The organism is uncultured Sphingomonas sp., from assembly GCF_964237335.1.
GTDB lineage: Bacteria > Pseudomonadota > Alphaproteobacteria > Sphingomonadales > Sphingomonadaceae > Sphingomonas.
In genome coordinates this window covers 1-57,671 of the sequence record NZ_CAXSHM010000008.1, presented here as the reverse complement: position 1 = coordinate 57,671, position 57,671 = coordinate 1, and the positions used below count along the sequence as shown (strand labels likewise).

Sequence of the window (57,671 nt, the reverse complement as noted above, 5' to 3'; positions counted from 1 at the left end):
TATGACCCTCGCGCCGCATCACCTCGACCATCGATAGCGCGGTCAGCGGATTGACATAGGCCGACGCGCCCTCCCGCGCGGTGGTGCCGTCAGGCAGGACCAGGCAAGCGCCGGCCCGGATGACGCAATACTGCGCGTACATCGCACCGCCCAGCACGGCGACGGTCCGGCCGATCAGGTGGCGCGCGTTCTCGCCCGCATCGATCACCGTGCCGGCGCCCTCGTTGCCGACCGGCATCGACTCGTCCAGCCGCGCGGCGATGGCGATCAGGCGCTTGGACGGGACGTCGGCGACTATCTTTGGCCGCCCGGCGCCACCCTCCGCGCGGATCGTCGCGACGTCAGCCGGCCCAAGCAGCAGGCCCAGGTCGGACGGATTGATCGGTGCCGCCTCGATCCGCACCAGCACCTCGTCGGAGCCAAGCGTGGGAACAGGCACATCGACCAGCGACACTTCCAGTCTGCCGGCGGCTGTGACGAGCGAGCGAAGCTCGAGCCCGGAGGTGATCGTCGTGCCAGTCATGCTGCTCTCCCGTGCCGATCCTTGTCGGTCGGTCGCTTCCTATACCCCCTCCGCCTCCGCGCCAGCCCCGATCGTCGAGCGACCGCGCAACGGGGTGCCCGGCGCGGGCAAGAAGCTGCGCGCCAGCACCTCGAAGCGGCGATCGGTTCCGACCCGTATCTCGTTGAACGCCGGCGGCGCGCCGCGAAGTCTGCGGGACAAGGTGCCGGCGCCGACCAGCCGTACCGTCCGGTCGCCCCGCTCATACGCCACGTCAAATGGGAAATGCACATGGCCGGACAGCACCATGTCCGCACCGGCGTCGGCCAGCGCCGCCAGCGCCGTTATGCCGCCATGAGTCTCCCCCTCCTCCGTCCGGCCTGCCGCTAGCAGCGGATGGTGCGCGGCGACGAGGATCAGGTCGCCCGCCGGCGCCGTCCGGATCGTGGCGAGCGCCTCGGCGAGCGATCGGCGGCTTACCTGTCCGCGCGACTGGTCGATCCGCCACTGCAACCGCGCGACCGTCCGCAGCGGGACCACCGTCACACCAGGCAGCGCCAGCGGCCGCTCGATCATCCGCTCCAGCGCCAGATAACGGCGGTAGGGGCGGACAAGCCGCCCGATCGGGTCCGAGTAATAGGGTATGTCGTGGTTGCCGATCTCGACCGTCGTCGGCACGCCTAGCGCGGCAAGCCATTCGCCGCCGCGCGCGAACTCGTCGGCGCGGGCGCGCATCGTCAGATCGCCGGTCATGATGACGGCATCCGGCCGCTCGTCGGCGACGCAGGCGGCGAACCAGTCGATCGCGGCGCCGTCCTCCGCGCCGAAATGCACGTCGCTGACGTGGAACAGCTTCATGCGCGCGACAACGCGGTCTCGTCGGAAAAGAGCCGGCCGCACACGCTGCGGCCGGCCTGATCGGTCACGCGAAGAGCTTCGCCGCGGTCTTCGCCACCTTCTCGCCTAGATAGCGCGCGGCCGCGAGCTCCTCGGCATGTGGCTGCCGACTGCCGTCACCTGCAATCGTGCTCGCACCATAAGGCGATCCGCCGACCACCTCCTCGACCCCCATCTGGCCCTTGAAGCCATAATCCAGGCCGACGATCGTCAGGCCCTGATGCAGCAGGTTGGTGAGGATCGAGAACAGTGTCGTCTCCTGCCCGCCGTGCTGGCTGCCGGTGGACGTGAACGCCGCGCCCACCTTGCCGACCAGCGCGCCGCTGAACCACAGGCCGCCGGTCGTGTCCCAGAACTGCGCCATCTGCGCGGGCATGCGGCCGAAACGGGTGGGCGCGCCGACAATGATGGCGTCGTAGGCGACCAGCGCGTCGGGGCCCTCGATCACGGCGTGGGCGGTGTCGGTCTTGAAGTGCGCGGCAGCGACGACGGCGTCGGGGGCCGTTTCGGCGACACGGCGGATGTCTACCTCGGCGCCACCGGCGCGAGCGCCCTCGGCGACCGCGTCAGCCATCTGCTCGAGATGGCCATAGGAAGAATAATAAAGGACGAGGACCTTGGTCATGATGGCTCCTTCCAGAGAGTAGATGAGGGATCAGTCGGCGTCGACGAGGACGATCTCGCTGTCCTCGGTCGCGGTGATGGTCACGGTGCCGGCGGTGAGCCCGACGCCATCCCGGGCGGCGATCGGCATGCCATCCACCTCGATCGCGCCGATCGCGGGCACCAGATAGGCGTGACGCCCCTCGCCGACGCTGTGGGTCACGCTCTCGCCCGCCTTCAGCGTCGCACCGAGAACGCGCGCATCGGCACGGATCGGCAGTGCGTCGTCATCGCCGGCAAAGCCGCTTGCGAGCGTGACGAAGCGACCAGCACGATCACCCTTGGGGAACGGACGGGCGCCCCAGTGCGGCTCGCCGCCGCGGACTCGGGGTTCGATCCAGATCTGGAACAGCGTCGTCGGCTCGTCCTCGACGTTGAACTCGGCATGGCGGACGCCGTCGCCCGCGCTCATCACCTGGACGTCGCCGGCGCCCGTACGGCCCTGGTTCCCCATCGAGTCCTGATGCGTGATCGCGCCGGAGCGGACGTAAGTGATGATCTCCATGTCGCGATGCGGATGCGCGGGGAAGCCCGTCTCGGGCGCGATCCTGTCGTCGTTCCACACGCGGATGCTGCCCCAGCCCATCCGGGCGGGATCATGGTACGCTGAGAACGAGAAATGATGCCGCGCATCGAGCCAGCCGTGATCGGCATGGCCGAGCGTTTCGAAAGGACGTTTGTCAATCATCGCGTCAACTCCTGTGTGTCAGGGATATGGTCGGCAGCGTACCAAGCGTAAATGGAAACGGTGGAAACCGATCGTTTCAGCCGCTACCGTCCTGGCAGGGGTGGTCGGGGAGTGTGGGGCATGCGGTTACCCGATCTGGAGGCATGGGCGATCTTCGCCTCGGTCGTGGAGCATCGCTCGTTCTCGGCCGCGGCGACCGCGATCGGCCTGTCGAAGGCGACCGTGTCCAAGGCGGTATCGCGGCTGGAGACGCAGCTCGGCCAGTCGCTGTTCCACCGCACGTCGCGCCGGCTCGCGCTGACGGAGGCGGGCAAGCCGCTCGCCGAGCACGCCCGTCGCCTGCTGGCCGAGGCACATGCGGCGGAGGAGGCGGCGCGTGCCGGCGCCAGTTCGCCTGCGGGGCGGATCAGGCTGGCCGCGCCGATGAGCTTCGGCGTGACGCATCTCGCGCCGTTGCTGGCGGAGTTCCTGGCGGCGCATCCCAAGGTGCAAATCGAGCTGCACTTGTCCGACGCCTATGTCGACATCGTCGCGGAGGGGATCGACGTCGCGCTGCGCATCGGCGTGCTGGCCGACAGCAGCCTGCGCACGCGCCGCCTGCGCGACGTGACGATCCACGTCGTCGCGGCGTCGGCCTATCTGGCGGTTCACGGCATGCCCGCGCATCCGGCGGACCTCGCCGGCCATGTGCTGCTCGGCTATTCCTATTCCAACGGACCGTGGCGGTTCACCCAGCCGCGCGAGGACGGAACCAACGAGGAGGTGTCGGTGCGCACTGACGGGCCGCTGTCCGCCAACAGCGGCGACGCCCTGGTGCCCGCGTTGATCGCCGGCCTGGGCATCGCGATCCTGCCCGACTTCATCGTCGATGCCGCGATCCGGGCGGGAACGCTGGTGCCGATCCTGACAGACTGGACGACGATCCGGCCGGCGCTCCACCTGCTGACCCCGCCAAGCCCGCTTCGGCCCGCGCGAGTCGAGGCGCTGATCACGTTCCTGGCCGAGCGGCTGCGCTAGCCGTGTCGCCCGTGTCGTCACCGGGCTGGGCTTGGCCCGCGCGATCTGCCACGACCTGTCCGTGATCGACCCAGCACCTTCCGCCATATCGCTCGCGTCCGCCGGTCGCCTGCGCCGCGCACGCCTGGCACCGGACGACGCCGACTCGCGCTTCGTGCGCCGGGTGATCATCGTGATCGTGGTCATCGCGCTGTCGGCGGCGCTGTACCGGATGGGCGACCTGCTGATCCTGGCGTTCGGCGCGATCCTGGGGGCGATTGCGATCCACGCCATCGCCGACCTTTATCGCGGCCGGCTTGGCCTGAACCCGCGGCTGGCGCTCGGCGCGGGGATCACCACGGTGCTCGCGCTGCTCGGCTTCCTGTTCTGGCTGTTCGGCATCCAGTTCGGGCAACAGATCAACACGCTGGTGGCCCAGTTTCCGTCGCTGCTCGGCCAATTGTCGCGCTGGCTCTCGCAATCGCCGATGGGCGCGAAGCTCGTGAGCGCGGTGAACTCCGCCTATGCCGGCTCCAAGGTCGCGCGGGACCTGTCGGGCCTGGTGCTGGGCGGCGGCGAACTGGTGCTCAACTTCCTGCTGCTGCTGGTCGGCGCGCTGTTCTTCGCTGCCGATCCGGGCGTGTACGAGCGCGGTTTCGTGCTGCTGATCCCGCCGTCGAAGCGGGACGCGATCGAGGACGCGCTGTTCGATGCCGCGGCGACGCTGAAGCTGTGGCTGCGCGCGCAGCTGATCCAGATGACGACGATGGGCGTCCTGATCGGGCTGGGCCTGTGGTTCACGGGCGTGCCGTCCGCCGCTGCGCTGGGCCTGCTGGCGGGCCTGTCCGAGTTCATCCCTTATGTCGGCCCCACCGCGGCGATGCTGCCGGCACTGGGCCTCGCCGCGACCGCCGGGACCGGGCCGATCCTGGGAACGCTCGCCACCTATGCGCTGGTTCGCGTCGTCCAGTCGAACTTCATCACCCCTTTCGTCACCAACCGGGTGATCTCGATCCCACCTGCCGTCACCTTGTTCGCGATCCTGGGCATCGGCGCGGTTTTCGGCGTGTTCGGCCTGTTCTTCTCCGCCGCGCTGCTAGTGGTGATCTTCACGTTGGTGCGCAGTCTTTACCTTCGCGAAGTGCTGGGCGAGGCGATCCCCCATGCCGATCGCGCCACCGCCGCCGTGTCGATCCCACCAGCCGATTAGGGCGAAATTAACCTTTCCCGTTCAGAAGTCGTGTGGTTAATTGATCTTGCTGGGCACGCGACGGAACGACCGGGCGGCCGCGAACGGGGGAACTGCCATGCGCGTGCTGCTGATCGAGGACGAGCCCACCACCGCCAAGGCGATCGAGCTGATGCTCACGACCGAGGGCTTCAACGTCTACACGACCGACCTCGGCGAAGAGGGTTTGGATCTCGGCAAGCTGTACGACTACGACATCATCCTGCTCGACCTCAACCTGCCGGACATGCACGGGTACGACGTGCTGAAGAAACTGCGCGTCGCGCGGGTGTCGACTCCGGTCCTGATCCTGTCGGGCGTCAACGAGATGGACAGCAAGGTCCGCTCGTTCGGCTTCGGCGCAGACGATTATGTCACCAAGCCGTTCCATCGCGAGGAGCTGGTCGCGCGCATCCAGGCGGTCGTCCGCCGCTCGAAAGGCCATTCGCAATCGGTGATCCGCACGGGCAAGCTGGCGGTCAACCTCGACGCCAAGACGGTGGAGGTCGACGGCAGCCGCGTGCATCTGACGGGCAAGGAATATGCGATGCTGGAGCTGCTCTCGCTCCGCAAGGGCACGACGCTGACCAAGGAGATGTTCCTCAATCATCTCTATGGCGGGATGGACGAGCCCGAGCTCAAGATCATCGACGTCTTCATTTGCAAGCTCCGCAAGAAGCTGAGCCTCGCCTGCGACGGTGAGAACTATATCGAAACGGTCTGGGGCCGCGGCTATGTGCTCCGCGAGCCGGACGAGGTGGTGGTGAGCGCAACGCAAGTGGCGTGATATTACGCAGGTCCTAATCGGCTTTATGGATGCTTGTTTTCGGAGGGCGGATTGCAAGAGATGAAAGCGTACCGCTTACGTTGACTACTCGGGCATTCAGCACCGTATTCTTCTACGATTTCTACGATGGCAGCCTGCCAACGAGTCGTGCAAGCTTGCCTTGGGAGTTCACGTCGGTCTTGGCATAGATGTGCTTCGCCTGACTGCGAACGGTTTCGGAGGTGACGCCCCGGCGCTCGGCGATGGTGGCGATCTTCTCTCCCTGCGCCAGTGCGAGCGCGACCGATACTTCCGCCACGGAGAGGCCGTACAGCTCGGTTAAAGCGCGTCGGGCGGCGTCTCCGGGAAGACGTGTGAGGTCGTCCAGGTGGATCAGGGCGCCGCTTGCTGTTTCGGGGCCCGCCGGAAGGATGAACAACAGCAGCGGTCGCGCCGGTTCCTTCCGGGGTATGTGGAAGGACGTGGGTCGGGGCGCTCCGCGATCGATCAGCGACCGTACGGATGCGCGTACTCCGGCATCGAGGCCATGACCCACGAAGCTTAGACGTCCCTCGTGCAAGCACAATCCGTCGCGCCGATCCAGATATGGACGGGCAGTCTCGGAACATGCCGCCACGCGCAGGTTCCTGTCCACCAGCAGCACCGCCTTGCCCATCGCGTCGAGCAGGGCCAACTCGCCTCGATCCCGCTCTCCGATAGAACCGAGGCGGGACCGCAACGTGAGGACACGTTCCACATGGGGGCGGATGACACTCAGCCGTTCCATGTCGGCGGAGTCGAACGCACGGTCGCCGCCAGCCCGATGCACCGCGATGATCAATCGCGGATCGCGCTTCGACGATACGTAAGCGAGCAAGCGGGACGTGTCGTCGCCGATCGGACGGAACAGCTGCTGGTACATGAGCGACCGCTCGACCTCGCTCGGGGGTATCAGGGCATCGCCCCGGATCACGCCGGGCCCGGCCATGTCGATGATCGGCAGCCATGGATCCGCCCCTACGAACTCGGCGAAATAATTGTGGACCTCCTTTGCCGGCCAGTAATTCATCAGGTCAAGCGACACGTCGGTCACAGGATCACGCCACCGAAGCTGCGCCGAGCGGGTACCGCACAGGCCGGAGATAATATCGGCTAAGTCATACAACGACTTATCACAATCTATCGCCGAATAAAGACGGTCAAGTTCCACCACTCTGCTGCCCCCATGATCGTAGACGCATCAAGCGACTGGAAGTCGCTTTACTCACATATCCTCAACTCGTCGCTCGCTTGTTGACATAAGGCATCACCCTTCGGGGTGATGCCTTATGCTCGGCTTGTGAACTACGAGGCTCTCCGATCGGAAGCCTCCACTCGTCGCGATGTGGACGGGCCAAGACGTTAGAGCGGATCAGTCGGCGCCCGCGGCGCTTGACCGAGAACGGGGAGAGTCATGAGAGCATTGGGTTACGTTCTGCTCACCCCTCGGGAAACCGAAGTGGTACGGTTGGTAGGCACTGGCCAGTCTTCCAAGCAGATCGCGCTTGTTCTGGGGATTACGCCCAAGACCGTGGAGTCCTACGTCGAGCATGCCCGGCTGAAGCTCAATGCAGGCAACCGCTCGCAGTTGATGGTTCGTGCCGCCCTGCTCGGTCTCTGGGATACTTCGAAGGGCGACACGTCGGAGTGATCAACCGGCCGTACTGGACGGCGTGTCGAGAAGCGCGACCCCTGCCTGCCCCTTGAACCATGCATTGCTCTTCAACTGCTCCGCCCGGAGCTTCGCGATGCCCTCCTCGTAATCCTCGTAACTGGTCGCGAAGAGCAGCGTGGCGACATACCGCTGCTGGTGGCTCATCCCGTCGGGCAGGGGATGAAGCGTCGCGACATGCCTCACAGCGTCGAGGGCAGCGCGGTCCAACCATGGATTTCCGGAGCTCTTATATACCGCCACCCCGCCCGGCTTGCCCGACTCGCTGCAGTTGAACTTGATCCTGACGACACCGCTGGGACGCTCTCTGCCCGCCATGTCAAAGGGATCGTGCATGTGGGCGTTCAACTCGTGTCCAACGCGCTGAGCCCAAGACACGAGTGTGACGGGTGAGCCCGGGGCCGCTTCCGTTGTGCGGGCGACGATGGGTACGGCAAGCAGAGCCGCGGCGAGTGCCGCGGTGACAGTGAAGCGTGACATGGCAGGTCTCCGGACTAACGGGATGATGACCGTCGGCAGTTTCCGCCCGGTCACGTCGTGGTTAGGCACCGGCTCGCGTCCCAGATAGTCGGCCGAATCCCCTGGTAGAAACCCGGTAGGAAGTCTCACGCGCTTCAGTCGCGCGCCCACACCTTCCTGCCACCCACCCACGTCTCCTCCACCTTCGTCGCGCGCAGCTCGGTCGGGCTTGCGAGCAGCGGGTCGTGGTCGACGATGATGAAGTCCGCCATCTGCCCCGGCGTCAGGCTCCCGAACTCCTTTTCCGCGAAGCCCGCATAGGCGCCCGCGCCCGTGAACGCCCACCAGGCCTGCTCGCGCGTCACCCGCTCCTGCGGTTGCCAGCCGCCGAACGGTTCGCCGTCCGCGCCCTGGCGCGTGAACGCCGCCGCCCAGCCGGCGAAGCAATCGGGCTTCTCGACCGGATAATCGGACCCGAACGCCAGCGGCACACCCTCGCGCAGCATCGTCGCCCAGGCATAGGCGCCCGCGAGCCGAGCCGGCCCCAGCCGCGCCTCCGCCATCTGACGGTCGCTCGTCTCGTGCGTGGGCTGCATCGATGCGACGATGCCATGCTCGGCGAACCTGGGAAGGTCGGCGGGATCGACGATCTGCGCATGCTCGACCCGCCAGCGTCGGTCGCCCTTGTACGTCTGCGCCATCTCGTCGATCGCGCCGAGCACCTGCGCGTTGGCGCGGTCCCCGATCGCGTGGACCGCGACCTGATAGCCGTCCATCGCCGCACGGCTCATCCGGTTGCGGATCGCGTCGTCGGTCATGAAGCCTGCGCCCGACTGGCCGGGCGCGTCCGAATAGGGCGCCTTGAGCCACGCGCCACGCGAGCCGAGCGCGCCGTCCGCGAACAGCTTCACCCCACCCATCCGCAGGTGATCGTCGTACAGCCATGGCGTCGGCCCGGTGCCGCCGATCTGCACCGCCGTCTCGACACCCAGGCCATAGGTCATCAGCCGCACGCGCAGCGCGCCCGCATCGCCCATCCGGCGGTACGACAGCCAGTCGTCGATCGACATCGCCATGTCGGCCGTCCCGGTGACGCCATAGCCAAGCAGGATCGATTGCGCCTTGATGAAGGCCGCATCGCGATCCTTGGGCTGCGGCTGCGGCACGACCTTCTGCACCAGGTCGCTCGCGGCATCGACGAAGACGCCCGCCGGCTCCCCGCCGATCTTCTCGATCCGGCCGCCCGCCGGCGTCGGCGTCCGCGCGGTGACGCCGGCAGCCTTGATGGCGGCGGTGTTGGCCCAGCCGGCATGCTCGTCCGCCCGCTTTAGCCAGACCGGCCGGTCACCGACCGCCTTGTCGAGGTCGGCCGCGCTCGGGAAGCGGCCCAGGCCCCATTTCTCCTGGTTCCAGCCGCCGCCGACGATCCATTTGCGATCGGGGTTGGCCGCGGCATAGGCCGCGATCTTCGCCTGCGCCTCGGCGAGCGAGCTCGTATCCGACAGGTCCAGCTCCAAGGCCCTGAACCCCATCTCCATCACATGGCCGTGCGCGTCGATGAAGCCGGGCAGCAGCACCCGCCCGTGCATGTCCGCGCGCCAGTCGAGGCGGTCGGGGCGCTTGTCGTTCGCCGTCAGCAGCCGGATGACCCGCCCGGTGGGCGTCAGCAGCAGGCCGGTGAAGCGCGTGACGTGCCCGCCGCGATCGACCGTCATCCCGTTGATGTTGTCGACCAACGCTCCGGCCGACACGGGCAGCGGAGCCGGCGGCGGAGCAGGCGCCCGCTTCGCCTGTAGGGGAGCGACGGTTATTACGAGGGAGACGACGAGCAGAGCGGGCTTGAGCATAGGCCGCGCATAAGGCGTGTTCTCGCGACCGACCAGATGCTCTAGGGCGCGTCATGCCCCGTTCGGGCTGAGCCCGTCGAAGCCTTGTCCTTCTTGGACGCGCGCAAGAAGGGCAGCCCTTCGACAAGCTCAGGGTGAACGGAGATTGTTGTGGCGACTCAAGCCCGCGAACACGAAACTCAACCCGTCACGATCAACGACGTCCGCGCGGCGCATGGCCGCATCCGCGAGTCGATCGTCCGCACGCCGACGCTCGTCAGCCGAACGCTCAGCCAGATGACGGGCGCCGAAGTGTATCTGAAGTTCGAGAACCTCCAGTTCACCGCCGCCTACAAGGAGCGCGGGGCGCTCAACACGCTGCTCCAGCTCTCACCCGAACAGCGCGCGCAGGGCGTGATCGCTGCGTCTGCCGGCAACCATGCGCAGGGCCTGGCCTATCACGCACACCGCCTGGGCGTGCCGGCGACGATCATCATGCCCACCAACACGCCGATCGTGAAGGTGACCCAGACCGAGGGCCATGGCGCGACGGTCGTGCTGGAAGGCGACACGTTTGACGCCGCCTACACCCACGCCCGCATCCTGGAGGCAGAGCGCGGCTACACGTTCATCCACCCGTTCGACGACGTGCGCGTGATCGCGGGGCAAGGCACGGTCGCGATCGAGATGCTGGAGGACGTGCCCGCGATCGACACGTTCGTGACGCCGATAGGCGGCGGCGGCCTCATCAGCGGCATGGCGGTGGTCGCGCGCGCGGCGGCAATGAAACGAGGGGGCCACGCCATCGAGGTGATCGGCGTCGAGGCGGAGCTGTTCCCGTCGATGTACAACCGGCTTAACGGCACCTCCATGCCGTGCGCCGGCGATACGCTGGCCGAGGGTATCGCGGTGAAGGAGCCCGGCGCGATCACGTCCGCGATGGTCGCCGATCTGGTCGACGATATCCTGCTGGTCTCCGAACGCAGCCTGGAAGAGTCGGTCAGCCTGCTGCTCCAGATCGAGAAGACGGTGGTCGAGGGCGCGGGCGCCGCCGGCCTCGCCGCGCTGATCTCCCAGCCGGAGCGGTTCGCCGGCAAGACCGTCGGCGTCGTGCTGTGCGGCGGCAACATCGACACGCGGCTGCTCGCCAACGTGCTGCTCCGCGACCTGGCGCGGTCGGGCCGGCTCGCGCGGTTGCGGATCAAGCTGCAGGACCAGCCCGGCGCGCTGTTCAACGTCGCGCGCATCTTCGATCAGCAGCGGATCAACATCATTGAGGTCTATCACCAGCGCGTCTTCACGACGCTGCCCGCCAAGGGCCTCATCACCGACATCGAGTGCGAGGCGCGGGACCGGGCGGCGCTCGACCGGCTGATCGCGGCGCTGCGGGACGCGGGCTATTCCGTCAGCCAGGTGGAGCTTGGATAACCAGCGCCGTCTTTACCCTCTTTCGTGGTAAAGGCGCTTTTCAGGATGCGCTGCGCTTCGCATAAGCGAAACGAAGGGCATTGGCGCCCGCACGTTAGGACCCGACCGCGGTGACCGCGCCTTTCCGCTTCCCGCGCTTCTTCGTCACCAGCCCGGCGCCCTGCCCGTATCTGCCGGGGCGGCAGGAGCGGAAGGTGTTCACCGAGTTGAACGGGCCGCATGCCGCCGAGCTCAACGACGCGCTCGGCCGGATCGGCTTCCGCCGCTCGCAGGGCGTGGCCTATCGGCCGAGCTGCGCCGGCTGCTCCGCCTGCGTGTCGGTCCGCGTCGTCGCCGGCCAGTTCCGCCCCAACGCTAGCCAGCGCAAGCTGCTGCGCCGCCACGAGGATCTGGAGGTCACCGCCTGCCGCCCATGGGCGACGGAGGAGCAGTTCCGGCTGCTGCGCCGCTACCTCGGCGCGCGCCATCCGGGCGGCGGCATGGCCGGAATGGACGAGGAGGATTACGCAGACATGGTCGAGCAGTCCCCAGTCGACTCGGTCGTGATCGAATATCGCGAGCGGCCGGTGGAAGGCGCCGGCAAAGGAGCGCGCGGCCGACTGGTCGGGGCTTGCCTGACGGACCGGCAGGCTGACGGGCTGTCGATGATCTACAGCTTCTTCGACGCGGGCGACGAGATACGCCCGGGTCTGGGTAACCTCATCATCATGGACCACATCCTGCGCGCGCATGCCGCGGGACTGTCGTACGTCTATCTCGGCTATTGGGTGAAGGGCTCGGCCCGGATGGCGTACAAGACGCGCTTCCGCCCGATCGAGGTGCTGGGCCCGGCGGGCTGGTCGAGGCTGGCGGAACCCGTTGCCGACCCCGGCTGACGCGGATCGGGCCGGCGCCACGGTCCGGCAAAAGTCTCAAAGGTCACACCCTCTTCGCGCCTGCGCGCGCGCCCGGATGTGGAGTCTAGCGGTGGAAGAACGACCGGCAGTTCTCACCGACAATCCAACATTGCAACGCTTGTTTGTGGTGCCCGCCGCCTCACTCGTCGAGGTGCACGCTCACATCAACGTCCAGCACTTCGCGCCCCTCGCCCATCCGCGATCCGGCGACGGGTGCGGCGCCGGCCGCATCCAGCGCCGCGGCGACGCGGACGTGGCGTTCCTCCGGGCTGAGGCCCAGGCAAGGGTCGAAGCCGATCCAGCCGATCCCCTCGACATGCGCTTCTGCCCAACCGTGCGGCGCCGGGCGGTGGTCCTCCGCGTCGAGCGAGTAACCCGAGACGTAGCGCGCGGGGCTGCCGAGCGCGCGGGCGGCGGCGACGAACATCTGCGCAACATCGCGCGGGGTCGCCTGCGGGCGGGCGAAGGCATCGGCGGCGGTCAACCCCGGCTCGGGCCGATCGCGGGCGACCTCGAACCGGGCATGGAGGCCGACGTTGAGGCGATGCAACCGCTCGATCGCCCTGCCGGCGCCGGCCACCGTGTCGTGCGCGAACGCCGTCAGCGCCTCGTCCGCCGTGGTCGCTGGCGTCGTGCGCAGGAACAGCGCGGGCGGCAGCGGCTCGTGGACGCCGTGCAGCACGCCGTCCGAATGGCTGGTCACCACCGCGCCTGCGACCGCGATCTCGATCCCGTCCAGCGGCCCTTCGGCATAGAGCATCGTCGTCGCGTTGCCGAACCCGTCGCGACCCGACCGGAGCCGCGCGTTGCAGTCGACGTCGATCCGCCACGACGCCACCGTCTGGTCGTGGCTGTCCGACGGCGTCAGCCGCAGCATCTGTACCACTCGTCCCTGCGGCGCTGTGAAACGGTAGCGAGTGGTGTGGTCGACGCTCAGGCGCATCAGGCGAACCGGAATTGACGGCCGATCGCCGCGTGCAATTCGTCGTTCTCGCGCAGGAAGCGCTTGAGATACTGATGCAGGCCGCTGGCGATCACCTCGCCCGACCGGGTCCGCGCCATACGCCCCGCTCGGGCCCGCGCCATCCGGTCCGCCTCGCCGTGCTGCCCCTCGCGCTTGGCGAGCAAGTTGAGGATCTCGACCGTCTCCTCCACCGACGCCGCCATGCTGCGCGGCAGTTCGAGACGCGCGAGCAGCAAGTCGATGACGTCGACCGGACGCAGCCCTTCCGAATACAGCCAGCGATAGGCGTTCACCGCCGACACCGTCTGCAACAGCGTCGTCCATTGGTCGCGATCGACCAGCCCGCCGACGCGTTCTCCCTCGGGCAGCAGGATGTGGTATTTGACGTCGAGCAGTCGCGCGGTGTTGTCGGCGCGCTCCACCGCCTGGCCCAGCCGGATGAACCACGTCGTCTGGTTACGCAGCATCCGGTGGACCGCGCCCTCGAACCCGCGCGTCTCCGCCTTCACCGCCTCCATCAGGTTGAGCGTCGCCATGTCGCCGGCGGGATGCTCGCGGTTCTCGAAGATCAGCCAGCCGCGGTTGATCGCGGTCCAGGCCTCGCGGCTGAGCGCGGTGCGCACCGCCTTTGCGTTGCGCCGCGCCGCATCGAGGCAGCGGATGATCGAATAGGGGTGGCTCGCGTCGACGGTGAGGAAACAGGAGACCGCGCCGGGCGTGAGATCCGCGCCGCTTTCCTCGAACGCCGCGTCGGCGCTTGATACGGCGAGCGCGGACGACCAGGCGGCCTCCCCCGCCGGTCGCGACGACAGCGCGTCGAGCCGCACCGTCGCTTCCACCAGCCGCGCAATGAAATCCGCCCGCTCGACGTAGCGGCCGAGCCAATAGAGCGACGAGGCGGTGCGCGACAGCATCAGGCCCGTCCCTCTGCCCGCCTACCCTGAGCTTGTCGAAGGGCTGTCCTTGCTTCGGCGAAGAAGGGCAGTGCTTCGACAGGCTCAGCATAAGCGGGGTTTGGAATGACGGGCGCGGTCATAAGCTGCGGGTTCCGAACGATTGGCTCATGCCGCCCATCGTCTGGCTCATGCCGCCGCCGCCGCCCATTGTCTGGTTCATGTCGCCCATGTTCTGCCGCATCGCGTCCATCAGCACGAAACTGTCCTTAGTACCGCCGCCCTGGCTGGAGTTGACGACCAGCGATCCCTCTTTCAGCGCCACGCGGGTCAGGCCGCCGGGCACCACCTCGACCCCCCGCGACCCCGTGAGCACGAACGGGCGGAAGTCGACGTGGCGCGGCGCGAGGCCGGCGTCGGCGAGCGTCGGCACCGTCGACAGCGCGAGCGTCGGCTGCGCGATGTAGCGATGCGGCTCGGCGGTCAGCGCGGCGCGGAAGGCCTCAATCTCCGCGCTGCTCGCGGTCGGGCCGACGAGCATTCCATAGCCGCCCGACCCGTCGACCAGCTTGACCACCAGCTGCTCAAGATTGTCGAGCACGTAGCGCAGCGCCTGCGGCTCGCGGCAGCGCCAGGTCTCGACGTTGGGCAGCTTGGGCTCGCCGCCTGAATAGAAGCGCACGATCTCGGGCATGTAACTGTAGATCGCCTTGTCATCGGCGATGCCGTTGCCCGGCGCGTTGATGATAGCGACGTTGCCCGCGGCATAGGCGGCGATCAGGCCGGGGACGCCTAGTGCCGAATCGGGCAGGAAGACGAGCGGGTCGAGGTAATCGTCGTCGATCCGACGATAGATCACATCGACGCGCACCCGGCCGGCGATCGTGCGCATCCAGACGATGTCGTCGTCCACCACCAGGTCCGCGCCCTCGACCAGCTCGACGCCCATCGAGTCGGCGAGGAAGCTGTGCTCGTAGTAAGCGGAGTTGTAGTGGCCGGGGGTCAGCACGACGCAGGTGGGCGAGGCTCCGGCGCCATAGGGCGCGACCGACTTCATCGTGGCGAGCAGCCGGTCGGGGTAGCTGTCCACCGCCGCCACGCGGAACTCGCGGAACAGCTCCGGGCACAGCCGGATCATCGCCTCCCGGTTCTCCAGCATGTAGCTGACGCCCGACGGCGTGCGCGCATTGTCCTCCAGCACGAAGAACGCGTCGGGCCCGGTGCGGACGAGGTCGATGCCGCAGATGTGCGCCCACACGTCGTGCGGCGGGCGCATGCCGGCGATCTCCGGCCGGAACTGCGGGTTGCCGAGCACCAGGTCGGCGGGCAGCACGCCGTCGGCCAGGATGCGCCGCTCGCCGTAGATGTCGTTGAGGAAGGCGTTGATCGCCTCCACCCGCTGAACCAGCCCCTCGGACAGTCGCGCCCACTCGTCGGCCATGAACACGCGCGGCACGATGTCGAACGGGATGATCCGCTCGCCGGCGTCGGTGTCACCATAGACAGCGAAGGTGATCCCGAGCTGACGGAAGGTCGCCTCCGCCGCCTGTTGCCTACGGCCGAGCTCGGCGGCGGGTGTGTCCTCCAACCAGCGGTGCAGCGCGGCGAGTTCGGGGCGGCCATCGTCGGCGCTCCCCATGATCTCGTCGAACGCCGGTCGTTGCCCCATCGAAATGTATACGTCCTCCAAACCGGCTCGGTTCCATGCTGGCGCGCTTCGCCGCGGCGCACAAGAGGGCTTGGCTCAGGCGGCGATCGCCTCCAGCGTGCCGGGGGTCAGCACCTGCGGCAGCACCTGCGGCTCCGCGGCGCCGGGCGCATAATAGAGGTAGAGCGGCACGCCCGCGCGGTTGTGCGCCTGGATGAAGCGGCCGAGCGCGGCGTCGCCGTTCGTCCAGTCGCCCACCAGCGTGACGACGCCATGGCTGTCGAACGCGCGGCGGACGCCCGCGTCGGCGATTGCGCCGCGCTCGTTGACCTTGCACGTCAGGCACCAGTCGGCGGTGAAATAGGCGAACACGGGCTTCTTCGCGGCGCGCAGCTCCGCGAGCTTCGCCTCGCTGAAAGGCTGCTCCGTCGCGCTCGCCACCGTCGCGGCGTGGGTGGTCGAGCGCGGCAGCGCGAACACCGCCAGCGCGACGACGACCGCGCTGCCCAGCGCCAGCGGCATGCCGATCGCATACCCTTTGCGCTGCCGTCCGCCGACGCTCCACAGGACGAGCGCGAGCAGTAGCGCCAGCACCAGCGCGAAAGCGAAGGCGTCCACCCCCGCCTCCTGCCCCAGCACCCAGCCGAGCGCGATGGCGGTCAGGAACATCGGCACCGACAGGATGTGCCGCGCCGTCTCCATCCAGGCGCCGGGCTTGGGCAGGCGGCTGCGCAGCGCGGGCACGAAGCCGATCGCGATGAACGGCAGCGCAAGGCCGAGGCCCAGCCCCGCGAACACCGCCAGCGCGGCGAACCACGGCAGCACCAGCGCCGCGCCCAAGGCCGCGCCCATGAATGGGCCCGTGCAGGGCGTCGCGATGATCGCCGCCAGCGCGCCGGTCGCGAACGCGCCGCCCCATTTGCTGTCTGGCCCGGCCATGTTGCCGACCGCCGGGGTCGGCAGCTCGAACAGCCCCGCCAGGTTGAACGCGATCCCCGCCGACAGCAGCGCGAGCACCGCGACGGTGCGCGGGTCCTGCAACTGGAACGCCCAGCCCGCCGTCGCGCCGCCCGCCCGCAAGGCCAGGATGATCGCGCCCAGCCCCAAGCACACCAGCACGACCCCGGCGGTATAAGCGAGCGCTTCCTGCCGGGCATGGCTGGCGCTCGTGCCCGAGCGCGCGAGGCTGAGCGCCTTCAGGCTCAGGATCGGGAAGACGCAGGGCATGACGTTGAGGATCAGCCCGCCCAGCACCGCCAGGGCGAACGCCGTCAGCGCGGCGGCCCAGCCGTGTGCGGCGCCGGCGGTGGCATCGGATACCGCGATGGCGCCGGGAACGGCGTGGACCGCGAGCCCGCGCCCGTCCGCGATCCGCAGCACGCCGTCGATCGCGGCCCCTGTTAGCTCTCGGGCCTTCGCGCCCGGCTTGACGGCGATCACCAGCCGGTCGCCATCGCGCGTGACGCTCTGCGGCGCGGCATAGTCGATCGCAGCGGGCGTGACCGGGAAGAAATACGCGTCCGCCAGCGGTGCCGCGGCCGGATAGGGGATCGCGAGCCGAGCGCCGTCCTTCCCAACCTGCCACGTCGCCGTGCCGCCCAGCGGCTTGGGGATCGCCTGGCGCCAGCCGTCGAACTCGGCGCGATGATCGAGCGACCCGTCCCCCACGGTCAGGTCGAGCGACAGGTCCGCCACCTCCGGCACGCACAGCGACGTGGTGCAGACGAGGTAGCTCGCGTGCAGCCGGATCGGCAGCGGCGATCCATCCGCGAGCCCCGCCGGCACCGTCAGCTCCACCAGCGGCGCGTACGGCCGTTCGTAGACGTAGTTCATCAGCCCGGCAACCAGCAGCGTGACAGGCACCGGATAGACCGGCTGGCCTGCGCTCTCCCGCTTGGGCAGCGTCCACGTCAGCGTCGCCGGGAAGCCCGCGTCGCCCGGGTTTTGCCAATAGCCGTGCCAGCCCGGCTGCGGCCGTGTGTCGAGCGCCAGCGTCACCGCGCCGCCGGCGCGCGGGTGGCTGCTCTCCGCCACCAGCCGCATCGAAAGATGCTGGACGCCCGGCGGCGGCAGTGCGTCAGCGCCGGCGCGGCCGGCGCCGCCCCCCGCCCCGACCCCGACCAGCGTCATCGTCGCGCAACATAGCAGCAGCAGGAGGCGGAGGATCGTTCTCATCTCCCTTGCATAGACGCCGCTCGCGCGCTTTGCACGGGCAGCCCGCCCAGCCCGCACCGACCCCGAAGGAAGCCATGCTCCGCACCCGACTCGCTCCGCTCCTGGCCACCGCCTTCCTCGCTGCTCCCGCCATCGCGCAGACGGTCGCCTCGCCAGCCGTGACGCCCGAGATGCGCGCGGTCGAGCCGCCCGCGACGTCCGCTGCGCCGGTTCCCGGCCCGCTGTATCCGCCGACGCCGCCCAGATTGACGGTGGTGATCTCGGTCGACCAATTCTCCGCCGACCTCTTCGCCGAGCACCGAGGCCATTATACCGGTGGCCTCGCGCGGCTGCTGACCGGGGCGGTGTTCCCGTCGGGATACCAGTCGCACGCGGCGACCGAGACGTGCCCCGGCCACTCGACCATCCTGACGGGCATGCGGCCCGAGCATACCGGCATCGTCGCCAACACCTGGGTCGACCAGTCCGCCGCCCGGGCCGACAAGCTCGTCTATTGCGCCGAGGACGAGACCGCGCCCGGCAGCGATCACGAGCATTACACCGTCTCCGACAAGCATCTCCGCGTGCCGACGCTGGGCGAGATGATGAAGGCGGCGAATCCCGCCAGTCGCGTCGTCTCCGTCGCGGGCAAGGATCGCGCGGCGGTGATGATGGGCGGCCACAAGGTGGACGAGCTGTGGTGGTGGGACGGCCATGCCTTCGTCACCTATGCCGGCCGCGCGACGCCCGCCGTGGTGACGCGTGCCAACGCCGCGACGGCCGCGCTCCTCGCCGCCCCGCAGGCGCCGTTGCCGTTGCCCGGCTTCTGCCGCACGTCGGACCTCGACACGCCGGTCGCCGGCCACGACTATGGCCAGGGGCGGTTCGCGCGGGTGGCCGGCGACGTCAAGGCGTTCCGCGCATCCCCCGCCGCCGACGCGTCCGTGCTCGCGCTCGCGGCCGGGCTGATCCAGGCGCAGGGGCTGGGCCGCGGCGCCGCACCCGACCTGATCGCGATCGGCGCGTCGGCGACCGATTACATCGGCCACACCTATGGCAACCAGGGCACCGAGATGTGCATCCAGGTGGCGCAGCTAGACCAGGCGATCGGCGCGTTCATGGACGAGCTCGACAGCGAGGGGCTGGATTATCAGGTCGTGCTGACCGCCGATCACGGTGCGCATGATTTCACCGAACGGCAGGTCGAGCGCGCGATGCCGACGGAGACGCGATTGTCGGCAAGCCTGAAGGCCAAGGCGATCGGTCGCGCCATCGCGGCGGACCTGCATCTGACAGGGCCCGTGCTGCTGTCGGCAGAGCAGGACATGTTCATCGACCAGTCCCTGCCCGCGGCCACCCGTGCGCGCGTGCTGGTCGAGGCCAGGCGCCGTTACCTCGCATCACCGCAAATCGCCGCCGCCTTCACCCGCGCGGAGGTCGCCGCGACGCCCACGCCGTCGGGCCCGCTCGAGACGTGGACGCTGATCCAGCGCGCCCGCGCCTCGTTCGACCCGCTGCGCTCGGGCGACCTCGTCGTGCTGACCGCGCCCCGCGTCAATCCGATCAGCGATCCCGACGGCGGTTTCATCGAGACGCACGGCAGCCCGTGGGATTACGACCGCCGGGTGCCGATCCTGTTCTGGCGCCGGGGGATGACCGGCTTCGAACAGCCGCTGTCGGTGGAGACGGTCGACATCATGCCGACGCTGGCGGCGCTGCTGCGGCTGCCGGTACATGGGCTCGACGGGCGGTGCCTGGACCTCGATCCGGGGCCGGCGAGCACGTGTCCCTGATTACGATCCGTCACCCCGGCCCTGTGCCGGGGTCCAGCGTCGTGCGAGTCCAAACGGCGTTGAGCGCATACACACCTGGACCCCGGAACAAGTCCGGGGTGACGACGCGGGGGGTCTAACCTCGTTCACCGCTCCTCGTACGCCCGTACGCCCGCCCCCAGCCGGTTCGCACCCACCGCCAGCCGGTCCCGGCTGGCATTCGCCACGAACGCGGGGCTTCGCGTCTCGCCCGGTGCCAGGCTCGCGATATTGTCCTCAACCCGCAGGCCGGTCGCGGGATAGGTCTTCGCCTCGGCGCTCACGACGACAAAGCCGGTCCAATTCTCCTTGTCGCGGCCCTGGACGAAGGTGTTGCGTGCGATCAGGCCGGTGCCGCCTTCCGACAGGTCGATCATGTAGTTGGTCTTGTGCCCGCGCGTGTCGTCGAAGCTGTTGTCGGTGATCGAGACGTTGGGCACGCGCAGCTTGACGTAATGGCCGCCCCGCCCGCGCTCGAACCGGGACCGGGTGACGGTCACCTGGCCCTGATTGGCGAGGTAGATCGAATGGGCGCAGCTCGGGCTCTTGTCGCACTGGCCGAGCCCGGCGAAGGTCGACCGGTCGATCGTGATCCGCTGGTTGGTGGGCTGGCCGCCCAAGATGCCCTCCTGGCTGTCGAGGAACATTGCGTTCACAACGTGCAGGTCGCCCATCTCGGTGCGGATGCCGGCGCCGTTGCCGTCGCTTACGCGGATACCGCGGAAGACGATGCCGTCGACCGTCGACTCCGCGCCGCGCAGGACCAGCACCGCCTTGCCCTCGCACGCCGTGCCCTCGAACACGACGCTGCCGGGCCGCGCCGCGCGGAAGGTGATCCGCCCGCCACTCTGCACCGCGCATTGATGGTAGGTGCCGGGCGCGATCAGGATCGTGCCCGTGCCGAGCCGGATCGAGCTCACCGCGTCCTGCAGCGTGCCGAACCCCTGCCCCGTTTCCGCGACGGTGAACGGAGCGCCGGCGGATTGTGCGGCCACCGGGCCGGCGAGCGCCAGGAGGGACGGGGCGAGCAGACGGAGCGGGTAGCGCATGGTGGCGATCCTTTCGCCCCACCCCTGCGGACTGGATCGGGCCACGCCTAGATCGAAAGGCGGTTAACGCTGGCTCGACGGGTGTCGGATGGTTGCCGCGCGCCTCGTCTGTGCCACCGCGGTACGATCGGCGACGCACGAAGGCCGCCGATCGTCCGGTCAGTAGGTCTTCTGGTACTTCACCGCCGCGTTGGAGCCACCCTGAGAGCCCGCCGCCGACAGCAGGCTCAGCGCCTTGGTCAGCGCGATCGTCAGCTGCGTCGCGGTATAGCCACGCGCGTCGGTGACGATCTCCACATAGATGTTGCGCGTGATGTACTTGCCCGCCGCGAGCCCCTGCTTCTGACCGGTCGTCGCATCCGCGCTCACCAGCGTGAGCTTGTCCAGCCCGGTCGCCGAGCGCAGCTTGCCCAGCGGGTTCAACCCGCCACCGCTCGATCCGCGCAGGCCGTTCAGCGCGGACGCCAGCTCGATGGCCTGGATCGCCGACAGGTTCCCCGGAGACGTGCCGAACAGCAGCCGGCTCAGCACCTCGTCCTGCGGCAGCGTGGGCGTCGAGGTGAAGGCGATCTGCGGATGCAGGCCCGTGCCCGTGATGTTCAGGATCACGGTGATGTCGGTGGTCGCGACGGTTGCCTGGATGTCGATATCCGGATCGGCCAGCGCGCCGCCGTGGAAGGTGACGATGCCGCGGTTCAGCTCGAACTTCTTGCCGTTGAAGCTGTACGTGCCCCGCACGACCTCCAGCCGGCCGGTGACCTGCGGGTCGGACGACATGCCGCCGACGTGCATGTCGAGCTTCCACTCCGAGTCGAGCCCCATGCCCGACACGAACACCTGGCTCGGCGCCACGAGGTGGAGGTCGAGCTTGAACACGCCCGCGGGCGCCGGAGCGGGGCCGGTCGCGGCGGTCTTGCCGATGTCGCTCTTGCGATGGACGCCGGTCAGCTCGGGTACCTCGGCGGTGCCCTGGCGGATGATGGCGTAGCGGGCGTTCTCGACGTTGATCGTCCCCTGGATCAGGCCGCCGGACAGGTTCTTGGTGACGTGGATCTGCCCGGACGCGGTCGCGCCAAGCGAGTCGCTCTTGGCGAGCTGCGCCTTGCTGAGCGTCGCCGTCAGGTCGATCGGGAAGCCCTGCGCCGCCGCCAGCCCGACGGTGCCCTGCGCCTGGATCGTGCCGTCACCCGCCTTCGCCGTCAGCGTGTCGAGCGTCAGCCGATCGTTGTTGAAGCGCGCGCCGATGCGCAGGGCGGACAGGCGCGTGCCATAGGTCTCGTTGTCGTATGTCAGGTTGTCGGCGCGGATCAGGCCGTTGAGCTGCGGCGCCAGGACGCGGCCGCCGAAGTCCGCGGCGATCGCGATTGCGCCGGCGAGCTGCTGCTGCGGCAGGGCGGCGAGGCTGAACAGCACCCCCGCCGGCCCGTTGTAGCGGATGCCACCCGACAGCGGCGCGGCGAGCAGCCGCGACGACCAGGAGCCGCCGCCCGGGATCGGCTGGAGGTTGGCGACCAGCCGCCCGACCGGCGTGCCGTTGCGCTTCACGAGCGCGCGGGCCTGCGCACCCGCCTGGCTGAGATCGCCCGCGAAGACGATGTCGACGGGCTCGGACGTGGCGGCGAGGCCGGTGCGGGTGAAGTTTGTCACCGTCACCCGCGCGTTTCCGGTCGGGAAGGCGGTCGGCGTCGCCTGGGTGAAGTCGAGGCTGCCGGTCGCGGTGCCGCCGACGCCCAGGTTGGGGATCAGCGCGTTGGCGGCCGCGAGGTCGAGCGTGTCGAGCCGCAGTTGCGCCGTCAGGCCGTGGCCATAGCTGCCCGCCACCCGCGCCGCGCCGTGATCGAACACGATCTGCGTCGGCAGCAGGCGGTATTGTCCACCCGCGACATGGATGCGAGCGGGATTGCCGGTGCGGAAGTTGATGTTGTTCGCCAGGCCCTGCAGCGCGACGAGGTAATCGGTCGGCGACAGCTGCGCGTTGGCGGCCAGCCGGAATGCCGCACCGCTGTTCGCGCCGTTCAGCAGCGCCTGCGCGGTGCCATGGCCGCCGACGTGGTTCACCTTGATGCGGCCGGTCTGCACCACCGTGGGGCCGTAATGCAGATCGGCGACCTGCGCGTCGGCGACGATCTGCGGCGCCTTGGGATAGTTGACGAAGCTCGCGTTCACGATCGCGCGGCCGAGCGTGAAGCCGGTCGGGCCCGGGACATGCGCCTGATACGCCCGCGCGGCGACGTCGGCGCGCTGGTACTTGCCCTGCGCCCCCATCAGCACGTTGCCCGTCAGGCCTGAGCCGACGAACGCCAGCCGCCCGGCGAACGGCCCGGCGTTCGTCGCCGCGACATGGCCGTTGGCGGTGATGCCTGCGAACACGATCCGGTGGATGTCGGCGCTGAGCGTCGGGCTTGGGCGCACCAGCACGTCGGCGGTGAACGGGCCGTAGGTGGTGCCGCCGGTCGCATTGACCTGATACGCCCCGCCCCGCCCGACGACCCGCGCGTCGAGGTTGACGAGCCCGACGCCGACGCCCGGCCGCGCGGCGTGGAGCACCACGACCGGGTCGGTCGCCGTCCCCGTCACCCGCGCGGTCAGCGGGCCATATTGCGTCGAGTAAGCGTCGGCGGAGACGAGGATGCCGCCCTTGGTATCATATTGCCCCTGACCTTGCGTCACGCGGAACTGCGGCGCGGACAGGTGCAGGTTGCGGAAGGTAATGACGCCCGACGGCAGATAGCCGATGTCCGTGCTCACCACCGCATTGCCGCCAAGGAAGGTCTTGGCGCCGGTGTTGGTGATCTTCACCGTCTGTGCCGCGACCCGGCCGGTGATGCCGAAGCCGCCGGCGGGCGCGGTCACCAGATGGGCGTCGGTCTGAAGGTTGATGACGCCGAAGCCGTTGACGAGATAATCGTTGATCCGGCCCTTCAGCGCGCCCGTGTAGCGGCCGGTCTTCATGTCGGCGGCGATGATCGCGGTCGCGTCGATCTTGTCGGAGCGGAGGTGCAGATTGTCCGACAGGATCGTTGCGCCGTTGATCGCGACGTCGCCCTGGATCGCGACGTTGGTGACGAGGCCTCCGGCGGCGGCGTTCAGCCCGGTGATCCGCCTCGCCCGCGCGTTGACCGGCAGCAGGATGCGGTTCGAGTCGACCGTCGCGCGGCCCTCGGCATAGACGCCATCGACGCCCATCGTGCCAAACAGCAACTGGTCCGCCAATATCTTGTAGTCGACGGTCGGCGTACGGAACGCGCCGTTCAGCGCCAGCTCCGCGTGCAGGTTGCGGCCCTTGAGGTTGGACGCCACCGCGCCCGGCGTCAGCAGGTCCGCACCGACCTTGAAGTTCGAGAAACGCGAGGTAGCGAGGTCGATCAGGCCGTTGCCCGCCACCGCCAGCGCGTCCGACTTGAACGAGAAGCGGCTGTCTGCCTTGCGGTCCTGGAGCGCGGTGTGGATGTTCACGGACAGGCCGGGCGCGGTCAGCCGCTCGACCGGGCCGGCGAGGTACAGGCCGGGATGCGTCAGGCCGGTGACGTCGAACGTCCCGTTGCGTGCCTGAAGCGTCAGGTCGGCGAGGCTGCCGCCGCCCAGCGTGGACATGAGCTTGCCGTTCCACGCCTTCCACGATCCGCTTCCGTCGACCGACAGGGAGAGCGGCTTGGTGAGCGAGGCGAGGCCCGTGACGACGCCGCCGGCCGGTGCGTTCAGCTTGACGTTGATGTTGAGCTTGTCGTCGTCCGGCACCGCGTCGAGCACGAGGTGCAGCGTGTCGCCGCCCGCCACGCCCGGCGCAATCAGGGCGCGGCCGTCGACCAGCAGTTGCGCGCGCCGGTCGGCGATGTGGGCGCTGCCCTCGATCCGGGCGATGTGGCGCGCGCCGGCGACCGGCGCCTCCAGCACCAGCCGGTCGACACGCAGGTGGTTCACGTCGATGTCGAGGTTGGGCAGCGTCGGCGTGCCCGGCGGGCTCGGCGGCGTCGGCTTCAGTTGCGGGTTGCGCTGGAGCGTCACGAGGCCGGCGGTCAGGTCGCGCACGTCGACGTGGTTGCGGATGAAGCCGAACGGGCGCCAGTCGACATCAAGCTCCGGGCTGGTCGCGAACACGCCCTTGGGATCGCTGACGCGCAGGTCGCGCAGCGACATGCGGCCGTAGATCGACCCATCGATCCGGCCAACCTTGATGTTGAGGCCGCTGGCGGTGTTGTAGTTGCCGATCTGGTCGGCGAGCAGCCGGTGCCCCGGCCCGGTATCGATCCCGAACACAACGACCAGCAGCAGCACGACGATCGCGAGCAGCGCGATGCCGATCCATCTCAGAATACGCTGCCACAACGGGCGCTGCGCCGGTGCCGCGGCCGGATAGTCGGGAGCGTCGCTCGCCATCAGAACGCCTGCCCGATCGAGATGTAGAGCGCGATCTTGCCGTCCCCCGGACGCGGGTTGAGCGGCGTCGCGACGTCGATCCGCAGCGGCCCGAAGTTGGTGTACAGCCGCCCGCCGATGCCCACGCCATAGCGATAGCCGCCGAACTGCGGCGTGCTCTGTTCATAGGCGTTGCCGCCGTCGAAGAACGGCACAATCCCGTAATTGCCGAACCGGTACCGTGCCTCGATCGAGAACTCTTCCAGGCTGCGCCCGCCGACCGGATTGCCCTGCGGATCGAACGGCCCGAGCCGCTGATAGCCATAGCCGCGCACCGATCCGCCACCGCCGCCATAGTAGCGCCGCGACGGCGCGAGGTCGTCGCGCGAGATGCCGAGGATCGAGGCGACCCGCACCCGGCCCGCCAGCACGAGGCTGGACGATAGCGGCTGGTAATAGCTGCCGTCGAGCTGGAGCCGCGCATAGGGGCTGACCGCGCCCTGCACGCTCGTCTCCGGGCTGGCGGTCAGCGCCAGGCGATAGCCGCGGGTCGGGTTGAGCAGGCTGTCCGACGTATCGAACTGCACCTGCACCGGCAACGCCGCGATCAGGTAGTTGCGCCGCGTCCGATCGCCGAGGGCATAGTCATAGACGCTCTCGTTGGTGCCGACGATCTCGCCGCCGTAATAATAGGTGAACTTCTTCTGCCAGATCGGCGTCGACACATAGCTCCAGCGCGCCGAGATGGTGGCGGTGAACGCGTTGAAGGCGTTGTAGTTGGTGTGATCCACCGACAGGATCGCCGAGAACGTCTTGTCGCGTTGACCCGCGTCGGAGCGGCGGAACGTCGCCGACGCGCCCTGCTCCTGCGACCCGCCGATGCCGGTCAGGATCAGCGCGCCTTCCTCCGGGAAGCGGTTACGGTCGGTATAGCTTCCCGTCAGGCTGTAGCCTTGCCCGGTCGCATAGCCTGCCTGCGCCGCCAGCGAATGCTCGGGCCCGCGCACCTGACGTACCAGCAGGTCCACCGCTTGCGTGCCGTCGGGATTGGTGCGCCCGGTCTGCTGCGGCTCAACCGAGATCGACGAGAACAGCCCGGTCGCGACCAGCGCGTCGTGCAGGTCGTCACGCTTGCGGCTGTCGTACAGGTCGCCCTGCTTGAAGCGCGGGAAGACATTGAGGTGCGGCAGCCCGAACACGTCGTCGCCGGTCGTGGTCAGCTGCCCAAACGACGAGCGGGGTCCGGTGTCGACGGGCAGCGTGTAGTCGCCGCGGAACGTCTGCTCGTCGAGCAGGATGTCGCGATCACCGACCTTGACGAACGGATATCCCTGTTGCGGCAGGACCAGCGCGACGTTCGCCTCCGCACCCTCGATGCGGTCGGCCTGGATCGGGTCGCCGGTGTGGATCGGCAGATTATGCTCGACGAGGTCCGCCGGCGTCGTCGCGGCATGGGTCACCGTGACCGTGCCGAGCTTGTAGAGCGTGCCGGGAACGGCGGTGACGGTGGCGGTCAGCGTCGCCTTCTGGTCCTTGGGCGTCTGCTCGATCACCGACGTCGCCGTGCCGTCGTAATAGCCGAGCGACTTCATCAGCCGGACGGCGAGCGCCTCGTCCTCCTTGGCGCGCGCCGAGACCTGAGTCGCATTGTCCGCCTTGCCGTGCCCGTTCCGCAGCGCGGACAGCGCCTGCCACCGGCTCTTGAGATTGACCGCGTCCAGCCCGAGGATCTGCGTGTCGTAGCGGATCTTGGGCGCGTCCTTGTCGCGGACGTCGGCGGCGGTCTCTAGCGGGACGGTGCTGTAGCTGGCGAGCGGCGTCAGCGGCTGGTTGAGTTGAGGATCGCCCGTCCCGGTCGGCGGCAGGGTGGCGGACGCGGCGGTCGCCGCACCGGTCGGCGCGGCGGGCGTCGTGCTCGCCGGAGCGCTCGAAGTCGGCGACGCTGCGGGCGTGGCCGGCGCCGTGGGCAATTTCATCGGCTCGAGCGGAGCGTTGAGGTTCCCGCTCAGCGGCGGCAGCGCGGCGTTGAACTCGGCATCCGGCACGATCGGCGCGCCTGCCTGCACCGCACCGGTCGCCGCAGTGGCCGTCGGGGTCGGCGTGGGGGACGGGGCATCGGGACCTTTGGCGGGGCCGGTGCCGGGCCGCTCAAGCTGGGCATGGGTCGCTGCCGCTCCGGCGGATGCCAGCGCGATCGCGAGCCAGTAATGCCGCCGGTGGGAACCTGTCACTCTAAACCCCTTGTCGCGGTCCCCGTCTTCGGATCACCACGCGCCTGGCGCAATCTCCGGTCGCCGATGGCCTCGACGCCCGCACACCGACACGCTGTTATCCGACTTCGAGCATGGTCCGCAAGCAAGCCAGGTTAGTGGCCGATCTAAGACGATCAGCCTTAATTTGGCGTTACCGCGCGATGCAGCGCGAGCATCCGCTCGGCCTCCAGCAGATGAAGCCGCTCCACCATCCGGCCATCGATCTTGATCGCGCCCCGTCCCGCCGCGGCCGGATCGGCGAACGCGGCGACGATGCGCGCGGCGGTCGCGACCTCCTCGGCATCCGGAGCGAACGCGACGTTCGCGGCGTCGATCTGCGCGGGATGGATCAACGTCTTGCCGTCGAAGCCGAGACGGCGGCCTTGCGAACATTCGGCAGCAACCCGGTCCAGGTCGTTGAAGTCGTTGCAGACGGCGTCGAGAACCGTCAGCCCGCGAGACCGGCCGGCGGCGACGGTGAGCGCCAGCAGCGGCATCAGCTCCACACGGGCCGGCCCGGGGCGCGCGCGCATCTCCAGCGCGAGGTCGTTGGCGCCGACGACCAGCGCCGACAGCCGCGTATCGCGCGCCCGGTCCGCGATCGGCTGAAGGCGCGCGATGGCGAGGCAGGTCTCGATCATCACCCACAACGCCGCCGATCCACCCGCCAGCGCCGCGTCATACTGGCCGACGTCATCCGGCCCCGCGATCTTGGGCACCAGCACCGCATCCGCCGCGCCTGCGCAGGCCGCGAGGTCATGCGCGCCCCAGGGCGTGTCGAGCGCGTTGACGCGGATCACCACCTCCCGCCCGCCGAACTCCTCCTGAGCGGCGGCGACCGCTGCGGCGCGCGCCTCGACCTTCGCTTCGGGAGCGACGGCATCCTCCAGATCGAGGATCACGACATCGGCGGCCGACCCGCGCGCCTTCGCGATCGCGCGCGGGTTGGAGGCGGGCAGGAACAGCGCGCTGCGGCGGGGGCGGATCACGGTCATCCGCGCACGCGTGCCCTGCTCGGCGACGGCGGGCAATCACCATACTGGACTTTCGACGCGGAGAAGCGGATGCGGGATATCGCAAGGAGATACGACGATGGCCGGCATGGCGCGCTTTTCATGGGACGATCCGTTCCTGCTTGACGATCAGCTGACGGACGACGAACGGATGGTGCGCGATACGGCGCAGGCCTATGCACAGGATCGCCTGGCGCCGCGCATCGTCGCCGCGTTCCGCGACGAGCATACCGATCCCGCTATTTTCGCCGAGATGGGTGAGCTTGGCCTCCTCGGTCCGACGATCCCGGAGGAATATGGCGGCGTTGGCGCGAGCTACGTCGCCTATGGCTTGGTAGCACGCGAGGTGGAGCGGATCGACTCGGGCTACCGCTCGATGATGAGCGTCCAGTCGAGCCTGGTGATGTACCCGATCTTCTCCTACGGATCGGAAGAACAACGCCGCAAGTATCTGCCCAAGCTGGCGTCCGGCGAGTGGATCGGCTGTTTCGGGCTGACCGAACCCGACGCGGGCTCCGACCCTGGCGGCATGACGACGCGCGCGCGCAAGGTCGAGGGCGGCTATGTGATCTCGGGCGCGAAGACGTGGATCAGCAACTCGCCGATCGCGCATGTCTTCGTGATCTGGGCGAAGTCGGACGCGCACGGCGGCGCGATCCGCGGGTTCGTCCTGGAACGCGGCGCCAAGGGGCTCGAGACGCCCAAGATCGAGGGCAAGCTGTCGTTGCGCGCGTCGATCACCGGCATGATCATGATGGACGAGGTCGAGGTCGGCGAGGACGCGTTGCTGCCCGACGTCCAGGGCCTCAAGGGTCCGTTCGGCTGTCTCAACCGTGCGCGCTACGGCATCAGCTGGGGCTCGCTGGGGGCGGCCGAGTTCTGCTTCCACGCCGCGCGCCAATATGGCCTCGATCGCAAGCAGTTCGGCACGCCGCTGGCGGGGCGACAGCTCTACCAGAAGAAGCTGGCGGACATGGAGACGGAGATCGCGCTGGGGCTGCAGGCGTCGCTGCGCGTCGGCCGGTTGATGGACCTGGGCAAGTTCGCGCCCGAGATGGTCTCGATCGTCAAGCGCAACAACGTCGGCAAGGCCCTTGATATCGCTCGCGTCGCGCGGGACATGCACGGCGGCAACGGCATCTCGGGCGAATATGGCGTGATGCGCCACCTGATGAACCTCGAGACGGTCAACACCTATGAAGGCGCACACGACGTCCACGCGCTGATCCTCGGACGCGCGATCACCGGCATCGCGGCGTTCTGAAATGGCCGTGACGATCGCATCTACCGCGTTCGTCCTCGCCGTTCCCGATGCAGAAGCCAGCGCCCGCTGGTGGATTGACGAGTTGGGGTTCGAGCTTGCCCTCGCGATCGAGAGTTGGCGTTTCGTGCGGCGCGGCGCTTGCGAGATCAGGCTCGGTTCCTGCCCCAACGCGCCCGCGGCAGCGGCGATCGGCGACCACAGCTATTTCGCATACATCGTCGTCGACGATGTGGAGACGCTGGTTCGACAGATCGGACCCAGCGTCGAGCGGCTATTCGCCCTAACGGATCGCCCATGGGGCTTCCGGGAAATCGGTTTGAGGACGCCCGATGGCCACCGGTTCATGCTCGCACAGCCAATAAGCTGAGATGACCCGCTTCACCGTCAACGACCAGGCGGTCGAATATCGGATGGACCCGGCGACGCCGCTGCTGTGGGCGTTGCGGGACGCGTCGAATCTGACCGGCGCCAAATATGGCTGCGGCACCGGGCAGTGCGGCGCCTGCACGGTGGATGTGGACGGCGAGGCGGTGCGATCGTGCCGCGTACCGATCGGATCGATCGAAGGGAGCCAGGTCACCACGATCGAGGGGCTGTCGCGCGAGCGGGAGCATCCGGTGCAACTCGCCTTCATCGCCGCCGGCGTGCCGCAATGCGGCTTCTGTATCCCCGGCATCGTGATGGCGGCGGCGGCGCTGCTGCGGAAGAACGCCAGCCCGAGCGAGGTTCAGATCCGTGCGGCGATCACCAACCTGTGCCGCTGCGGCATCCACCCGCGCCTGGTCGACGCGATCGGCCACGCGGCGCGTGCCGCGCGCGGCGAGGAGGTGCTGCCGATTGGCGCGCGGCCCGGGATCGATGCGGCGGAGGCGGCGCGGCTGGTGCCCGCCCTCTCGCCGCCCGCTCTCTCACCGCCCGCCCGTCCCCGCTGACGGCCAAGCTGTCGTTTCGCTGACGCACCGGTTCAGGCATCGATCAGCGCGGCTCGGGCATTAGTGCGGCATGGCTTCGACGAGCGACGCCGATTTACGGGGAGTGATGATTATGGCGAGGACGATCACCAGAACGGGTGTGGCGGCGCTGCTGGCCGCATCGATGCTGGCGCCGATGGTGGCGCAGGCAAGCGGTGCTGGCCAGGGCTCGGGATGGCAGGACCGTCAGGACGGCCGCCGCGACGACGGCCAGGCCGATCAGCGCGACGCGAACGGCCGGCCGATCAATCGGCAGGGTCAGGGTCAACCGGGTGGCCAGCCCCAGGCACAAGCCGGGCAGCAGGGCTATCGCGGCGGTCCGGATGGCCAGCGCGGCCCCGACAGCCAGCCGGGCGCCTACCGCGGCGGTCAAGGCGGTGGCCAGTACGGCAACCAGCCCAACCGTGGTGGTCAGGGCTACATGGCCGGCCAGGGCAGCAACGGCGGCTATCGCGGGCCGGGCTACGGCGGTCCGCGCGGTGGCCAGGGCGGCGGATGGAACAACGGCTGGCGGCAGGACCGGCGCTATGACTGGAACGGATATCGCCAGCAGAACCGCCGCGCCTTCGCCCTGCCGCGCTATGCCGCGCCTTATGGCTGGCACGGTGGCTATCGCCGGTTCTCGGTCGGCGTGTCGCTGAACGCGGCGTTGTTCGGGCGCAGCTACTGGATCGCCGATCCGTACGCCTATCGCCTGCCGCCGGCTTATGGCCCGTTCCGCTGGGTGCGCTACTATAACGACGCGCTGCTCGTGGACCTGCGCAGCGGCGCCGTGGTGGATGGCGTGTACGGCATCTTCTACTGATCGCTCCGGAAGGGGTCGGGCGCGGCGAAGGCCGTGTCCGACCCCTTCGCCCCTCGTATCCTGCGCCCTCTTGTCTTTTGCGTGGCGCACGGCAGGAAGCGGCCATGGCACTCGCCCGCACCATCGCCACCGGTCGCCCCTCGCCCACCCGCCGGCTCACCGGATCGGCGGTGGCCGCAAGGCTCGAGGCCGACCCGGCCGTCACCCAGGTCGCGGTACCAGACGTGCAATTCTACTATCGCGAGAACTTCCTCGACGAGGCGAGCTGCGCCGGCCTGGTCGCGATGATCGACGCGCGCCGCCGGCCCTCGACGTTGCTGTCCGACAGGGGCGACGCGACCTTCCGCACCAGCGAGAGCTGCGACATGGATCGCTGGTCGCCGGACGTTCGGCCGACGGATGAGGCGATCGCCGCGCTGCTCGGCCTCGCGCCCGAACATGGCGAGACGATGCAGGGGCAGCGCTACGCTCCCGGACAGCATTTCCGCGCTCACCACGATTTCTTCCACGAGGGCGAAAGCTATTGGCCCCGGATGATGGAGAGCGGTGGTCAGCGCACCTGGACGTCGATGATCTATCTTAACGACGTGGAGGAAGGCGGCGCTACCTGGTTCCCGCAGGCGGGGGTGAAGATCGCGCCGCAGCGTGGCCTGCTGCTCGCGTGGAACAACATGAAACCCGATGGCAGTCCCAACGAGTTGACGCTGCACGAGGGCATGCCCGTGATCGAGGGCGTCAAATACATCATCACCAAATGGTTTCGCGAAGGCCATTGGATCAAGTAGCGCGTCGGCGGGGCGACAGCCGGGCGATCAAGGGGCGACGGAACATGACGGGCTATGGCACTGCGGCGGCGATGGCGTCGCTCATCGCCTTGGCCGCGCCTGTGGCCGCGCGCGCGCAGGACGCGGCGCCGCTGCCCGCCGATCAGCGGATCGCGATCCATGGCCAGGCGACCTTCGTCGGCCAGGCGACGCCCGGCTTCCGCGATCCATACGACGGCCCCAACAGCCTGACGCCCGATCAGGCCAAGGAGACGGTGGACGTCACCGCCTATGTCGGTGCCTCGCCGTGGCATGGGGCCGAGCTGTGGGCGAACCCGGAGATCGACCAGGGGTTCGGCCTGTCGAACACGCTGGGTGCCGCGGGTTTTCCGAGCGCCGAGGCGTATAAGGTGGGCAAGTCGGCGCCATACCTTCGCCTGCAGCGCCTGTTCTTCCGCCAGACGATAGACCTTGGCGGCGCACGCGAGGCGGTGGCAAGCGTCGCGAATCAACTCGGCGGTTCGCGAACATCGGATCGTATCGTGTTGACTTTGGGCAAATTCAGCGTCGGCGACGTGTTCGACACCAATGCCCTTGCGCACGATCCGCGCGCCGACTTCCTGAACTGGTCGGCGGTGGACGCAGGCAGCTTCGACTACGCAGCGGACGCTTGGGGCTACAGCTACGGCGTCGCGGCGGAATGGTACCGGGGCGCGTGGACGTGGCGGCTCGGCGCGTTCGACCTGTCGAAGGTGCCCAACGGCGAGACGCTGGAAACCGGCTTCGGCCAGTATCAGATCGATGCGGAGGTGGAACATCGCCACACGCTGAACGGCCGGCCGGGCGCGGTGCGGCTGACGCTGTGGCGCAACCGGGGCCGGTTCAGCAGCTTCGCCGACGCGCTCGCATTGGCGGCGGCGACCGGCGAGGCACCCGATCCGAGCCTCACGCGCCGGCCACGGACGCGGGTCGGCGCCTCGGTCAACGGCGAGCAGGCGGTGAGCGACACGCTCGGGCTGTTCGCGCGCGCAGGGATAGCGGACGGCAGCATCGAGCCGTATGATTTCACCGACATCGACCGCACCGTGCAGGCGGGCGGCGTGCTGGCGGGCAAGGGGTGGGGGCGCCCGGGCGACCGGATCGGGCTCGCCGCGATCGTCAACGGCATCTCGGCGGAGCATCGGCGCTATCTCGCGGCGGGCGGGCTCGGGGTGCTTGTGGGCGATGGCCAGCTACCGCATCCGGGCGCGGAGGCGATCGGCGAGGGGTGGTACGCGGTCGGGCTCGGTACGCACGCCACCGTGACCCTCGACTATCAGTTGATCGTCGACCCCGGCTACAACCGCGACCGCGGCCCGGTGAGCGTCGTCGCCTTGCGCGCGCATTACGGGATTTGACGTTCCCGTCATCCCCGCCAGATCCTGTCATCCCCGCGAAGGCGGGGACCCATCTCCCGCCGTTTGCGCGCGTACGATGGTCGCGAGATGGGCCCCCGCCTTCGCGGGGGTGACGATGTGCAGGTGAGAGCCCCTGTTAACCCTCTGACGATCGGCGCATAGCCGCTCCCATGCCCACAGCGCTCAACATCGATCGGTCGATCCTCGGCCAACCCTGGCGTTGGCGGCACCTCGAAGCGGATGCGCGTGACGGGCTGGTGCCCGACGATCTGGTGACGCAACTGCTGCTCGCCCGCGGCGCGCCGCGCGAGGCGCTGGAAGAGCATCGCCTGCCGTCGATCCGCGGCTTCATGCCCGATCCGTCGATCTTCCGCGACATGGATCGCGCGGCGGAGCGGCTCGCCGATGCGGTCCAGGCGCGCGAGACGGTCGCGATCTTCGGCGATTACGACGTCGACGGCGCGACCTCGGCGGCGCTGCTGCTGCTGGTGCTGCGCGACCTCGGGATCGAGGCGCGCGCCTACATCCCCGACCGGTTGACCGAAGGATATGGCCCGTCCGCGCCGGCGATGGCACGGCTGGCGGCGGAGGGCGCGTCGCTGATCGTGACGGTCGATTGCGGGGCGCAGGCGTTCGAGCCGCTCGCCCACGCGCGCGACATCGGTGTCGCGGTGATCGTCGTCGACCATCACCAGTGCGGCAGCACGCTTCCTCATGCGCATTCGGTGGTGAACCCCAATCGGCTGGACGAGGGCGAAGGCGCCGCGCACGGCCATCTGGCCGCGGTCGGCATCGTCTGGCTGCTCGCCGCCGCGCTGGTGCGGACGCTGCGGGGGCGCGGGTTCTTCGCGGGGCGCGCCGAGCCGCGGCTGCTCGACCGGCTCGACCTGGTGGCGCTCGGCACGGTCGCCGACGTGGCGCAGTTGCGCGGGCTCAACCGCGCGTTCGTGGCGCAGGGGCTGAAGGTGATGGCGCGGCGCCGCCACATCGGCCTCGCCGCGCTGGCGGAGGCATCCAGGCTGACGCGCGCGCCGACCTGCACCGATCTCGGCTTCGCGCTCGGCCCGCGGATCAACGCCGGCGGCCGGGTGGGCCGCGCGGATCTGGGCGTGCGGCTGCTCACCACCACCGACCCCATCGAGGCGCGCGCGCTGGCCGAGGAGCTCGACCGGCTGAACGAGGAGCGCCGGGGGCTGGAAGGACTGGTACAGGAGGAGGCGGACCGGCTTGCGCGCGACGGGACCGGCGCGGTCGCGGTCGCCGCCGGGCACGGCTGGCATCCCGGCGTGATCGGCATCGTGGCCGGGCGGCTGAAGGAGGCGCTCGGTCGGCCGGCGATCGTCATCGCGTTAGGTGAGGATGGGATCGGCAAGGGATCGGGCCGGTCGATCACGGGCGTCGACCTCGGCAAGGCGGTGCTCGCCGCGCGCGAGCAGGGCCTGCTGGAGGCGGGCGGCGGCCATGCGATGGCGGCGGGCCTGACGATCCGCGCCGACAAGGTGGCCGAGTTCGCCGCTTGGCTCGACGCCAAGCTGGCGGACGCGGTGGCGCGGGCGAGCGCGGCGCGGGCGCTGCTGCTCGACACGATGGTCGCGCCGTCGGGCGTCAACCCGCTGCTGGTCGACGCGCTGGAGGCGGGCGGGCCGTACGGCGCCGGCTGGCCTTCCCCGCGTGTCGCCGCCGGGCCGGTGCGGGTGGTGAAGGCGGACGTCGTCGGCAACGGCCACGTCCGCGCGATCGTCGCGGGCGACGACGGCCGCAGCCTGAAGGCGATGGCGTTCCGCCACGCCGACACGCCGCTCGGCCAGGCACTGCTGGGCGCGAGCCACCGCCGGCTGTGGCTCGCGGGACGCGCGAAGCTCGACGACTGGGGCAGCCGCCCGGCGGCGGAGCTGCACGTGGATGATGCCGCCTGGGCGGACTGAGCCTTTTCGCAGGGAGCAATGCCTTTCATCCTCCCCCGCCAGGGGGAGGTGGCGCCGAAGGCGACGGAGGGGGAGGAACGGCCAACATCTCGGCTGCCTCCCCCTCCACCAGCTTCGCTGGTCCCCCTCCCCCTGGCGGGGAGGATTATTATATCAACTCGGTGTATTCAGGCCCCCAACCGCTCCACCAGCATCGTCCGCACGTTCACGCGGGCCTTCAGGCGGGCGGCGAGCAGCGCGGTGCCGCTGATCTTGCGCTGGGCGAACAGCATGTCAGCGGGCGGCAGGTGCCAGGTCGCGCGGTCCGCCGCCATCGCCATGCCTTCGTCGCGCAACGGGCCGACGAAGCTGCGGTCGCCGAAGTCGAACGGCCCCGGCCGGTTCATTTCGCGCAGGACCACGTCGATCATGCGGTCGATGCTCGCGCGGTGCCGGTCGAGCGCCGCAGGGGCGAGCAGCCCGGCCTCCACCGCCGCCGCGCTCACCCGGTCGCGCTCGCCCGACAGTGCGGCAGTCAGCAGCAGCCGATAGGCGGCCGCGGTCGCCGGGCTAACGGTCCGCGCCGCGCCGAAATCGAGCAGCACGATCCGACGCGTCTCGGGTTGCCAGCGGTAATTGCCGAAATTGGGATCGGTCTGCATCAGCCCGAACGCGAACAGCTCGCGCAGGACGAGTTCGATCAGCGTCGCCGCCACCGTGTCGCGCACGTCCTGCGGCGCATCGGTCAGCGTCTCGATCGCGACGCCGGGCACGAAGTCCATCGCCAGCACCTGCGGCGTCGTGAACGCGGCGTCGAGCGCGGGAACGACGAAGCGCGGATCGCCCGCGAGCAGCGCGCCGAACCGGGAAAGCTGGGCGCCCTCGCGGACGTAATCCGCCTCCTCCGCCAATTGCCGCTTCGCCTCCGCCAGCAGCGGCGCGATGTCCAGCCCGGCCGGCAGCAGCCCGGACACGCGCAGCAGCGTCGCGACATTGTCGATGTCGGCGTCGATGCTCGCCGCGACGCCGGGATATTGCACCTTGATCGCCAGCACGCGGCCGTCGTGCGTCGTCGCGCGGTGGACCTGGCCGATCGAGGCGGCGGCGATCGGGCTCGCCTCGAACCGCGCGAAGCGGGTGCGCCAGGCCGCGCCCCATTGCGCGGCCAGCACCTTCTGCAACTGCGCGGGCGGCATTGGGCTCGCCTTGTCCCGCAGCCGCGCCATGATGTCGGCAAGCTCGGGCGGCAACAGGTCGCCTGCGTCCATTGAGATCATCTGGCCGAGCTTCATCGCCGCGCCGCGCAGGTGCGCGAGCTGGTCGGCGAGGCGGCCGACGTTGCCGGGCGTCAGCAGCAGGTCGTTGAGCCTCGGCCGCTCGCCGGCGGCGATGCGCCGCGTGCCCTCCGCCACCATGCCGCCGGCGACGCCGCCGGCCAGCCGCCCGAACGCGCCCAGCCGGGCAAAGCGCCCGCTCGGGACCGCGCGTCCGGGCCGGTCGAAACTGTCGTCCGCCATCATGTCCTTCCAACTGCGCAGACCAGCGACTTGGGGTCGCCGGCCGGCGGATCAACGGTGGACGCGCGCGACATGGATCACCATCTTTGCGATAAGGAGATCGCCATGACGCAATATCGCAAGACCGAGGAGGCGCTCGCCGCGCTCAGCCCCGAGGAGTTCCACGTCACGCAGAAGAGCGGTACCGAGCGGCCGGGCACGGGCAAGCTGCTGAAGAACAAGGAACCGGGCATCTACGTCGACATCGTCTCGGGCGAGCCGCTGTTCGCGTCCGCGGACAAATACGAGAGCGGCTGTGGCTGGCCGAGCTTCACCAAGCCGATCGAGCCCGCCAACGTCGCCGAGTTGCGCGACGGCTCGCTGGGCATGATGCGCGTCGAGGTCCGGTCGAAGCACGGCGACAGTCACCTGGGCCATGTATTCCCGGACGGTCCGCGCGACCGCGGTGGCCTGCGCTACTGCATCAACTCCGCCTCGCTCCGCTTCGTGCACCGTGACGACATGACGGCGCAGGGCTATGGCGCGTATCTGCCGCAGGTCGAGGAAGTCGCCTGACGGTAAAGCCCGCCGCGCTCGCGTTCGATGTGTTCGGCACCGTCGTAGACTGGCGGACGGGCATCGCACGTGAGTCGGCGGGACATCTGGCGGCGATCGGCCGGGGCGACATCGATGCGGCCGCCTTCGCCGACGCGTGGCGGGTCGAGTATCAGCCGGCGATGGCCGCAGTCCGCGACGGGCGGCGCGCGTTCGTGGTGCTCGACGTCCTCCACCGCGAGATGCTGGAGGCGGTGTTGCGCGACAATGACGTCGACCCGGACGCGCTGGGCAAAGCCATGCTGTCGGAGTGGTCGCGGGCCTGGCACCGGCTCGATCCGTGGCCGGACGCGGTGGCGGGGCTGGCCCGCCTCCGCCGCCGGTTCCCGGTGGTCACCCTGTCGAACGGCAACGTCGCGCTGATGCTCGCCTTGGCGCGACGCGGCGGGCTGGTGTGGGACGCGATCCTGGGCGCGGAGGTGACGCGCGCGTACAAGCCGACGCCCGACGCCTATCTGCGCACGGCGGACCTGCTGGCGATCGAGCCGGGGCAATTGTGCCTCGTCGCCGCGCACCACAGCGACCTCGCCGCCGCCCGCGGCTGCGGGCTGATGACGGCCTATGTCGATCGGCCGATGGAACGCGGTGGCGCCCCGGCGCCTGACGCTTATCGGCGGCAGGACTGGGACTGGGACGCGACCAGCCTGATCGACCTGGCGGACCGGCTGGGCTGCTGACGCCGGGCGATCGATCGTCCGGGCGGGTGTCGATGCCGGCAGCGCGACGTTCCGGCCTGGTTGGGCACCCGCCTCGATCCACGAGCACTCTCGCACGTCCACGTCCGGGCTGGCGTCGCGCAATGCGACGGACTAGCCTTCGCCGATAGGGGAGAATCGCGCGTGGCACGCTGGAGGGGGATCGGCTGGGTTCTTCTCGCGCTGCTGCCGGTCGCGGCGTTCGGCGATGCCCGCCCCGAGGTGGTGCTCGCCCAGCCCGGCGTCGGTGGCGGCGCGATCGAACGCTACACGCTCCGCTTCAGCCAGCCGATGGTCGCGCTCGGCGATCCGCGCGCGGCGGCACCGTTCAGGACGGGGTGCGCGGGCACCGGCCGCTGGGTCGATCAGCAGAACTGGGTCTATGACTTCGCCAAGCCGCTCGCCGGCGGCACGACTTGCCAGTTCGACGCGGTGGACGGCGTCAAGAGCGTCGCGGGCATCGCGCTCGCGGGCCGGCACCGCTTCACCGTCGACGCAGGCGGCCCGGTCGCGCGCGCGGTGCTGCCGCGCAGCCATGACGAGGGCATCGAGGAGGACCAGGTGTTCCTCGTCGCCGCCAACATGCCGCCGTCGCGCGCCTCGGTCGCCGCCAACGCCTATTGCGCGGTGGACGGGATCGGCGAGAAGATCCCGGTGGACGTGCTCGCGCCCGATCTGCCCGGCAAGCTGCTCGCGGCGATGGGCACGTCCCGCTACCAGGTCAGCAGCTTCATTGAGGAGGCGGGGCTGCCCGCCACCCTGCCCGCCGCCGCCGCCGACCGTACCCGCGCGCTGGCGCGCGTCGTCGCGTTAAAATGCCGCCGCCCGCTGCCGCCCGGGCGCGACATGGCGCTCGTCTGGGGCGGGCAGATCGCCGGCGCCGGCGGCAAGCTCGCGGGCGCCGACCAGCGGTTCGACTATACCGTCCGCAAGCCGTTCACTGCGCGCTTCGAATGCAGCCGCGTTAACGCGCAGGCGGGGTGCAGCCCGGTCGAGAAGGCCTGGGTGCGCTTCACCGCGCCGATCGCGACGAGCGCCGCGTACGCGATCCGCCTACGCCTGCCCGACGGCCGCGAGATCGCGCCGAGCATCGACAAGCAGGAAGGACATGGCACCGCCCACCAGGACGCAACGACCAGCGACGTCTCGTTCGCGGCGCCGCTGCCGTTCGACACCGTCGCCAAGCTCGTGCTGCCCGCCGGGATCAAGGACGAGAGCGGTCGCCCGCTCGCCAACGCCGCGCGCTTCCCGCTCGACGTGCGGATCGACCGCGCGCCGCCGCTGGTGAAGTTCGCCGACGGCTTCGGCATCCTTGAGGCGCGGCAGGGCGGCGTGCTGCCGGTTACGGTGCGCAACGTGGAGCCCGCGCTGCAGGAGCAGGTCAAAGGAGTCAGCGGCCAGTCGCTGCGGGTCGCCGGGAGCGACGGCGACGTCGCGCGCTGGCTCCGCACCGTCGACAAGGCGGACGCCGAGAAGTTCGATCCCGTGAAGCCCCGGCATGAGGGCGGGGACACCACCTACATCAACCGCACCGGCGCGGCGCCGATCCTGCCAGCCAACGGTGCCAGCGCGATGACGGTGGCGCTGCCCGGCAAGGGCCGCGACTTCGAGGTGGTCGGCATCCCGCTCGGGCGCCCTGGCTTCTACGTCGTCGAGCTGGCGAGCCCCGTGCTCGGCCGCGCGCTGCTCGGCCGGGAGGCGCCCCGCTACGTCGCCAGCGCCGCGCTCGTCACCAACATGACGGTGCACTTCAAATGGGGCCGCGAACGCAGCCTCGCCTGGGTGACTGCGCTCGACACCGGCAAGCCGGTCGCCAACGCCGCAGTGCAGGTGAGCGACAGCTGCTCCGGCAAGCCGCTGGCGCGCGGCATCACCGACCGCTCGGGCGGGCTGATGGTCCCTGCCGGCCTGCCCGCGCCCAACAGCGCATCGGGCTGCGGCGACGACGATGCGACCCACGATCACCCGCTGATGATCTCCGCGCGGCTCGGCGACGATTTCTCGTTCGTGCTGACCGAGTGGAACCGCGGCATCGGTCCGTCCGACTTCGAGCTGCCTTTTGGCTATGACGCGCCGGGCGCGCTGATCCACACGATCTTCGACCGCGCGCTCGTCCGCCAGGGCGAGACGGTGCACATGAAGCACCTCTACCGCCAGCCTGTCGGGAACGGCTTCACCATCCCAGCGGGCTTCACCGGCACGCTGCGGCTGTCGCATCGCGGCTCCGAGACCCAGTTCGAGCAGCCGCTGACGATCGACGCGCGCGGGATCGGCGAGAGTCTGTGGGCGGTGCCGCAGGGCGCGCCGCTCGGCGATTATGACGTGACGGTGATCCGCGACGGCCAGCCGATCGCGACCGGCCAGTCGGTGCGCGTCGACGAGTACAAACTGCCGACGATGCGCGCGACCGTCACCGGGCCCAAGGGCGCGCTCGTGCGGCCCAAGGCCGTGCCGCTCGACCTGTACGTCGGCTATCTCGCCGGCGGTGGCGCATCCAACCTGCCGGTCGACGTCCGCGTCGGCTGGTTCGCGCGCTCGGCGTCGCTCGACGGCTATGACGCCTATACGTTCGGCGGCGATGCGGTCGTCGAAGGCGTCAAGCCGCTCGACGGCGACGGCGACGACAATGCGACCAAGCTGCCGCCGACGCAGACGCTGCCCGCGACGCTGGGCGGCGATGGGACCGGCCATGCGACGATCGACGTGCCCGGCGGCCTCGACGGCCAGACCGAGATGCGCGTCGAAATGGATTATCAAGACGCCAACGGTCAGGTGCTGACCGCGACCAGGTCGATCCCGATCTTCCCGGCGGCGGTGCAGCTCGGAATCGGCTCGGACGGGTGGATGATGCGCGCGGACGACCTGCGCCTGAAGTTCGTCGCGCTCGACACCGACGGCAAGCCGATCCGCGGCCAGAAGATCAGCGTCGCGCTGTACAGCCGCGAGATATTGACCGCGCGGCGCCGGCTGATCGGCGGCTTCTATGCGTACGACAACCAGATGCGCACGACCAAGCTCGCGACGAGCTGCACCGCGACCACTGATGCGCAGGGCTTCGCGCGCTGCGCGGTCGACCCGTCCGTCTCGGGCGAGGTCTATGCCGTCGCGACTGCCACCGACGCGGACGGCAACACGACCCGCGCGGTCAGGAGCGTGTGGCTGGCGGGCAACGACGACTGGTGGTTCGGCGGCGACAATGGCGACCGCATGGACGTGGTGCCCGAGAAGACCGCCTATGCCGCGGGCGAGACCGCGCGTTTCCAGGTGCGCATGCCGTTCCGCCACGCGACCGCGCTGGTCAGCGTCGAGCGTGAGGGCGTGCTCTCCAGCTTCACGACCGAACTCGACGGGACCGATCCGGTGATCGAGGTGCCGATGTCGGGCGCCTATGCCCCCGACGTGTTCGTATCGGTGATGGTGGTGCGGGGCCGCGTCGAATATGGCTGGTGGAGCTGGCTGACCGCGCTCGGCCGCAAGCTCGGGTTGGTGAAGACCCCCGACGAGGCGGCGGAGCCGACCGCGCTGGTCGATCTCGCGCGGCCCTCCTACCGGATCGGCATCGCCAAGGTGAAGGTCGGGTGGGAGGCGCATCGCCTCTCCGTCGCCGTCCGTGCCGATCGCGAGCGCTACGCCGCGCGCGACACCGCGCAGGTGCTGGTCCAGGTGCACCGGCCGGACGGCAGCCCGGCGCGCACCGCCGACGTCGCCTTCGCCGCGGTCGACCAGGCGCTGCTCCAGCTCGCGCCCAACGAGAGCTGGGACGTGCTGACCGCGATGATGGGCGAGCGGCCGCTGTCGGTGCTGACCTCCACCGCGCAGATGCAGGTCGTCGGCAAGCGCCATTATGGCCGCAAGGCGGTGGAGGCCGGCGGCGGGGGCGGAGGCGGCGATCAGGCGGCGCTCAACCGCGAGAACTTCCAGCCGGTGCTGCTGTGGCGCGGCCGCGTCGCGCTCGACGCGAACGGACGGGCGCGCGTCGCCGTGCCGCTGTCGGACGCGCTGTCCTCGTTCAAGCTCGTCGCGATCGCCGACGACGGCGCCGGGATGTTCGGCACCGGCGAGACGACCGTTCGTACCGCGCAGGACCTGTCGGTCTATGCCGGCCTGCCGCCGCTGGTGCGCAGCGGCGACTGGTATGCGGCGGGGTTCACGCTGCGCAACGGATCGGCGCGGCCGATGACCGTCACCGCGACCGTCGACCTGCAACCGCGCATCGCCACCGGCCATCCGATCACCGTGACGATTCCCGCCGGCGGCGCGGCGCCGATCGCCTGGAACCTGACCGCGTCCGAGGGCGTGGTAGCGCTACGCTGGCAGGTGTCGGCCCGCAGCTCGGACGGCAAGGCGGCGGACCGGCTGACGGTAAGCCAGGACGTGATCCCGGCGACGCCGGTCGACACGTGGGCGTCGGCGTTGTCGCGGGTCGGTGACACCGGCTCGATCCTGATCGCCCCGCCCACCGGCGCGCTGCCCGGGCGCGGGAGCGTCGACGTGCGGCTCGACGACAGCCTCGCGCCGCCGCTCGCCGGCGTGCGGTCGTACATGACCGATTACCCGTACAACTGCTTCGAGCAGCGTCTGTCGCGGGTCGTCGTGCTCGGCGACCAGGCGGGGTGGCAGAAATTGGTGGCGGACCTGCCGACCTATCAGGCGAGCGACGGCCTGCTCCGCTATTGGCCGTCGGACAGCCTCGACGGGTCGGAGGCGCTGACCGCCTATGTCCTCTCGATCACCAGCGAGGCGGGGCTGGCGATCCCCGACGCGGCGCGGACGAAGATGATCGAGGGGCTGAAGGCGGTGCTCGACGGGCGCGTCCGGCACGAGAGCTATGGCGACGTCCGGCTCCAGCGGCTGGCGGCCTACGCCGCGCTCGCCCGCGCCGGCGCGGCGACGCCGGCGATGCTAGGCCAGATCGGCATCGCGCCTGCCGAGATGCAGACGGCCAGCCTCGCCGACTATCTGGTCGCGCTCGACCACACCCCCGGGCTCGCCAACGCGGGCGCGCTGCGGGCACAGGGCGAGGACGTGCTGCGGTCGCGGCTGGTGTACGAGGGCGTGCGTATCGACCTGACGGATCGCGACGCCGCCGCCTGGTGGCTGATGGACTCGGCCGACGAAGGCGCACTCAAAGCGCTGATCGCGACGCTCGGGCGGCCCGGCTGGCAGGACGACGGCCCCAGGATGATGGTCGGCGCCGCCGCGCGCCAGAGCCACGGCCATTGGGACACGACGACCGCCAACGCCTGGGGCACACTCGCCGCGCGCAAGTTCGCGGGCCTCTATCCGGCGGGCGCGATCGCGGGCACGACGACGCTGTCGCTGGCGGGGCGCAGCATCGCCAAGGCCTGGCCGCTCGCTACCGACGCCCGCACCGCGAGCTTCGGCCTGCCGCGCGCGCCGACCCCGCTGCTGCTGCGCCAGAGCGGCGGCGCCGGGCCGTGGGCGACCGTATCGGTACGCGCGGCGGTGCCGCTCAGCCAGCCGCTGTTCGCGGGCTATCGGCTGACCCGCAAGGTCGAGGTCGTGCAGGCGAGGCACCCCGGCCAGTTGACCCGCGGCGACGTCCTGCGCGTGACGCTGACCGTCGAGGCGTCGGCGGAGCGTAACTGGGTGGTCGTCAGCGACCCTGTCCCCGCCGGCGCGACGATCGTCGGCGATCTGGGCGGCCAGTCGCAGCTGCTGGCCGGCGGCGCGACGGGATCGGGCGCCTCGCCCTCCTACGTCGAGCGCGGGCGCGAGGCGTGGCGCGGCTATTTCGCCTGGCTGCCGCGCGGCACGGTCACCGTCAGCTACACGCTGCGGCTGAACGGCGCCGGCCGCTTCAGCCTGCCGCCGAGCCACGTCGAGGCGATGTACGCGCCCGCCATCCGCGCGAGCGTACCCAATGCGCCGGTCGTGGTGGCAGGCCGGTGATGGGATTGACCGGGTCGCCCTTACTCTTCCGCAGCTTCGCTGCTCCCTCTCTCTCCCATCGGGAGAGGGAAAGGAGCCGCCGCAGGCGGCGGGAAGGGTGAGGGCGATCGTGAAGCCGCGACTCCTCCTGGCCTTTACGGTCTTCCTCGCCGCCGCGCTGGACTGGCTCACTTATCCCCCGCCCCTTCCCACCTACGACGCGGTCCGCGCGGCCTGGCGCCCTTCGGAGGCATGGCTGTACGATCGTCACGGCGCGCTGCTCGACAGCGAGCGGGTGGACTTCGCGCAGCGGCGGCTCGGCTGGGTGCCGATCGACCATGTCGCGCCGGTCGCGCGCGAGGCGATCGTCGCGGCGGAGGATCATCGCTTCGCAAACCATGGCGGCGTCGACTGGCTCGCGCTCGCGGGCGCCGCGCGCGACCGGCTCGTCCGCCACCGGTCGCGCGGCGCCTCCACGCTGTCGATGCAGGTCGCGGGCTTCCTCGCGCCCGGGCTCGCGGCGCCCGGCACGCGCGGCTGGCTCGACAAGCTGCGCCAGATGCGCGCCGCCCGCGCGCTTGAGGCGGACTGGTCGAAGAACCGAATCCTGGAGGCATACCTCAACCTCGCCGGCTATCGCGGCGAGGCGCAGGGGATCGGCGCCGCCGCGCTCGGCCTTTTCGGCAAGACGCCCGACGCGTTGAGCCGCGACGACGCGCTGCTGCTGGCGGCGCTGCTGCCCGACCAGCGCGTCGCTGCGCCCACGCTCGCACGCCGCGCCTGCGCCCTGGCGCATGAGCCTGACTGCACCCGCTTCGCCGGCGCCGCCGCGTCGATGCTCGGCCCAGCGCGCAGCCTCGCGCTCGATCCGGGCCTCGCCTCCCACCTCGCCGCGCGGCTGCTGACCCGCCCGGGGATGAAGGTCGCCAGCACGCTCGACCTCGGCGTCCAGCGGCTCGCGCTCGGCGCGCTTCGCCACCAGCTCCAGGGCCTCGGCGGCAGCCGCGCGCGCGACGGCGCGGTGATCGTCGTCGACAACGCATCGGGCGAGGTGCTCGCTTACGTCGGCGGGATCAGTGGCGCTTCGACCGCGCCGCAGGTCGATGCCGCGAACGCCTATCGCCAGGCCGGGTCGACGCTGAAGCCGTTCCTGTACGCGCAGGCGATCGAGCGCGGCTATCTGACCGCCGCGTCGATCCTCGACGATTCGCCCGTCCAACTCGACACGGCCTCCGGGCTGTACGTGCCGCAGAATTACGACAAGGGGTTCAAGGGCCCCGTGTCGGCGCGGATCGCGCTCGCGGGGTCGCTCAACGTTCCCGCCGTGCGCACGCTGCTGCTGGTCGGGGTCGATCCGTTCCGCGACCGGCTGTGGGGCACGGGCTATCGCGGGCTGGTCGAGGACGGCGACTTTTACGGCTACAGCCTCGCGCTCGGGTCTGCGGAGGTCACGCTGGGCGAGCAGGTCGCCGCCTATCGCGCGCTGGCGAACGGTGGGCGATGGTCGCCGCTGCGGCTGACGCTGGGGCAGTTGCCGGCCCCATCGCGGGCCGTCGCGCGTCCCGCCGCCGCGTGGATCGTCGCCGACATGATCGCCGACCCCAACGCCCGCGCCGCGACCTTCGGCCTCGACTCCGCGTTGCGCCTGCCGTTCTGGGCGGCGGTCAAGACGGGCACGTCCAAGGCGATGCGCGACAATTGGTGCATCGGCTTCACCCGCCGCTTCACCGTCGGCGTCTGGGTCGGCAACGCCGAGGGGGACCCGATGCGGGCAGTCTCAGGGACCAGCGGCGCGGCGCCGGTGTGGCGCGAGGTGATGATGGCGCTGCAAGGCGAGCGGCCCGACGCGCCGCCACCGATGCCGGCCGGCGTCGCGGCACGGCGGGTCGCCTTCGTCGGCGTGCCCGAGCAGCCGCGGCGGGAGTTCTTCCTGTCCGGCACCGGCCAGGCGCTCTTCGCGACGGCGCCGGTCGCGGCGCGCCGCCCGCGCATCATCAATCCGGTTGCCGGCAGCGTCTATGCGCTCGACCCCGACATCCCGGCCGGCCGCCAGCAACTCGCGATCGGCGTCACCGGCGCGACGGCCTCAAGCCGGGTGCTGCTCGACCAGCACGACCTTGGCCCCGCGGACGCACACCCGGCGATCCTGCCGCTGCCCGGCCGGCACTGGTTGCGGCTTATCGATACGGGTGGCGCAGTGGTCGATCGCGTGATGTTCACGGTGCGCTAGCGGAGTCACGAAGCGTCCCCGTCGTCAGCCGATCCTGCGGGAAGCCGGGACTGGTGGAGCCGTGGGGGATCGAACCCCAGACCTTCGCAATGCCATCGCGACGCTCTCCCAGCTGAGCTACGGCCCCACATCGTCCCGGGAGACGCGCCTCTAGCGGTGGGCGGGCGGCTTGGCAAGCGCGTCGGATCGCTCGCCGCCCCGCCTCGAACCGTCCCGCGTGAGGATCAGTGCTCGTCGTCCTTGTCGCGCGTCTCCACACCCAGATCCTCGTCGCCGCCCAGATCGACCTCGTCGTCCGCGCTCGGCTCCTCGTCCTCGGGCGCCAGCTCCAGATCCTCGTCGGGTCCGGCCAAGTCCTCGCTGGTCTCCACCTTGGCGGTCTTGGCCGCCTCGAACGGCATCGGCTGCTTGGACTTCAGGATCGGCTCTGGAGCCCATGCATTCCCGCAGTTGATGCAGGTGACGGGATCGTCCTTCTCGAGATCGTAGAAGCGCGTCGCGCATTTCGGACACGTGCGCTTGGTGCCCCATTCGGCCTTGATCATGCCGGTTCCATGCCTTTTCGACTGATGCGGATATCGGATGGCGGCAGCCGTGCGCCACCGTTCCAAAGATGGCGCGCGCCTTGCCATGCCGCAAGGCGACTGTCAAAGCGCCGCCCCGATGGCGCAGCCGCTCCCCCACCCCCTCCCCCGACCGATGACGCCTCGTTCTATGACGATCGGCCCGCGTGGCCCGTTGTACGGCGTCGTGCGCGTGCCGGGCGACAAGTCGATCAGCCACCGCGCCCTGATGTTTGCCGCATTGGCGGTGGGCGAGAGCCGCGTGACGGGACTTTTGGAGGGCGAGGATGTGCTGGCCACCGCTGCCGCGCTGCGCGCCATGGGTGCCAGCATCGAGCGCATCGCGCCCGGCGAGTGGGTGATCCACGGCGTCGGCGTCGGCGGACTGCTCCAGCCCGGCCAAGCGCTCGACATGGGCAATTCGGGCACCTCGACGCGGCTGCTGATGGGACTCGTCGCCTCGCATCCGATCCAGGCCACGTTCGTGGGCGACGCGTCGCTGTCGCGCCGACCCATGGCGCGGGTGATCGAGCCGCTGTCCCGGATGGGCGCGGACATCACGGCGGCGCCCGGCGGCACGCTGCCGTTGACGGTGCGCGGGATGTGCCCGGCGGTCCCGATCGAATACACGCTGCCGGTCGCCTCGGCGCAGGTGAAGTCGGCGGTGCTGCTCGCGGGGCTCAACACGCCCGGCGTCACCCGCGTGATCGAGCCGGTCGCGACGCGCGACCATAGCGAGCGGATGCTGCGCGGCTTAGGGGCCGAGCTGACGGTGGAGGAGACCTCCGGGGGCCGGATGATCGCGCTGACCGGCGAGGCGGAGCTCAAGCCGCAGCACATCGTGGTGCCGGGAGACCCCTCGTCGGCGGCGTTCTGGACCGTGGCGGCAATAATTACGCAAGGCTCACGGCTTTGGCTCGAAAACGTCGGCATGAACCCGACGCGCGCCGGCATATTCCGCGCCCTTGGCCTGATGGGAGCGGACATGGTGCTGCATGACAGAGGTACGGTCGGCGGCGAGCCGGTCGCACAAGTTACCGTGATGAACGACAATCTCGCTGCCATCGATCTGCCGGCCGAGATCGTACCATCGATGATCGACGAGTTCCCGATCCTATTCGTCGCCGCTGCGTTCGCGCATGGGACCAGCATGTTGCGAGGTCTCGAAGAACTTCGGTTCAAGGAGTCGGATCGAATCGGGACAATGGCAACCGCACTGGCCGCCATAGGCGCACAAGTCGAAGAGTTGCCCGATGGACTCGTGATCCACGGCAGCAGCGGAAGGCCGTTGCCCGGCGGCGTGACAGTCGAAACGCGGCTCGATCACCGGATCGCCATGGCAATGGCAGTCGCAGCCTTGAACTGCGAGGCTCCGATAGTTCTCGACGACGCGTCTCCCGTCGCGACGAGCTATCCCGACTTCTTCACGACGCTGGATCAGCTAACTGAAGAGGGCCGAGCGATCAACGAGGCATACGCATGATCGTCGCCGTCGACGGCCCCGCGGCCTCGGGCAAGGGCACGCTCGCCCGCGCGATCGCCCGCCACTATGGGCTGCCGCATCTCGACACGGGGCTGCTCTACCGCGCGGTCGCGCTCAGCGTCCTGCGCATGGAACTCGATCCCGCGGTGGAGGCCGACGCGGTCGCCGCCTGCGGCTTCGAGGACGGGCTGCTCGCCGATCCGGTGCTGCGCGACGACGACACGGGCCGCGTGGCCTCGATCGTCTCCGCCCATCCGCTGGTGCGCGCGGCGCTGTTCCAGCGGCAGAAGCGGTTCGCGCAGCAGCCCGGCGGCGCGGTGCTCGACGGCCGCGACATCGGCACGGTGATCGCGCCCGAGGCGGACGCCAAGCTGTTCGTCCAGGCGACGCCCCGCATCCGCGCCCAGCGCCGCCATGCCGAACTGAAGGCCCGCGGCGACGTCACCAGCTTCGACAAGGTGCTTGCGGACATCCGCGCCCGCGATCAGCGCGACAGCGAACGCGCCGTCGCCCCGCTGGCGATGGCGGCGGATGCCGCGCTGCTCGACACGAGCTACCTGTCGATCGACATAGCCGTGAGCAAGGCACTGGCGTTCGTGGAAGCGCAGCTCTCAACCCGGCGCTGACCGGCCTGTCCGGCGCGATTGCCTTGCGAACCCATCCGGTGTAATACCCGCCCGTCCAGCGGGCAGGCGCTCGCGGGGGAAGGCGCGGAGGCATGATCCTCACGCGCCGTTTTCGCGTAGAGCGCAGACGTCCCCTGCCCCACCTGGCCAACGGGCGCCGCATCGGCATGGGGTCGTTGCGGCATGGCTAGAAGACCGCCGGACCCAACCGGCCGGCCAGAAAACGCAACTTCGAGGATCACTCCAACTTTATGGCTACCCAGCCCAATCCCACCCGCGACGATTTCGCCGCGATGCTCGACGACATGTTCGGCGGCGCCGACAGCTTCGAGGGACGCGTCGTCCACGGCACCGTGACCGGCATCGAGAACGACATGGCCGTCATCGACGTCGGCCTGAAGTCTGAGGGCCGCGTCCCGCTCCGCGAGTTCGCCGCCCCCGGCCAGAAGGCCGAGCTGAAGGTCGGCGACGAGGTCGAGGTCTATGTCGACCGCGTCGAGAACATGCACGGCGAGGCGATGCTGTCGCGCGACCGTGCCCGCCGCGAGGCCGCCTGGGACAAGCTCGAGGGCGATTTCGCCAAGACCGCGCGTGTCGAGGGCGTGATCTTCGGCCGCGTGAAGGGCGGCTTCACCGTCGACCTGAACGGCGCTGTGGCGTTCCTGCCGGGCAGCCAGGTGGACGTGCGCCCGGTGCGCGACGTGACGCCGCTGATGGACATCCCGCAGCCGTTCCAGATCCTCAAGATGGACCGCAAGCGCGGCAACATCGTCGTCTCGCGCCGCGCGATCCTGGAAGAGACCCGCGCCGAGCAGCGCTCGGGCCTGATCCAGAGCCTGGCTGAGGGTCAGATCATCGAGGGCGTGGTCAAGAACATCACCGATTACGGCGCGTTCGTCGACCTGGGCGGCATCGATGGCCTGCTCCACGTCACCGACCTGTCGTACAAGCGCGTGGCACACCCGTCGGAGGCGCTCAACATCGGCGACACCGTCAAGGTGCAGATCATCCGGATCAACAAGGACACGCAGCGCATCTCGCTCGGCATGAAGCAGCTCGAGAGCGATCCGTGGGATGGTGCGTCGGCCAAGTATCCGATCGGCGCGAAGCTGACCGGCCGCGTGACCAACATCACTGAATACGGCGCATTCGTCGAGCTGGAAGCCGGCATCGAGGGCCTGGTCCACGTCAGCGAGATGAGCTGGACCAAGAAGAACGTCCATCCCGGCAAGATCGTCTCCACCTCGCAGGAGGTCGACGTTCTGGTTCTCGAGGTCGACGAGGACAAGCGTCGCATCAGCCTCGGCCTCAAGCAGGCGCAGGCCAATCCGTGGGAGGCGTTCGCCGCCGCCCATCCGATCGGCTCGACCGTCGAGGGCGAAGTCAAGAACGCGACCGAGTTCGGCCTGTTCATCGGTCTGGACAACGATGTTGATGGTATGGTCCACATGTCCGACATCGCCTGGGGCGTGGCGGGCGAGGATGCGCTCGCGCTCCATCGCAAGGGCGAGACCGTGCAGGCGGTCGTGCTCGACATCGACGCCGAGAAGGAGCGCATCAGCCTCGGCATGAAGCAGCTCGAGCGCGGTGCGCCGGTCGCGGGCGGGGCCGCCGCGGCGGGTAGCTCGGTCGGCAAGAACCAGGTCGTCACCGTCACGGTGCTGGAGGTCCGCGATGCCGGCCTCGAGGTGCAGCAGGGCGACGACGGCGTCACGGGCTTCATCAAGCGTACCGATCTCGGCCGTGATCGCGACGAGCAGCGTCCAGAGCGGTTCCAGGTCGGCCAGAAGTTCGACGCGATGGTGACCGGCTTCGACCGGTCCAAGAAGCCGACGTTCTCCGTCAAGGCGATGCAGATCTCCGAGGAGAAGCAGGCGGTGGCTCAATATGGCTCGTCCGACTCGGGCGCGTCGCTGGGCGACATCTTGGGCGAGGCGCTCAAGAAGGCCGGCAGCTGATCCGATCGCCGGGGCGGCGCTGAAGCGCCGCTCCGGTCCGGAGCCGACGGTGATGCGCTTGGCCGATTGAAGCGGATCGAATTACGCGGAATACTGGCATCGGCGCACGACGCATGGGGAGTCGGCAGTGATTCGATCCGAACTGATAAAGAACCTGGCGGAGGAAAATCCGGGGCTGAGCGAACGCGACATCGACGCGATCGTGTCGGTCTTCTTCGACGAGATCGTCGCTCGTCTGGCGCACGATGGGCGGGTCGAGCTGCGCGGCTTCGGCGCCTTCTCGACCCGCAGCCGTACCGCCCGTACCGGCCGCAATCCCCGGACCGGCGAGGCGGTGGAGGTGACGGCGAAGCGTGTCCCCTATTTCAAGCCGGGCAAGGAAATGCGGGCGCGGCTCAACCTTGCCGGATGATCGTCTTCCGGCGAGCCACCACGTCACTTGACGCTCGATGGCCGATGCGCTTTCGCCGCGGTCGTGATGCGCGGACGTGGCGGAATCGGTAGACGCCGGAGACTTAAAATCTCCTTGCCCTGGGCAGTGCGGGTTCGAGTCCCGCCGTCCGCACCCATGCTGATGCTGCTGCTCGCGACCGGATGCGATCGCCGCGCCGACGACGGCCCGGTCGACGTCGAGGTGATCGGCGGGCCGGCCACGCTCGTCGATGCGTCCCGCCATCTTCCCGGACCGGCATCCCGCGTGCTGGCAGGCGCGGTGGCGCAAGGGTTGGTCAGCTTCGATGCGGCTGGCCAGATCGAGCCGGGCATCGCCGAGCGCTGGACCGTCATCGACAACGGCACAAGCTACATCTTCCGCCTTCGCGACGCGCACTGGCAGGACGGGCGTCCGGTCACGGCCGGTCAGGTCGTGGCGGCGCTGCGTCATCAGGTCGCGCAAGGATCCCGGAATCCGCTCACTCCGTTTCTGAGCGCGGTCGAGGAGATCGTCGAGATGACCCCGGAGGTGATCGAGGTCCGCCTGTCCCGCCCCAGGCCGGACCTGCTGAAGCTGTTCGCACAGCCCGAACTGGCGATCATGACCGTCCAGGGCAGCGGTAGCGGTCCCTATCGTCCAGTCACCGCCCGTGCCCGTCAAGGAGTGTTGCTGCGCCTCGCGCGCGATGTGACCGCGACAGACGATGACGGGGTGAAGACCGTGCCATCGGACGACGTACGGCTTCGCGTCGACCGGCCGGCGATCGCCATCCTGCGGTTCGTGCGCCATCAGGTCGACCTCGTCGGCGGGGGCACTATCGCCGACTGGCCGTTGCTGACTGCCGCCGGTCTCGCGCCGGCGACGATCCGTATCGATCCAGCTGCAGGGCTGTTCGGGCTCGCGATCGAGAACCGCGAGGGCTTCCTTGGCGATGCCGCGAACCGCGATGCGCTGTCCGCCGCCATGGACCGGCAGGCGTTGTCGACCATCGCGGGCGGCGTGCCCCTCGCGGCGCAGGTCCTGCCCGAGTCGCTCGACTCCGCGGCCGCTCCCGCCATGCCGGCCTGGATCGACGATCCGATCGATGTGCGCCGTGCCCTGGCCCGATCTCGCGTCGCGGCATGGCTGGCGGCGCGGCCCGCGACCGCCGCCGGGTCCGACGCCGGCGTGACGCTCCGGCTCGCCCTTCCGGCGGGGCCGGGAGGAACGGTGCTGTGGGGGCAACTCGCGGCCACGTTGCTGGCCGTCGGGATCACGCCGGTGCGGGTCGCGATCGACGCGCCCGCCGACCTGCGGCTGGTCGACGCGGTCGCTCCCTACGACAGCGCCCGCTGGTACCTCGCCACCGCCTGCCGGCCCTGCGGCGCCGACGCGCAGGCGCGCCTGGAGGAGGCGCGGGCCGCGCCTTCCGTCACGGCACGGGCGGAAGCGCTGGCGCGGGCGGACCAGGCAGTTGCGGCCGACGTGCCGTTCATCCCCCTCCTCCGTCCCCTGCGCTGGTCGCTGGTCGCGCTGCGGCTGAACCAATGGCAGGGTAACGCCCGCGCCTGGCATCCGTTGAACCATCTTCGCGATGGCCCCATCTGATCGCGATGGCCGATCGCGCGACCCGCTACACTCCGTCCTTCGCCGAGTTGTTGCCGATCGATACCGATCCGGTCTCGGTCCGGCGGCGCATCGAGGCGATGGAACATCTGCTCGAAGGATTGTTCGTCATTCCCGGCATCAACCGCCGGATCGGACTGGACGTCATCCTGGATGCGATCCCCGTGGCGGGTGACTTGGTCGCCGCTGCATTGGGCGCCTGGATGGTGTGGGAGGCGCGCAATCTCGGCATGTCGCGGTGGTCGATGGCGCGGATGTTCGGCAATGTAGGGGTCGACTGGGCGCTGGGCCTGATCCCCTTCGTCGGCGCGGTGCCGGATTTCTTCTTCCGGTCCAACACCCGCAACCTCAAGATCATCCTGCGCCACCTCGACAAGCATCATCCTTCCGCCGCGGTGATCGACGGTTAGTACCGAGCCGAGCTGTAGGGCCGCGCCCGGTAACTGCTTCCATAGCTTCGTCCAGCCTGCGCGCTCGCCGGATCGCGCGGGCGCGCGACGCGGATCGTCGTCGCCGGCGCCGCGCCGCCGCTGCCGGCCTTGCACCGAGTGTAGGCCATCTGCTTGTCGAGGCAGAACCACACTTCGTCGAGCCAGCCGTCGCGGGTGGCCGTGACGCGCATCATGTCGGCCGACACGCCGGGATTGGCGGCCGCGATCGCCTGCGCCACCGCGCCGACGGTGGTCGTGCCGCGCCCAAAAGCGGTCATGTCCGGCCAGACGAGCTTGCCGTACAGCCCGGTCGAGCGGGCGAAATAGGCGTCGGGCGTGCTGCCGGTGCAGGTACCGTGCTTGGCCCACTCATGCTGGAGCAGCTGCGCCGACGGCGTCGCGCACAGGTTCCGGCGGAGCGTCGCGTCGGGCAGCAACGGCGTCGACTTGCAATATTGCGGCCACTCGGGCCCGATGCCGTCGGGCCACAGGCCATGGAGCGAGAAGCCGAACCGCGCGCCTCCGCCGCCCTCGCCCCCGCATTCGAAGGCTGCCGACGGCTCGCGCTTGTGGCTGAAGCAATATTCCGGCGTCCAGGTGACCGCGAGCGTGTATCCGCCGATCGGCAGAAGCCGCTGCGGATTGCGCTCGTTGGGCAGCTCCGGGTGGATCGGCGGCAGCACCGCGGGCACGGCGCAGCTATACGCCTGCGCGCCGGCGGCCGCGGGTAGCGCGACCGAGGCCAAGCCGAGCACCATGATGGACAGGCGGCGCGCGATCACCGGAACGTCTCGCCCAGATCGGTGGCGCTGTCTGCGCCGCGAAACCAAGCCACGGCGTCCGGCTGAAAGAGTAGGTAGACCGACACGGCCTGAAGCACGAAGGCGACGACTCCGACGGCACCCTTCACGCCGCCACTACCGTCGGGAAACCCGCGAAATGCAGTCACCAGCATCGATATGACAGCGATGGCGAAGAACACGACGATGATCCATTTGGCTACGACGCTTGCGCGTCGCGCCGCGAAAATCCAGAGCACAAGCGGGATGAGGAACCCGACACCGATTATCGTCGGGAGATACCAGGAACCGAATACCGCGCTGGCTTGCATCAACTGCGGGTTGCGAAGCATCGTGGGCATCGCAACCACGGCATTCACTAACCCGATGAGAAGCGCGCCGAGATAGCACCGTTCGAAGTTGACGATCGAAATTGGCCTCATCCGCGTTCTCCCTTTGGGTTTGAGTCAGACTAGCTGCCGCCCTCGCCTTGGCAAGGCACCTCGTTCGCTCTCACCGCAGCGACAGGTCCAGGCCGACGTCTGCCGCCGGCGCCGACTGCGTCAGCCGCCCGACGCTCACATAGGTGACGCCGCTCTCCGCGATGGCCCGGATCGTGTCGAGCCGCACTCCGCCCGACGCCTCCGTCACCGCGCGGCCGCCGACCAACGCCACCGCCTCGCGCAGCATCGGCGGTGCCATATTGTCGAGCAACAGCCATGGCGCCCCCGCCGCCAGCGCGGGTTCGATCTGGTCGAGCCGGTCGACCTCGACGACGATCCGCTCAATCCCGGCCTGCACGGCGCGTGCGACCGCCTCGGCGACGCCGCCCGCAACCGCGACGTGGTTGTCCTTGATCATCGCGGCGTCCCACAAGCCCATGCGGTGGTTGGTCGCGCCGCCCATGCGGGTCGCATATTTTTCCAGCACTCGCAGGCCCGGGATCGTCTTGCGCGTGTCCAGCAATGTCGCGCCCGTGCCCGCGATCGCGTCGACATAGGTGCGAGTCAGCGTCGCGATGCCGGACAGGTGCTGGACGGTGTTGAGCGCGGACCGCTCCGCCGTCAGCATCGCGCGCGCAAGCCCGTCGAGCCGCAGCAGCTCGGTTCCGGCCGGAACGCTCGCGCCATCCTCGACCAGCCGTTCGATCGCGACAGCCGGATCGAGCGTGCGGAAGAACGCCTCCGCGATCGGCAGCCCCGCCACCGTCAATCGGTCGCGGCTCGCCATCACCCCGCGGAAACGCGCGTCGGCCGGGATCACCGCGGCGGAGGTAATGTCCCCGCCCGTCCCCAGGTCCTCGGCCAGCGTCGCGGCGACGAATGCCGGGAGGTCGAATCCGGCCAGGTCAAAGGCATCAGGATCGGGCGCTGGCGAAAAGTACTTCACAGTAGGTAACACCTAAACACGGTTTGCGCCGCCCGAGCGCACGAGCCAAAGAACGAGGTAGCCGGGACTGCCGGACGCCCTCCGGCGACGATCGTCGCAGACCTTTTCCTACATTCCCAGCCCCTAGTCGCCCGTCACCCGCGCCGGCCCGAGATCGCCCCGCCCCACCGTGCCGCCCGCCATCGACAACATTGCGTCGAGGCTCTTCTTCGCGCGCAACCGCAATCCTTCTTCCATCTCGATCCGTGGTTCGAGATCACGCAAGGCTACGTACAGTTTCTCCATCGTGTTGAGCGCCATGTACGGGCAGATGTTGCAGTTGCAGTTGCCGTCCGCGCCCGGCGCACCGATGAAGCGCTTGGCGGGCATCGCCTTTTCCATCTGGTGGATGATGTGCGGCTCGGTCGCGACGATCAGCGTGTCGCCGGGCATCGCGTTGGCGAACTCAAGGATGCCGCGCGTCGAGCCGACGTAATCGGCATGGTCGAGGATCACCGCCGGGCACTCGGGATGCGCCGCGATCGGCGCGCCCGGATGCTGCGCCTGGAGCTTCATCAGTTCCGTCTCGCTGAACGCCTCGTGGACGATGCACACGCCCGGCCAGAGCAGCATGTCGCGCCCGGTCTTGCGCGCGAGCCAGCCGCCGAGGTTGCGGTCGGGGCCGAAGATGATCTTCTGGTCGGCGGGCAGCTTCGCCAGAATCGTCTCGGCGGACGAGGAGGTGACGATGATGTCGGACAGCCCCTTCACCTCGGCGGAACAGTTTATGTACGTCAGCGCGATGTGATCGGGGTGCGCGGCGCGGAAGGCGGCGAACTGCTCGGGCGGGCAGCTGTCCTCCAGGCTGCACCCGGCGTCCATGTCGGGCAGCACGACGATCTTGGAGGGCGACAGGATCTTCGCCGTCTCCGCCATGAACCGCACGCCGCAAAAGGCGATGACGTCCGCGTCCGTGGCCTGCGCCTTGCGGCTGAGGTCCAGGCTGTCGCCCACGAAATCGGCCAGGTCCTGCAACTCGGGCTTCTGGTAGTAATGCGCGAGAACGACGGCGTTGCGCTCGCGGCGGAGGCGATCGATCTCGGCGCGCAGGTCGAGGCCGCGCAGGACGTCGGGCTGGTAATTCATATGTCTCAAATGGCGGCTTGGGCGGGCCCCCGCAACCCGCTCGGCGGCGAGCCGAGCAGCCGGCCCGGGACGGCCGCCCCGGGCGCGTCCGCCGTCACCGCGCGGTAGATCGCGTCGCCCGCAGGCGAGAAGGCGATCAGCCGCGCGCCGACCAGCACCGCCGCCAGCACAGCGGCGCCCCACAGCCAGGCCGGGTGGACGCGCCCGAGCCGCCGCCGGTCATGAACCATCCCTGCGAGGAGGAAGACGGCGGGCGACCCGCTTCCCCACTCGAACGCCCAGGGCGTCAGGAACGGCAGCGGCAGCAGGCGACCGAGCGCGGGGCCCATGATCATGGTCATGCCGCAGAGGTGAAGCCGCCGATGCCAGTCGGTCCGCCGCCGCATCCGGATCGCCGCGACGGTGAACCCGAAGAACGCGAACACGGTCGCCGGGTTGGCGATCAGGAAGATCTGCGGATGGAAGAAGAACGGCACGTTCGCGCGCCGCGTCACGTCCACCGTCAGCGCGCACCCGAGCAAGACCAATGCGACCGCCCAGCCCGCGCCGATCCAGCCGAGGCGGCGATGGAGTGACGGGGTCGCGCCCCGTACTCCGATTTGCGCCTGGATCGTGAACAACATCACCCAGCCCATGAACGCGACGGCATGAAGATGAATCAGGGGTCGGACATGAAAGCTCGAACGACCGGCGATCAACTGGGTCGAGAAGCCGACGACCACCGTCAGCGCCATGGCGATCGCCAGGTGGCCGAAGAACCGATCTTGTTGGTCGGCGGTTCGAAGCCGCACTGCGATGGTCGCCATCGATCAAGGCCCCCTGAGAAGGGGTTATCTATTAAGATCGAGAAGACAATGCAAGTTAACGTCGACTATGCCCTGAAAGCAAAGTCTTACGGCTCCCTCAACACTGTAACTGCTCACGGGGTTGGCGCATGACGGCTTGATCAGGCGACTGCGAAGCTGCCGTCGACGAGGTCGCGGATGGCGCCGAGAGCGGATTGGCCGTTCAGGCGGGCGGTTCCGGTGACGGAGCGGTAGCCGGCG

The 57,671-nt window shown here is 69.5% G+C and carries 46 protein-coding genes and 2 tRNA genes (1 of these 48 running past the window's edge); 25 read left to right on the top strand and 23 right to left on the bottom strand.

The window, feature by feature from the left end; all coding sequences use genetic code 11:
• The 4 genes from ACFE65_RS06205 to ACFE65_RS06190 form a co-directional block, all read right to left on the bottom strand.
• On the bottom strand, positions 1-523 hold the beginning of the coding sequence (locus ACFE65_RS06205) for a zinc-binding dehydrogenase (RefSeq protein ID WP_375381478.1). The gene continues 620 nt to the left of window position 1, outside the view; the window shows 523 of its 1,143 coding nt (coding positions 1-523); the start codon lies at positions 521-523; the stop codon falls past the left edge of the window.
• A gap of 39 nt (positions 524-562) precedes the next feature.
• Entirely contained in the window at positions 563-1,360 is a 798-nt protein-coding gene (locus tag ACFE65_RS06200) for a metallophosphoesterase family protein (protein ID WP_375381477.1), read from the bottom strand.
• Positions 1,361-1,424: 64 nt separating this feature from the next.
• Positions 1,425-2,024 carry an NAD(P)H:quinone oxidoreductase gene (gene wrbA, locus ACFE65_RS06195; RefSeq protein WP_375381476.1) on the bottom strand — a complete coding sequence of 200 codons (600 nt, stop codon included), beginning with the start codon at positions 2,022-2,024 and terminating at the stop codon, positions 1,425-1,427.
• A gap of 30 nt (positions 2,025-2,054) precedes the next feature.
• Positions 2,055-2,750 carry a pirin family protein gene (locus tag ACFE65_RS06190; protein WP_375381475.1) on the bottom strand — a complete coding sequence of 232 codons (696 nt, stop codon included), beginning with the start codon at positions 2,748-2,750 and terminating at the stop codon, positions 2,055-2,057.
• A 120-nt stretch (positions 2,751-2,870) separates the two neighbouring features.
• Here ACFE65_RS06190 and ACFE65_RS06185 point away from each other — a divergent pair, with 120 nt between their 5' ends.
• From ACFE65_RS06185 to ctrA, 3 genes are all read left to right on the top strand, one after another.
• Positions 2,871-3,767: a LysR family transcriptional regulator gene (locus tag ACFE65_RS06185; RefSeq protein WP_375381474.1), complete on the top strand. Its 897-nt coding sequence runs from the start codon at positions 2,871-2,873 to the stop codon at positions 3,765-3,767.
• Between the two features lie 31 nt (positions 3,768-3,798).
• On the top strand, positions 3,799-4,956 hold the full coding sequence (locus ACFE65_RS06180) for an AI-2E family transporter (protein WP_375381473.1): 1,158 nt from the start codon (positions 3,799-3,801) through the stop codon (positions 4,954-4,956).
• A 97-nt stretch (positions 4,957-5,053) separates the two neighbouring features.
• Positions 5,054-5,761, top strand: coding sequence for a response regulator transcription factor CtrA (ctrA, locus tag ACFE65_RS06175; RefSeq protein WP_375381472.1), 708 nt, complete (start codon positions 5,054-5,056; stop codon positions 5,759-5,761).
• A 121-nt stretch (positions 5,762-5,882) separates the two neighbouring features.
• Here ctrA and ACFE65_RS06170 read toward each other — a convergent pair whose 3' ends face one another.
• The gene (locus ACFE65_RS06170) at positions 5,883-6,950 is read right to left on the bottom strand and encodes a helix-turn-helix transcriptional regulator (RefSeq protein WP_375381471.1); all 1,068 of its coding nucleotides are present in this window, start codon (positions 6,948-6,950) and stop codon (positions 5,883-5,885) included.
• A gap of 252 nt (positions 6,951-7,202) precedes the next feature.
• Here ACFE65_RS06170 and ACFE65_RS06165 point away from each other — a divergent pair, with 252 nt between their 5' ends.
• A complete protein-coding gene (locus tag ACFE65_RS06165) occupies positions 7,203-7,430 on the top strand; it encodes a response regulator transcription factor (RefSeq protein ID WP_375381470.1) in 228 nt (75 codons plus the stop codon).
• Here the strand turns inward: ACFE65_RS06165 and ACFE65_RS06160 are convergent, their stop codons facing one another.
• A complete protein-coding gene (locus ACFE65_RS06160) occupies positions 7,431-7,931 on the bottom strand; it encodes an energy transducer TonB (protein ID WP_375381469.1) in 501 nt (166 codons plus the stop codon).
• A 134-nt stretch (positions 7,932-8,065) separates the two neighbouring features.
• Positions 8,066-9,757: an amidohydrolase gene (locus ACFE65_RS06155; protein ID WP_375381468.1), complete on the bottom strand. Its 1,692-nt coding sequence runs from the start codon at positions 9,755-9,757 to the stop codon at positions 8,066-8,068.
• Between the two features lie 150 nt (positions 9,758-9,907).
• On the opposite strand from ACFE65_RS06155, the gene ACFE65_RS06150 reads away from it, so the two are divergent.
• Positions 9,908-11,164 carry a threonine ammonia-lyase gene (locus ACFE65_RS06150; RefSeq protein ID WP_375381467.1) on the top strand — a complete coding sequence of 419 codons (1,257 nt, stop codon included), beginning with the start codon at positions 9,908-9,910 and terminating at the stop codon, positions 11,162-11,164.
• A 110-nt stretch (positions 11,165-11,274) separates the two neighbouring features.
• The gene (locus ACFE65_RS06145; RefSeq protein WP_375381466.1) at positions 11,275-12,039 is read left to right on the top strand and encodes an arginyltransferase; all 765 of its coding nucleotides are present in this window, start codon (positions 11,275-11,277) and stop codon (positions 12,037-12,039) included.
• A 160-nt stretch (positions 12,040-12,199) separates the two neighbouring features.
• Here ACFE65_RS06145 and ACFE65_RS06140 read toward each other — a convergent pair whose 3' ends face one another.
• The 4 genes from ACFE65_RS06140 to ACFE65_RS06125 form a co-directional block, all read right to left on the bottom strand.
• Positions 12,200-13,003, bottom strand: a complete 804-nt coding sequence (locus tag ACFE65_RS06140; protein WP_375381465.1) for a transglutaminase N-terminal domain-containing protein — start codon at positions 13,001-13,003, stop codon at positions 12,200-12,202.
• Positions 13,003-13,938 carry an alpha-E domain-containing protein gene (locus ACFE65_RS06135; protein ID WP_375381464.1) on the bottom strand — a complete coding sequence of 312 codons (936 nt, stop codon included), beginning with the start codon at positions 13,936-13,938 and terminating at the stop codon, positions 13,003-13,005. The genes ACFE65_RS06140 and ACFE65_RS06135 overlap by 1 nt, the downstream gene beginning before the upstream one ends.
• 118 nt (positions 13,939-14,056) lie before the next feature.
• Positions 14,057-15,586, bottom strand: a complete 1,530-nt coding sequence (locus ACFE65_RS06130; RefSeq protein WP_375381463.1) for a circularly permuted type 2 ATP-grasp protein — start codon at positions 15,584-15,586, stop codon at positions 14,057-14,059.
• Positions 15,587-15,661: 75 nt separating this feature from the next.
• Positions 15,662-17,740, bottom strand: a complete 2,079-nt coding sequence (locus ACFE65_RS06125; protein WP_375381462.1) for a protein-disulfide reductase DsbD family protein — start codon at positions 17,738-17,740, stop codon at positions 15,662-15,664.
• Positions 17,741-17,814: 74 nt separating this feature from the next.
• Here ACFE65_RS06125 and ACFE65_RS06120 point away from each other — a divergent pair, with 74 nt between their 5' ends.
• Entirely contained in the window at positions 17,815-19,512 is a 1,698-nt protein-coding gene (locus ACFE65_RS06120; protein WP_375381461.1) for an alkaline phosphatase family protein, read from the top strand.
• A gap of 125 nt (positions 19,513-19,637) precedes the next feature.
• On the opposite strand, the gene ACFE65_RS06115 is transcribed toward ACFE65_RS06120, so the two are convergent.
• The 4 genes from ACFE65_RS06115 to ACFE65_RS06100 form a co-directional block, all read right to left on the bottom strand.
• Positions 19,638-20,579: a right-handed parallel beta-helix repeat-containing protein gene (locus tag ACFE65_RS06115; RefSeq protein WP_375381460.1), complete on the bottom strand. Its 942-nt coding sequence runs from the start codon at positions 20,577-20,579 to the stop codon at positions 19,638-19,640.
• A 159-nt stretch (positions 20,580-20,738) separates the two neighbouring features.
• Positions 20,739-24,956 carry a translocation/assembly module TamB domain-containing protein gene (locus ACFE65_RS06110; protein ID WP_375381459.1) on the bottom strand — a complete coding sequence of 1,406 codons (4,218 nt, stop codon included), beginning with the start codon at positions 24,954-24,956 and terminating at the stop codon, positions 20,739-20,741.
• The gene (locus ACFE65_RS06105; RefSeq protein ID WP_375381458.1) at positions 24,956-27,166 is read right to left on the bottom strand and encodes an autotransporter assembly complex family protein; all 2,211 of its coding nucleotides are present in this window, start codon (positions 27,164-27,166) and stop codon (positions 24,956-24,958) included. The genes ACFE65_RS06110 and ACFE65_RS06105 overlap by 1 nt, the downstream gene beginning before the upstream one ends.
• A 161-nt stretch (positions 27,167-27,327) precedes the next feature.
• Entirely contained in the window at positions 27,328-28,182 is an 855-nt protein-coding gene (locus tag ACFE65_RS06100) for an HpcH/HpaI aldolase/citrate lyase family protein (RefSeq protein ID WP_375381457.1), read from the bottom strand.
• Between the two features lie 97 nt (positions 28,183-28,279).
• On the opposite strand from ACFE65_RS06100, the gene ACFE65_RS06095 reads away from it, so the two are divergent.
• The 7 genes from ACFE65_RS06095 to recJ all read left to right on the top strand — a co-directional run bounded on the left by ACFE65_RS06095 (position 28,280) and on the right by recJ (position 35,326).
• Entirely contained in the window at positions 28,280-29,464 is a 1,185-nt protein-coding gene (locus ACFE65_RS06095) for an acyl-CoA dehydrogenase (protein ID WP_375381456.1), read from the top strand.
• A 1-nt stretch (position 29,465) separates the two neighbouring features.
• The gene (locus ACFE65_RS06090) at positions 29,466-29,831 is read left to right on the top strand and encodes a VOC family protein (protein ID WP_375381455.1); all 366 of its coding nucleotides are present in this window, start codon (positions 29,466-29,468) and stop codon (positions 29,829-29,831) included.
• 1 nt (position 29,832) lies between these two features.
• Positions 29,833-30,396: a (2Fe-2S)-binding protein gene (locus ACFE65_RS06085; RefSeq protein ID WP_375381454.1), complete on the top strand. Its 564-nt coding sequence runs from the start codon at positions 29,833-29,835 to the stop codon at positions 30,394-30,396.
• A gap of 112 nt (positions 30,397-30,508) precedes the next feature.
• A complete protein-coding gene (locus ACFE65_RS06080) occupies positions 30,509-31,240 on the top strand; it encodes an RcnB family protein (protein ID WP_375381453.1) in 732 nt (243 codons plus the stop codon).
• 104 nt (positions 31,241-31,344) lie between these two features.
• Positions 31,345-32,025, top strand: a complete 681-nt coding sequence (locus tag ACFE65_RS06075; protein ID WP_375381452.1) for a prolyl hydroxylase family protein — start codon at positions 31,345-31,347, stop codon at positions 32,023-32,025.
• Between the two features lie 44 nt (positions 32,026-32,069).
• Positions 32,070-33,401, top strand: a complete 1,332-nt coding sequence (locus tag ACFE65_RS06070) for a carbohydrate porin (RefSeq protein ID WP_375381451.1) — start codon at positions 32,070-32,072, stop codon at positions 33,399-33,401.
• A 170-nt stretch (positions 33,402-33,571) separates the two neighbouring features.
• Entirely contained in the window at positions 33,572-35,326 is a 1,755-nt protein-coding gene (gene recJ / locus ACFE65_RS06065; protein ID WP_375381450.1) for a single-stranded-DNA-specific exonuclease RecJ, read from the top strand.
• Positions 35,327-35,493: 167 nt separating this feature from the next.
• On the opposite strand, the gene ACFE65_RS06060 is transcribed toward recJ, so the two are convergent.
• Positions 35,494-36,822: an ABC1 kinase family protein gene (locus ACFE65_RS06060; RefSeq protein WP_375381449.1), complete on the bottom strand. Its 1,329-nt coding sequence runs from the start codon at positions 36,820-36,822 to the stop codon at positions 35,494-35,496.
• A gap of 105 nt (positions 36,823-36,927) precedes the next feature.
• Here ACFE65_RS06060 and msrB point away from each other — a divergent pair, with 105 nt between their 5' ends.
• The 4 genes from msrB to pbpC all read left to right on the top strand — a co-directional run bounded on the left by msrB (position 36,928) and on the right by pbpC (position 46,233).
• Entirely contained in the window at positions 36,928-37,377 is a 450-nt protein-coding gene (gene msrB / locus ACFE65_RS06055) for a peptide-methionine (R)-S-oxide reductase MsrB (RefSeq protein ID WP_375381448.1), read from the top strand.
• A 29-nt stretch (positions 37,378-37,406) separates the two neighbouring features.
• The gene (locus ACFE65_RS06050; RefSeq protein WP_375381447.1) at positions 37,407-38,093 is read left to right on the top strand and encodes a haloacid dehalogenase type II; all 687 of its coding nucleotides are present in this window, start codon (positions 37,407-37,409) and stop codon (positions 38,091-38,093) included.
• Positions 38,094-38,255: 162 nt separating this feature from the next.
• Entirely contained in the window at positions 38,256-44,024 is a 5,769-nt protein-coding gene (locus ACFE65_RS06045) for an alpha-2-macroglobulin (protein WP_375381446.1), read from the top strand.
• A gap of 109 nt (positions 44,025-44,133) precedes the next feature.
• On the top strand, positions 44,134-46,233 hold the full coding sequence (gene pbpC, locus ACFE65_RS06040; RefSeq protein ID WP_375381445.1) for a penicillin-binding protein 1C: 2,100 nt from the start codon (positions 44,134-44,136) through the stop codon (positions 46,231-46,233).
• 51 nt (positions 46,234-46,284) lie between these two features.
• Here the strand turns inward: pbpC and ACFE65_RS06035 are convergent.
• A tRNA-Ala gene (locus ACFE65_RS06035) sits at positions 46,285-46,360 on the bottom strand.
• A gap of 97 nt (positions 46,361-46,457) precedes the next feature.
• Positions 46,458-46,778, bottom strand: a complete 321-nt coding sequence (locus tag ACFE65_RS06030) for a TIGR02300 family protein (protein WP_375381444.1) — start codon at positions 46,776-46,778, stop codon at positions 46,458-46,460.
• A gap of 154 nt (positions 46,779-46,932) precedes the next feature.
• On the opposite strand from ACFE65_RS06030, the gene aroA reads away from it, so the two are divergent.
• From aroA to ACFE65_RS05995, 7 genes are all read left to right on the top strand, one after another.
• Positions 46,933-48,279, top strand: a complete 1,347-nt coding sequence (gene aroA / locus ACFE65_RS06025; protein ID WP_375381443.1) for a 3-phosphoshikimate 1-carboxyvinyltransferase — start codon at positions 46,933-46,935, stop codon at positions 48,277-48,279.
• Positions 48,276-48,905 (top strand): (d)CMP kinase, encoded by a 630-nt coding sequence (locus ACFE65_RS06020; protein WP_375381442.1) that lies wholly within the window; start codon positions 48,276-48,278, stop codon positions 48,903-48,905. Before aroA ends, ACFE65_RS06020 begins: the two co-directional genes overlap by 4 nt.
• 251 nt (positions 48,906-49,156) lie before the next feature.
• Entirely contained in the window at positions 49,157-50,863 is a 1,707-nt protein-coding gene (gene rpsA / locus ACFE65_RS06015; RefSeq protein ID WP_375381441.1) for a 30S ribosomal protein S1, read from the top strand.
• Positions 50,864-50,990: 127 nt separating this feature from the next.
• Positions 50,991-51,275 carry an integration host factor subunit beta gene (locus ACFE65_RS06010; RefSeq protein WP_375381440.1) on the top strand — a complete coding sequence of 95 codons (285 nt, stop codon included), beginning with the start codon at positions 50,991-50,993 and terminating at the stop codon, positions 51,273-51,275.
• Between the two features lie 70 nt (positions 51,276-51,345).
• Positions 51,346-51,428 (top strand) — tRNA-Leu (locus tag ACFE65_RS06005).
• A 3-nt stretch (positions 51,429-51,431) separates the two neighbouring features.
• Positions 51,432-52,883 (top strand): ABC transporter substrate-binding protein, encoded by a 1,452-nt coding sequence (locus ACFE65_RS06000; RefSeq protein WP_375381439.1) that lies wholly within the window; start codon positions 51,432-51,434, stop codon positions 52,881-52,883.
• Between the two features lie 5 nt (positions 52,884-52,888).
• A complete protein-coding gene (locus ACFE65_RS05995) occupies positions 52,889-53,311 on the top strand; it encodes a DUF4112 domain-containing protein (protein WP_375381438.1) in 423 nt (140 codons plus the stop codon).
• On the opposite strand, the gene ACFE65_RS05990 is transcribed toward ACFE65_RS05995, so the two are convergent.
• The 5 genes from ACFE65_RS05990 to ACFE65_RS05970 form a co-directional block, all read right to left on the bottom strand.
• Complete coding sequence (locus tag ACFE65_RS05990; protein WP_375381533.1) at positions 53,308-54,090, bottom strand: ribonuclease T; 783 nt, start codon at positions 54,088-54,090, stop codon at positions 53,308-53,310. The genes ACFE65_RS05995 and ACFE65_RS05990 overlap by 4 nt on opposite strands.
• 20 nt (positions 54,091-54,110) lie before the next feature.
• Entirely contained in the window at positions 54,111-54,554 is a 444-nt protein-coding gene (locus ACFE65_RS05985) for a hypothetical protein (RefSeq protein WP_375381437.1), read from the bottom strand.
• 70 nt (positions 54,555-54,624) lie between these two features.
• On the bottom strand, positions 54,625-55,500 hold the full coding sequence (gene nadC / locus ACFE65_RS05980) for a carboxylating nicotinate-nucleotide diphosphorylase (protein ID WP_375381436.1): 876 nt from the start codon (positions 55,498-55,500) through the stop codon (positions 54,625-54,627).
• Positions 55,501-55,623: 123 nt separating this feature from the next.
• Complete coding sequence (nadA, locus tag ACFE65_RS05975; RefSeq protein WP_375381435.1) at positions 55,624-56,625, bottom strand: quinolinate synthase NadA; 1,002 nt, start codon at positions 56,623-56,625, stop codon at positions 55,624-55,626.
• Positions 56,626-56,630: 5 nt separating this feature from the next.
• Positions 56,631-57,431: a hypothetical protein gene (locus tag ACFE65_RS05970; RefSeq protein WP_375381434.1), complete on the bottom strand. Its 801-nt coding sequence runs from the start codon at positions 57,429-57,431 to the stop codon at positions 56,631-56,633.
• Between the last annotated feature and the right edge of the window lie 240 nt (positions 57,432-57,671).

Coding starts and splice junctions, on each gene's coding strand:
- ACFE65_RS06200 (WP_375381477.1), bottom strand. CDS start 1,360: ATGAAGCTGTTCCACGTCAGCGACGTGCATTTCGGCGCGGAGGACGGC.
- wrbA (WP_375381476.1), bottom strand. CDS start 2,024: ATGACCAAGGTCCTCGTCCTTTATTATTCTTCCTATGGCCATCTCGAG.
- ACFE65_RS06190 (WP_375381475.1), bottom strand. CDS start 2,750: ATGATTGACAAACGTCCTTTCGAAACGCTCGGCCATGCCGATCACGGC.
- ACFE65_RS06185 (WP_375381474.1), top strand. CDS start 2,871: ATGCGGTTACCCGATCTGGAGGCATGGGCGATCTTCGCCTCGGTCGTG.
- ctrA (WP_375381472.1), top strand. CDS start 5,054: ATGCGCGTGCTGCTGATCGAGGACGAGCCCACCACCGCCAAGGCGATC.
- ACFE65_RS06160 (WP_375381469.1), bottom strand. CDS start 7,931: ATGTCACGCTTCACTGTCACCGCGGCACTCGCCGCGGCTCTGCTTGCC.
- ACFE65_RS06155 (WP_375381468.1), bottom strand. CDS start 9,757: ATGCTCAAGCCCGCTCTGCTCGTCGTCTCCCTCGTAATAACCGTCGCT.
- ACFE65_RS06140 (WP_375381465.1), bottom strand. CDS start 13,003: ATGCGCCTGAGCGTCGACCACACCACTCGCTACCGTTTCACAGCGCCG.
- ACFE65_RS06135 (WP_375381464.1), bottom strand. CDS start 13,938: ATGCTGTCGCGCACCGCCTCGTCGCTCTATTGGCTCGGCCGCTACGTC.
- ACFE65_RS06130 (WP_375381463.1), bottom strand. CDS start 15,586: ATGGGGCAACGACCGGCGTTCGACGAGATCATGGGGAGCGCCGACGAT.
- ACFE65_RS06125 (WP_375381462.1), bottom strand. CDS start 17,740: ATGAGAACGATCCTCCGCCTCCTGCTGCTGCTATGTTGCGCGACGATG.
- ACFE65_RS06120 (WP_375381461.1), top strand. CDS start 17,815: ATGCTCCGCACCCGACTCGCTCCGCTCCTGGCCACCGCCTTCCTCGCT.
- ACFE65_RS06115 (WP_375381460.1), bottom strand. CDS start 20,579: ATGCGCTACCCGCTCCGTCTGCTCGCCCCGTCCCTCCTGGCGCTCGCC.
- ACFE65_RS06110 (WP_375381459.1), bottom strand. CDS start 24,956: ATGGCGAGCGACGCTCCCGACTATCCGGCCGCGGCACCGGCGCAGCGC.
- ACFE65_RS06100 (WP_375381457.1), bottom strand. CDS start 28,182: ATGACCGTGATCCGCCCCCGCCGCAGCGCGCTGTTCCTGCCCGCCTCC.
- ACFE65_RS06095 (WP_375381456.1), top strand. CDS start 28,280: ATGGCCGGCATGGCGCGCTTTTCATGGGACGATCCGTTCCTGCTTGAC.
- ACFE65_RS06090 (WP_375381455.1), top strand. CDS start 29,466: ATGGCCGTGACGATCGCATCTACCGCGTTCGTCCTCGCCGTTCCCGAT.
- ACFE65_RS06085 (WP_375381454.1), top strand. CDS start 29,833: ATGACCCGCTTCACCGTCAACGACCAGGCGGTCGAATATCGGATGGAC.
- ACFE65_RS06080 (WP_375381453.1), top strand. CDS start 30,509: ATGGCGAGGACGATCACCAGAACGGGTGTGGCGGCGCTGCTGGCCGCA.
- ACFE65_RS06075 (WP_375381452.1), top strand. CDS start 31,345: ATGGCACTCGCCCGCACCATCGCCACCGGTCGCCCCTCGCCCACCCGC.
- ACFE65_RS06070 (WP_375381451.1), top strand. CDS start 32,070: ATGACGGGCTATGGCACTGCGGCGGCGATGGCGTCGCTCATCGCCTTG.
- recJ (WP_375381450.1), top strand. CDS start 33,572: ATGCCCACAGCGCTCAACATCGATCGGTCGATCCTCGGCCAACCCTGG.
- ACFE65_RS06060 (WP_375381449.1), bottom strand. CDS start 36,822: ATGGCGGACGACAGTTTCGACCGGCCCGGACGCGCGGTCCCGAGCGGG.
- msrB (WP_375381448.1), top strand. CDS start 36,928: ATGACGCAATATCGCAAGACCGAGGAGGCGCTCGCCGCGCTCAGCCCC.
- ACFE65_RS06030 (WP_375381444.1), bottom strand. CDS start 46,778: ATGATCAAGGCCGAATGGGGCACCAAGCGCACGTGTCCGAAATGCGCG.
- aroA (WP_375381443.1), top strand. CDS start 46,933: ATGACGCCTCGTTCTATGACGATCGGCCCGCGTGGCCCGTTGTACGGC.
- ACFE65_RS06020 (WP_375381442.1), top strand. CDS start 48,276: ATGATCGTCGCCGTCGACGGCCCCGCGGCCTCGGGCAAGGGCACGCTC.
- rpsA (WP_375381441.1), top strand. CDS start 49,157: ATGGCTACCCAGCCCAATCCCACCCGCGACGATTTCGCCGCGATGCTC.
- ACFE65_RS06000 (WP_375381439.1), top strand. CDS start 51,432: ATGCTGATGCTGCTGCTCGCGACCGGATGCGATCGCCGCGCCGACGAC.
- ACFE65_RS05995 (WP_375381438.1), top strand. CDS start 52,889: ATGGCCGATCGCGCGACCCGCTACACTCCGTCCTTCGCCGAGTTGTTG.
- ACFE65_RS05990 (WP_375381533.1), bottom strand. CDS start 54,090: ATGGTGCTCGGCTTGGCCTCGGTCGCGCTACCCGCGGCCGCCGGCGCG.
- ACFE65_RS05985 (WP_375381437.1), bottom strand. CDS start 54,554: ATGAGGCCAATTTCGATCGTCAACTTCGAACGGTGCTATCTCGGCGCG.
- nadA (WP_375381435.1), bottom strand. CDS start 56,625: ATGAATTACCAGCCCGACGTCCTGCGCGGCCTCGACCTGCGCGCCGAG.
- ACFE65_RS05970 (WP_375381434.1), bottom strand. CDS start 57,431: ATGGCGACCATCGCAGTGCGGCTTCGAACCGCCGACCAACAAGATCGG.